Source organism: Arthrobacter sp. Y3221087 (assembly GCF_059089905.1).
Genome location: NZ_JBNHFE010000002.1, coordinates 285452 through 341342 on the forward strand (window position 1 = coordinate 285452; position 55891 = coordinate 341342).

The window sequence follows — 55891 nt, forward strand, 5'->3', positions numbered from 1 at the left end:
CATGGTGGCAGCAGCGGACAACACGTTCTACTTCCGGCGGGAGGGGAACGACGTCCTGATCTCGCCGTCGGAGGCGGTGCCCAGCGGGCCCGAGGATGCCCGGCCCAGGCCGGGCGACGTCGAACGCCTGGTGGATCTGCTGAACACCGTGACAACCCTCGGGATCATGGGGGTGCGCAGGGCCTGGACCGGGCTCCGCACGGAAGCGGCCGACGGGGTTCCGGTCGCGGGCTTCGACGCCGAGGCGCCGGGCTTCTACTGGCTCGCCGGACAGGGCGGCTACGGGTTCCAAACCTCCTCGGCCATGGCCGAACTCGCGGCGGAGCAGATCCTTGCCGGCCAGGACGGGACCGATGGGACAGTTCCGGTATCCCGGACAGCGCAGGCGCTGGCAGCCACGCGCTGGTCCATCCGGCGCTGAACAATGGTTGCATGAGCACCCTGATCACCAATATTGCCGAACTGATGACCCAGGACCTGGAACACCGGGTCCTGAAGGACGCGGCGGTAGTGATCGAGGGGGAGCGCATCGCCTGGATCGGGGCGGCCGCCGACGCGCCTGCAGCCGACGACGCCGTTGACGCCGGCGGGCGGGCCGTCCTTCCCGGCTGGGTGGATTCGCACACCCACCTGCTGTTTGCCGGTGACCGGACGGCTGAGTTCGAGGCGCGCATGGCGGGGGAGCAGTACGCTGCCGGCGGCATCGCCGTCACCATGAACGCCACCCGCGCCACGTCGGACTTCGACCTCACCCGCCTGGCAATGGGCAGGGTGGCGGAAGCTGTCTCCCAAGGGACCACCTACCTCGAGACGAAGACGGGCTACGGGCTGGACGTGGAGCATGAGGCCCGCAGCGCACGGATTGCCTCCACGGCTGCGGACCAGGTGACCTACCTCGGCGCCCACCTGGTTCCCGCCGGCCAGGATCCGGAGGCCTACACGGACCTGGTGTGCGGCCCCATGCTGGCTGCCGTCCGCCCTTTTGTACAGTGGGCGGACGTGTTCTGCGAGGAGGGAGCCTTCACGGCGGAACAGTCCCGCAGGGTACTGCTGGCCTGCCGGGACGCCGGCCTGGGGCTGCGCGTGCACGGGAACCAGCTCGGGGAGGGCCCCGGGGTCCAGCTGGCCGTGGAGCTCGGGGCAGCCAGTGTGGACCATGTGAACTACCTTTCCGCCGGGGACGTCGAGGCCCTGGCCGGAACCTGGTCCGGCTGGGACGCAGCCCGTGGAACCGGGGAACGGGGCACGGTGGCCACCTGCCTGCCTGCCTGCGACCTTTCCACCCGCCAGCCGCTGGCTCCGGCGCGCGCACTGCTGGATGCAGGCGTCCAGGTGGCGCTCGCCTCCAACTGCAACCCGGGCACGTCCTACACAAGTTCCATGGCGTTCTGCGTTTCCACGGCTGTCCTGCAGATGCACCTCAGCGTGCACGAGGCGGTACGGGCGGCCACCTACGGCGGCGCGCTCGCGTTGCACAAGGATACCGGCCACGATTCCGACGGCGAACGCGCGGTGGGTTCCATCGACGTCGGCCACCGTGCGGACCTGCACGTGCTCAACGCGCCCTCGGCCACGCACCTCGCCTACCGTCCCGGCATGCCGCTGACGTACGCTGTCTGGCGGGCCGGAGTCCGGGAACGGTAGGCCGCTAAGGGCCTAGTGACGTTAGATGATCATTTCACGTCTGTTATGATCAGAAAACGTCACCCGAAGTGGTGGCTGTTGTATTGAGAGGCCCTGCATGACCCGCACCGACCGACTGACCGCCATTCTCGACCTGCTGGCCAAGACCGGGCAGGTGGAAGTCGACGAGATCGTCAGCACGCTCGGGGTATCGCCGGCAACGGCACGGCGGGACCTGGACAGCCTGGCCAAGCGCCGGCTCCTCACCCGTACCCGCGGCGGAGCTACCACCGGTGCCCTGGCCTACGACCTTCCAGGCCGCTACAACCGCGACGACCACGCCGAGGCCAAGGAACAGATCGCACAGGCCGCCTCGGCCCTGATCCGTCCCGGTGCAGTGATTGGGCTCTGCGGCGGCACCACCAGCACGGCCCTCGCCCAGATTCTCGCCACCCGCGAGGACCTGAATGCCCCGTCCAACCAGCCCACCCTGACAGTGGTTACCAACGCCATCAACATCGCGGGCCAGTTGGCCGTGCGGCCCAACATCAAGGTGATGGTCACCGGCGGCATCCTCAATCCGCGGTCCTACGAACTGGTGGGGCCGTACACGGACATCATCATGCAGAAGGTTGTACTGGACATTGCCTTCATCGGCGTCAACGGCATCGATCCGGAAGTGGGTCCCACCAATACCGGTGAGGGCGAGGCCTCGGTCAACGCCCTGCTGGCCAGCAGGGCACGGGTGTCCTACGTCATCGCCGACTCCTCCAAGGTGGGGGTGCGTGCCTTTGCCACCATGGACGGCTACCACTTCACCCGGCTGATTACGGATGCGGGCATCTCCCCGAAGGACAAGGCTGCTTTTGAAGCCAAGGGCACGGAAGTCATCGTGGCACCTGCCTAACCGCCTGGCCTGGGCGTGCCGGGCAGCGGCGGTCGGGGTTCAGGCAATCAGCCACGATCCAGAAACTGCAGGCAAGATGGGTACATGCTGGTTCCCTCCCGCCGTCGTCTGAAGCTCGAAGTCTGGATTGTCCTGGGCCTCTCCCTTGGCCAGTCCGCCGTGTACTCCGTGGTGCAGCTGCTGGACAAGATGACCCGGGCTCCGCTGGCCGAGGGAACTTCGACACTCAACCGCTCCCAAAGCACCCGCGAGTATTTCGACCTGACGTACCAGCTGCTGGACATCATCTTCGCCCTGGTGCCGGTGCTGCTGGTGATCTACTTCCTGACGGACCAGCGGCAGGCGGCAACGGCCGACGGCGGCAATCCTGGCTCTGCGTTCCGGAAGCTGGGCTTCGATTTCGTCCGGCCTGGCAAGGACCTGCTGCAGGGGTTGGGGCTCGCGGCCCTGATAGGGCTTCCCTCCCTGGGCCTTTACGCCGCGGGCAGGACGCTGGGCATCACTACTGCCATCATCCCCAGCGCGCTGGACGCCTACTGGTGGACCGTGCCGGTCCTGATTCTGTCCGCCCTCCGGCATGCGGTGGTGGAGGAGGTCATCGTGGTGGGGTACCTGATGAACCGTTTCGGCAAGTTCGGCTGGAGTATCCCGCTGTCGATCGCGGCGAGTTCGTTCCTCCGCGGCACCTATCACCTGTACCAGGGATTCGGTCCCTTTATTGGCAATGTGGTGATGGGCATCGTCTTTGCCTGGCTGTACACCCGGACCAAGCGGGTTATGCCCCTTGTCATTGCCCACGCGCTTCTGGACATCGTGGCATTTGTCGGATTCAGCCTCTTCGGCAGGGCCGTGGGGCTGGGGTAACAGCTACGTGTGGAGCAGGGCCGGGTTGCTCAGTGCCCAATAGCTCAGGGCCGGGTCGCTGAGGGCCTGGTCGCCGAGGGCCAAATCGCTGACGGACAGGTCCTTTTGTGGGTCGGGTGGCAGGACGACGGGCATGGCGTAGAAGTCGTCCCACACGGGGTCGTAGGGTGCGATGTCGTCAGCGTCGATGAGGTTGTCGTTCACCGGTTCTTCACATGGTGGTTCGGCGCAGGGCGGTGCTGATTCCAGCCATTCCAGGAGGAACAGTGTGTCCGGCCAGATGGGTGGCTCCAAGTCGGGTTGTTCGCTGGGGTAGTGTCGGCCGGTGGGTGAGGTCCAGCCGGGTGGTGTGTTCCGGGTTGCTTCGGTGGGTTCCCAGCCGGTGTTGTGTTTGAGCCGGTGGTGCTTTGGGCAGAGTTGTGCCAGGTTGCTGAGCCCGGTGGTGCCACCGTGCTCCCACGCTTGGAGGTGGTCTGCTTCGTTGTCGAGCGAATGGTTGTTACAGCCGGGGAAGGTGCATTTGCCGTCGCGGAGGCGGAGGGCCTGCCGCATGGCTCTGGTGAGCCGGTAGCTGGTGCGGCCGATTTCCAAGGGTGTTCCGTCGGCGGGGTCGACGAGGACACGGTAGAACGAGTCGGCTCCGTCGGCGACGAGTTTGCGGGCCATCGACGCCGGGATCGGGCCGTACCCGTCCAGGCTGGCCGGTTCATCTGTCACGCCGAAGAGCGCCAACGCCGGGACAGTGACAAGCACATCCGCCCGCGGTGCCGGAACCTTTCCGACGGCCGGGTTGAGGTCAAACGTGCTGGTGCTGGTGACTTCGTCATCGGCATCGGGCATCAGACAGTCCCCGGAGTGTACGGCAGCGTCGTCCGGGATGCCGAGGTCGGCGGCGGGCTCGTCGGACCCGAGAAGTGTGGCAAGCCCAATGAGATTGTTCGGGATCAGCTCACCGGTCCCACCAGGCTCAGAGGGACTTGCTCCTTCCCCACCCCCGGCCGGGATGGTCCTGCCGCGCCCGCTGCCGGCGACGGCGTCTGTGGTGGTAGTTATGGCGTGGGCGGGGGCGAGGAGGCGCCGGGCGAACTCGTCGGCCTTGATTTGGGGCAGGGTCCGGGTTTCGTTGGGTCCTTGGAGGCCGCGGGCGGTGACGGTGTTTTTGTTCCAGATTGCAGTCGCGGAGCCGGCGGGGAGGTAGGCGGAGATCCAGGCCCTGCCGTCACGGTCCCGGTGGAACTCGACCCGCCGGTCGGCCACGGATTTGGCGTGGCGTTTTTCGATGGAGTCGGGGTGGTGGCGTTCGCGCCAGGCGCGGACCCTGGCGCGGAGCCGGGACGGTACGAGGGCGGTGGCGGGGCAGCCCCGGGCCGGGTTGGGTGCGTCCGGGTCCAGGAAGTGGTCCGCGAGGGCCACGGCGGCGGTATGGTGCAGGGCCTCTGTTTCGTCAGCGATGATCTTGGCGCCCTGCCAGAACAACGCCCCCGAAGACAGATTCCCGTAGACGGAGGGGAGGGAGCAGACCCGCCGGGCCTGGGTGATGAACGCCCCTGCGGCCCCGGCGCTGATGGTCAGGATCCCGGCGATCTCTTCCACCGCTGATATTTCCGCGTAGGTGCGGTCGTGCGCGGAGGCGTCGGGTGGGGTCATTGCCTGCTGCAGGTCGAGGGACTGGGCGGCGTCGCGGGCCTTGAGGGCGGCGACCTGCGCCTCAAGCTTTGCTATCAAAGCCAGGCGGTCCAGCCGGATCTCGTAGGCACGTTGGAGTACATCCGTGCCCGTGCCGGAGTTCTCGGGATCTTGCAGACGGGCGTCAAGGAGGAACAGCGCGTTGATGGCAGCCGTCGTGGCATAAACACTCTCCATCGGTGCTGCTACGACCGCGCCATTTCCCATACAAGAATCATCACCGGAGGCACCGACATTCCGGCCGGGCGTTGCGACAGGAGCGGCGGAAGTCCGGGCGGTGACAGAAGGCAGCACTGCTCCCGCTAAGTCTCCATCCGTGCCCGTTCTGAATCCCATAGGAACATCATCGGGGGAGGCGCCGACATTTTGACCGGTTGCTCCGAGAGATCCAAGCCCTGAAAAAGACCCGCGGCTAAGCAACTTCGGCCGCCATCGGGAGGTGACGCCGTTGTCACATCCTGATGGCGGCCGAAGTCTGTCAAAGGAAGGTCAGATGGTGACCGCTCCGTTTTGGGTTTCGAAGGTGACTGAGAGGATGCCGGGCGTACCATGCGGGGCGACCCACTCAACTGCAACATCCTCCAGCGGCTTTTCCACCGGTTCGCCCAGCCATTCGGTGACCCGGGAGGCCGAGCCTGCGATGGTCAGGCAGCTCATCTTGATGTTGCTCTCGTAGGCGTTGGACGGGTGGAGCGACGGATCGCCCTCCCACTTCAGCATGTAGGGCACCTGGGGATCGGCGATGAGGCCCAGGATTCCAATCTGCTTCCACACCAGCTCGCGGCCGTCGGGAAACTTGCGGTTGCCGTTGACGGCAGCCCGTCCCAGGCGTGCCTCGAACGGAGCAAGGTCGTCAACTTCGACACACCAGCCCATCCAGCCGCCGCCGGCCGCGGAGCGGGCCCGGACGGCCTGTCCGAAGGGAGCCTTGTCCGACGCAGGGTGGTCCAGGACCTCCACGACCTCAAGGTATTTGTGTCCCGCGAGCGGGATGATCATATTCCGGGTACCGAACCGCGGGTGTACCCCGCCCTTCACTGCCTCAACGCCGAGGGCAGAAGAAATACGTTCGGTGGTGGCCGCGAGGCCATCGTGTTCACAGGCGTAAGAGACGTGATCCATGCGCATGCCATCATCTTGGCACTTTGTGATCGGGCTCTCAGCTAAGGATACCCTTACTGGGATTTTCCGATTTCAGCACCCTCGAAACCTGCTCCATGGTAGGAACACGGGACCATGTTCGTCACAATGCTGTTCGCCCGGCCCGCCACATTCCTACACTGGGCTCAGGTCATGAGTGCCAGCAACAGCCCCGGCTCGCTGGCCGGCAACCCTCCATCCGCGGCGGGGTGCCCCGGGTGAGGACCTGGCCGTCCGGCAATAAGGCCGGGTGGCAAGCGCGGCCCGTGGTGCTTCCAGCATGCCGGGCCCAATCAAAGGAGCCTTGAATGTCCAACGGATGGTCCTTCGAAACCCGCCAGATCCACGCCGGCCAGGAACCGGATGCTGCCACCGGCGCCCGCGCCCTGCCCATCTACCAGACCACCTCCTTCGTCTTTCCCAGCGCCGAGAGCGCTGCCAACCGCTTCGCCCTCGCCGAGCTCGCCCCGATCTACACGCGCATCGGCAACCCCACCCAGGATGCCGTTGAGCAGAGGATTGCGAGCCTTGAAGGAGGCCTGGCCGCGCTCCTCCTCAGCTCGGGGCAGGCGGCAGAAACATTCGCCGTCCTGAACATCGCCGAGGCCGGCGACCACATCGTGGCCAGCCCCAGCCTCTACGGCGGCACCTACAACCTGTTCGCCCACACCCTGAAGAAGTTCGGCATCTCGGTGACCTTCGTGGCGGACCCGGACAACCTGGACCACTGGCGCGAGGCGGTCCAGCCCAACACCAAGCTCTTCTTTGCCGAAGTGGTGTCCAACCCGCGGCAGGACGTGCTGGACATCGAGGGCGTCTCCCGCACCGCCCACGAGGCCGGCGTGCCCCTGATCGTGGACAACACGCTGTCCACGCCATACCTGATCCGGCCGCTGGAATGGGGCGCGGACATCGTGGTCCACTCGGCCACCAAGTACCTGGGCGGCCACGGCGCCGCGATCGCCGGCGTCATCGTCGATTCAGGCAAGTTCGACTTCAGCAAGGACCCCGACCGCTTCCCCGGCTTCAACACCCCGGACCCGACCTACAACGGGCTGGTATACGGCCGCGACCTGGGCGAGGGCGGGGCGCTGGGGGCCAACCTGTCCTACATCCTCAAGGCCCGGGTCCAGCTCCTGCGGGACCTCGGTTCCGCCGTTTCGCCTTTCAACGCCTTCCTGATTTCGCAGGGCCTGGAGACCCTGAGCCTGCGCGTGGAGCGCCATGTGGCCAACGCCGGGCAGGTGGCGCGGTGGCTGGAAGCAAGGGACGACGTCGAATCCGTCGCCTACGCCGGGCTGCCTTCCAGCCCCTGGTACGAGCGCGGCCGCAAGTACGGGCCCAGGGGCACCGGCGCCATTGTCGCCTTCAACCTGGCCGGCGGTGCCGAGGCGGGCAAGCGCTTCGTGGACGCACTGGAGCTGCACTCGCACGTGGCCAACATCGGGGACGTCCGCTCGCTGGTCATCCACCCGGCGTCGACCACCCACAGCCAGCTGTCACCGGAGCAGCAGGCGGCGGCCGGCGTCGCCCCGGGACTGGTCCGCCTGTCAGTGGGCCTGGAGCATATCGACGATATCCTCGCCGACCTTGAAGCCGGGTTCCGTGCCGCCAAGGAGGCGCAGGGCGCCTGAGCGGACGGTCCGGGGAGCAGGGCCCGACGGCGGGTGGCGGGCCCGCGTGCGCAAAGCCGGGGAAGTCACAACCAGTCACACTCTTGGCCCGGGCCGGGTGGTGTTTCGTACACTCGAACCAGGTCATGAGTGCCAGTGACAGCCCCGGCTTGCTGGCCGGCAACCCTCCTTCCGCGGTGGGGTGCCCCGGGTGAAGACCTGGCCTGCCGGTCATTCCGCCGGTGGGCAAGCGCGTAGAAGAGGTCTTGCCATGACGGTTACCGTCACCCCTACCACCGTTCCCGAGCACGGAATTGTCCGCTACGCCTCCATCGGGGGCCTGGAACTGGAAGCCGGCGGCTACCTGCCGGACGTCACGCTCGCCTACGAAACGTGGGGCACGCTCAACGCGGACGGCAGCAATGCCATCCTCATCGAGCACGCCCTGACCGGCAGCACCCATGTCACCCGCGGCGACAGCGACGAACCCGGCTGGTGGGAACAGCTTGCCGGCCCCGGTGCCCCCGTGGACACGGACCGGTTCTTCGTGGTGTCCATCAACATTGTGGGCGGCTGCTACGGGTCCACCGGGCCGTCGTCGCCCGCCCCGGACGGGACACCCTGGGGTTCCCGCTTCCCCCTGGTGACATTGCGGGACAGCACCGTGGCCGAAGCCCGGCTGGCAGACCAGCTCGGCATCGGCAGTTGGTACGCAGTCCTAGGGGGTTCCCTGGGCGGTGCCCGCGCCTTGGAATGGGCCATCACCTACCCGGAGCGGGTGCAGCGCTGCGCCGTGATTTCCGTGGGCGCCGCCAGCACGGCAGAGCAAATCGCGTTTGCCCAGGCACAGACCCTTGCCATTCGCCAGGACCCCAACTTCAACGGCGGCGACTACTACGGCGGCCCGTTCCCCGAGGAAGGCCTGGCCTTGGCGCGGCGCATCGCGCACATCACCTACCGCTCCGCCGCCGAGCTGGAGGGCAGGTTCGGCCGGGAGCCCCAGGCCCCGGAATCACCGCTGCAGGCTGACTGCCTGTCGGGCCGCGGCCGCTACCAGGTGGAGAGCTACCTGGACCACCAGGGCAACAAGCTGGTCCAGCGCTTCGACGCCAACAGCTACATCGCCATCACCGAGGCGCTGATGAGCCACGATGTCTGCAGGGAACGCGGAACGCTGGCCGAAGCGCTGGCCCGTTCCGAAGCCCGGTTCTTCATTGCTGCAGTCGATTCGGACCGGCTCTACTTCCCGTCCCAGTCGCGGGAGCTGGCGCGCGCACTGCCCGGGGACGTGGACGTGCATCTGATCCAAGCGCCGATCGGCCACGACGGCTTCCTGACGGAAATCGGGCAGCTCGGGGACCAGCTCCGCGAGCACCTCCTGCCTTGAACCCCTGCCGAGCCCGGGGTTCCCACCGGGCCGCAGTGCTGGATGTGCATTTTTGCAGATGCTTCCTGCAGTATTCGGCGTTGAGCTCAGCGCGTCACCAGACAATACTCGTGTGAACCTGCAGTTTTGTGGTGCTCACCACAAAACCGCTGTCCGATCCCCATTGTGGTGTCGACGGAGACGCCAAAGGAGTTCACTCATGAGTACGGAACACTCCGCCACACGGCGGCTCGAGGAAACCGATGTTAAGGCCTCAGGGCTGAAGAAAGTCGTCACGGCCTCGATGGCCGGCACGGTGGTCGAATGGTACGAGTTCTTCCTCTACGCATCTGCCGCCACACTGGTGTTCGGCAAAACGTTCTTCCCCAACTCAGGCACGGAACTGGACGGCATCATTGCCGCATTCGTCACCTACGCCGTAGGCTTCGTGGCCCGCCCCATCGGCGGCATCGTCTTTGGCCATTTCGGTGACAAGTTCGGCCGCAAGCAGCTCCTGCAGCTGAGCATCATCCTGGTGGGTGTGGCCACCTTCCTCATGGGCTGCCTGCCCACCTTCGCCCAGATCGGCTACTGGGCTCCCGCCCTCCTGGTGTTCCTGCGCTTCGTGCAGGGCTTCGCTGTCGGCGGTGAGTGGGGCGGCGCCGTGCTGCTGGTGGCAGAGCACAGCCCCAACCAGTCCCGCGGGTTCTGGTCCAGCTGGCCGCAGTCTGCTGTTCCAATGGGCAACCTGCTGGCCACGGGCGTACTGTTCACCCTGTCCTCGACACTGTCCCAGGAAGCCTTCCTCGGCTGGGGCTGGCGCGTGGCGTTCTGGCTGTCCGCCGTCATCGTCATCATCGGCTACTACATCCGCACCAAGGTCCAGGACGCTCCGATCTTCATCGAAGCCCGGAAGGAAGTCACCGCGGAAAAGAAGGGCTACGGTGTTGCCGAAGTCTTCCGCCGCTACCCCCGCGGCGTCTTCACCGCCATGGGGCTCCGGTTCGCCGAAAACATCCTCTACTACCTGGTGGTCACGTTCTCCATCACGTACCTGAAGGTGGTTGTCCAGACGGACACTTCACGGATCCTGCTCCTGCTGCTGGTGGCGCACTTCATCCACTTCTGCGCCGTCCCGCTGGTCGGCAAGCTCTCCGACGCCTTCGGGCGGCGGCCCGTCTACATGGCGGGCGCCATCCTCGGCGGAACCTGGGGCTTCTTCGCCTTCCCCATGATGGACACAGCCAATGACATGGTCATCCTGGCCGCCATCACCATCGGGCTGCTCTTCCACGCGTTGATGTACGCGGGCCAGCCGTCCATCATGGCCGAGATGTTCCCCACCCGGATGCGCTACTCCGGCGTGTCCCTGGGCTACCAAGTGACCTCGATCGTTGCCGGCTCGCTGGCGCCGATCATCGCCACCGCCCTGCTGGGCAACTTCAATTCATCCCTTCCGGTGGCCCTCTACCTCCTGGCCGCCTGCATCGTGACGGCGGTGTCCGTGCTCTTCCTCAAGGAGACCAGGGGCATCTCACTGCATGACGTCGACGCCGCGGATGCCAAGGGCACCGCAGACCTCCTGGCTGCCAGCAAGAAGTAGCACGCAGCCAGGCACCACAGGTAAGGCAGCTGCCCGGGCCCGGATTCCGGGTCCGGGCAGCCGCATGACCACCACCCCAACCACACCAAGGAACCCTCATGCGAGCCGCTGTCCTTTACAACACCGTTCCCGCGGGAACCAGGTACTCCGACGCACGCCCCCTGACGGTGGAGGAGCTGGAACGGCCCGAACCACGGGCAGGCGAGCTGGGAATTTCCATCAAGTATTCGAGCCTGTGCCACTCCGACCTCTCCGTGGTGGACGGTTCGCGCGTCCGGCCCCTCCCGATGGCGCTGGGGCATGAGGCGGTGGGCAGGGTGGCCTCGGTGGGCAGCGGAGTCACCGGTGTCTCCGAGGGCGACCACGTGGTGCTGGTCTTCGTTCCAAGCTGCGGGGACTGCCGCGCCTGCCGGGCAGGCCGGCCCGCCCTGTGTCACCGTGCCGCCGAAGCCAACGGGTCCGGCGACCTCCTGCACGGTGAGGCCGTGCTGCGGACCCGGTCAGGGGAGCGCATCAACCACCACCTTGGCGTGTCGGCTTTCGCAGACTACGCGGTGGTTGCGCGCGAATCGGTCGTGGTGATCGACGACGACGTCCCGGACACGGTTGCCGCGATGTTCGGCTGCGCGGTGCTGACGGGCATGGGCGCGGTCTTCAATACGGCAAAGGTCGACGGCGGGGAGTCGGTAGCCGTGTTTGGCCTCGGCGCCGTCGGCCTGTCGGCAGTCATGGCAGCCCGCATCGCCGGTGCGGGTTCGATCGTCGCCATTGATCCAAACAGGGACAAGCACCAGCTGGCCCTGGACTGTGGTGCCAGCGCTGCCGGTACCCCAGAGGACGCTGCAAGGCTGATTGCAGATGCCGCCGGTGACGGCGTGGATGTTGCCGTGGAGGCAGTGGGTTCCGCCCGTGTCATCGCCTCCTGCCTTGAGCTGGTGACCAGGGGCGGCGCCGTGGTTTCGGTGGGCCTGCCGCATCCGTCCGCGGAACTGGCCGTCCCGGCGCTCCAGTTTGCGGGTGCGGGCAAGCGGCTGCTCGGCTCGTACATGGGCGACGCCGTCCCCGGCCGGGACATCCCCCGCTATCTCGGCTACTGGCGGGACGGCCGGCTGCCGGTGGAACTGCTGCATTCGGACACGCGCCCGCTCGCCGAGATCAATGAGGGCCTGGACGCCCTGGCGGCCGGGAAGGTGGTCCGCCGGCTGTTCCGCCCCTGAATGCTTGCCGCCCGCGGCAGGACTCAGGCGGCCAGCAGGTCCTGCCGGGCCGCCACTTCTTCCTTGAGCGCGGCTATGACCGCCTGGACGCGCCCGGACCGCATCGACTCCGGCCGCGCCACTGCCCAGATGGGAAGCTGGCGCTCGAAATCGTGCGGAAGGACGGGGATGAAACCGGGGTCGCGGGCCACCATGAAGTTGGGAAGCAGCCCGATGCCCGCGCCCCTGCGTACAGCCTCCACCTGGGCGAAGATGCTCGTGGCCTGGAAGCTGGATTTCGGCGTGGGCAGCTGCGAGGACCGGTGGCCGAGTTCCGCCACCTGGAGGGCGGATTCGACGTACGACACGAAGCCGTGCTGCCCCACGCCGTCGGGCGTTTCCGGCAGTCCGCGCTGGGCTGCATAGGCGGCGCTGGCGTAAAGCCGGAGGTAGTAGTTGGTAAGGAAAATCGTCTGGGCATTGTTGACGTCGGTTCCGCCCACCACCACTTCCAGGTCAACTCCGGACCGGTTGCGGCTGACCTTGCGGGTTGCGCTGAGCATCTCGATATTCAGAAGGGGATGGCGCTGCTGGAGGCGTACCAGCGCCGGAGCCACGAATTCGGCGCCGAAACCGTCCGACGTGCTGATCCGGACCATGCCGGACAGGGCATCGCGTTCCTGGCCGATGGTGCCGGCAAGCGAGCCCAGCGTTTCCTCGATGGCCTCGGCGGCCGCCACTGCGGAGGCGCCAAGCTCGGTCAGCTCCCAGCCCTGCGGGCTGCGTTCCAGCGTCCTGCCGCCCAGTTGCCGGTCCAATGCCAGGATGCGGCGGGAAATGGTGGTGTGCGTGGTTCCCAGGCTCTCGGCGACGGCGTTGAACCGTCCCAGCCGTGCCACGGTCAGGAGAATCAGCAGGTCGTCTGGGCTGGGAAGCCGGGCCACTGGTGCAACCTTCCGTCAATGTGCATCAGTGCACATACTGTCTGTGATTTTTCCCCTTGATTGCACTCTAACAGCATGTAACCGTTGTCACTGGGCGGTCCGGCCATGGCGGCCGGCCGCAGAGCAAAGGAGCCTGGGCGATGGCAGTAATCGGATGGATTGGACTGGGGAACATGGGCGGGTCCATGTCCGTGAACCTGGCCAAGGCCGGACATGAGGTGCGCGGCTTCGACCTCAACCCCGCAGCCCTTGCCGCCGCGGAGGCCGGCGGGGTCAAGCCCGCCGGCAGCATTGCCGAAGCAGTGGAGGGAGCCGACGCCGTCTTCACCATGCTCCCCAAGGGCGAGCATGCCAGGGCCGTGTACCTGGGCCCGGAAGGAGTGCTGGCCGCCGCAGGTACCAGCACCCTGCTGGTTGATTCCTCCACCATCGACATCGCAGCGGCGCAGGAACTGCACGACGCCGCTGCTGCCGCCGGCTTCCGCTTCGTTGACGCGCCGGTTTCGGGCGGCATGAGCGGGGCGAAGGCCGGGACGCTGACCTTCATGGTGGGCGGGGAGCCGGGAGCGGTGGCGGACGCCACGGAGTACATCCGTCCGATGGCCGCCAACATCATTCCCACCGGCGGCGCCACCACGGGCCAGGCAGCCAAGATCTGCAACAACCTCATGCTGTTCATCAACCTCGCCTCAACGGCTGAGGGTGCCGTGCTGGCAGACCGGCTTGGCCTCGACAAGCAGGTCTTTTGGGACATCGCCTCGGTCTCGTCGGGGGACAGCTGGGCGCTGCGAACCTGGTACCCGGTCCCGGGCGTGGTGGAGACCGCCGCTTCGAACAACGAATTTGCGCCCACGTTCACTACGGAACTGGCCAACAAGGACATTGGGCTGGCCATCAGTGCTGCCGAGGACACCGGCACCCCGCTGGAGCTCGGCAGGCACGTGCAGCAGCTGTTCCAGCGCCTGGTCGACGCGGGGGAAGCCGGCAAGGACTGCTCCATGATCATCAAGCTGGTAGACGGCTCGCTCCGCACCGCTGACTAACACCCGCAGGCAGACCATTCCGAAAGAGGCATCCATGCAGACCATTCCCCACATCATCAATGGACAGCGGGTCACGGAGGCAGAACGCTTTGGCCCCGTCTTCAACCCTGCCACCGGCGAACAGGAAAAACAGGTGGTGCTCGCGTCCGGCGCCCGGGTGGAGGAAGCCATTGCGGCAGCAAAGGCGGCACTCCCGGGCTGGCGGGCTACGAGCCTCGCCAGGCGCAGCGGGATCTTCTTCAAAGTCCGCGACATCCTGGCCCGGCGCAAGCCGGAGCTGGCGGCAATCCTTACCAGCGAACACGGCAAGGTGCTCTCCGACGCTGAAGGCGAAATCTCCCGCGGTCTGGAGAACATCGAGTTCGCCACCGGGCTGAGCCACATGCTCAAGGGCGAGCACTCCGAGCAGGTCTCGGGCGGTGTGGACGTCCACTCCGTCCGGCAGCCCGTGGGCGTGGTGGCGTGCATCACCCCGTTCAACTTTCCCGCGATGGTTCCGCTGTGGATGATCGGCAGCGCGCTCGCCTGCGGCAACACGGTCCTGCTCAAACCGAGCGAGAAGGACCCTTCATCTGCCGTTTTCATCGCGGAGGTCTTCGCGGAGGCAGGCTTGCCTCCGGGGGTGCTGAACGTGGTCCAGGGCGACAAGGAAGCGGTGGACGCGTTGCTGGAGCACCGGGATGTCAAAGCCGTCAGTTTCGTAGGTTCCACGCCCATTGCCCAGTCCATCTACAAGCGCGCCGCGGATCACGGCAAGCGTGTCCAGGCGCTCGGCGGAGCCAAGAACCACATGGTGGTCCTGCCCGACGCCGACCTGGACATGGCGGCTGATGCTGCGGTGTCCGCCGCCTATGGCTCGGCCGGCGAACGGTGCATGGCTGTCAGCGTCCTGGTGGCGGTGGGCAACATCGCCGATGACCTCGTGGCAGCCATCAAACGCCGGATGGCGGACCTGAAGATCGGCCCCGGGACGGATCCGTCCTCCCAGATGGGGCCGCTGATCACGGCCGAACACCGCGACCGGGTGGCGTCCTATGTGGCCGGAGCGGAAAGCGAAGGCGCCAGCGTGGTAGTGGACGGGCGGGAGCAGCAATTCGCCTCGGATGGCTTCTTCCTCGGCGTCAGCCTGATAGACCACGTCAAGCCGGGCATGAGGGTCTACGACGACGAGGTCTTCGGCCCCGTCCTGTCCGTGGTCCGGGCGGAGAGCTACAGCGACGCCGTGCGGCTGGTCAATGAAAACGAGTTCGGCAACGGTGCCGCCATCTTCACACGCGACGGCGGTGCGGCGCGGCAGTTCGAGTTCGACGTTGAGGCGGGAATGGTAGGCGTTAACGTGCCAATCCCCGTACCTGTGGGCGCCTTCTCGTTCGGCGGCTGGAAAAACTCCCTGTTCGGAGACACCCACATGTACGGTCCGGACAGCATCCGCTTTTACACCCGCGGAAAGGTGGTGACCACCAGGTGGCCCGACCCGTCCACCTCGGTGATCGATCTCGGATTCCCCCAGGTGGACTGAGCCCTAGCCGTTCATGATCTCGCCGCGGCGGGCCATGTACTCCTCCATGGACAGTTCGCCGTTGCTGTACTGCTGGTCCAGTTCCGCCAGCTTGCGGGCCCGGAATCCCTGCGGTGCCGACGGCGGCGGGGGAGTGGCGGGCGCGGAAGGCTGTTCAGGGGCGGGGTTCCCGGCAGGTTGCTGCCCGCCCTGCTGCCGGATGCCCGGTTGCTGGAACGGCGGTTCCTGCGGGGCCCAGTTGCCGTTGCCCATGGGCGGCACCGGCGGCTGGCCGTACTGGTTGGGCAGCGGGTGAGGGTTATCCAGGGGCTGCGGGTTGTCGAGGGGCTGCGGCCGGTCCAACTGGCGGAACCCGCCCGCAAAGTAGTCCTGCTGGGTGTAGCCGTCACGGGGCTGCTTGCTCTGCGGACCGGCGGAACCGGGAAACTGTCCTGAACGCGGGAACTGCCCTGCCCCGGGGAACTGTTCGGGGTAGCGGCCGGGGAAGCTTTGGTCGTAGTTCCGGCGGGCCACCGATTTCCGGTACATCCGCATGGCCACCGGGATCAGGAGTGACAGGATGATGATCCAGAAAAACAGGTTGCTCACGGTGCTGCGCCTCTCATGTGTGTCCTTCAAGCTTAGTCCCGGACGGTACCCGGATGGCCGGGAGTCCGATGAAGGCGGCGTACCGGTCCACGGCTTCCTGGACTGCTGCGGCCAGCGGTGATCCAGGGGTGGCGCCGGCGGAATCATGCAGGCGGATATCAAGTTCGCACCGTTCCGGAAGCAGCCTGTGCCGCCACGAGCCTGCCATCCGGCCGTCCAGCAGCACCACGTGGATGGGCTCGCCGGCCAAGGGAAAGGCAGGGGCGCCGCCGCCCATATAGTGCCGGGTGGCGAAGTAGCCCATGATGTATTCGTCGTAGCACTGGACCAGGTCGATCCACGGTGCCGGAGCCGGTGTACCGCCGGCCTGAGTCCCTGGATCCGCACCGGTGGCCGCGAAATAGTGCTCGACGCCGTCAATCACCGTGGCGGCCAGCGCTTCGGGCCGTGCCTCCCTGGCCAGCCGCACCCCCTTCCGGACGTCCGTCACCGTCAGTCCCGACCACCCGGCGCAGTCCTTGGCCGTGGCAGGACCGCGGCTGGTGAAATAGCGGCACGCGAGTTCAGCCAGGGCTTCCTCCCGGGCCGGTCCCGGCTGCGGGCCGGGAGGAACCCGTTCGTCGAAGAGCGCATAGGTCTGTTTGAGCGCCCCGCCGCGGCTGCGGACAGGCGTGCCGCTGGCCAAAACGCCACTGACCTCGGCGTGCATGATGATGTAGGCAAGCCGCAGCCCATTGGCTTCGAAGCCGGCCGCCTGCAGCTTTCCGGCGAGTTGCTCGCGGGTCAGGTGGTTGCCGCCCGCGACAGCGCTGGCCAGCACCTCACCTGTCCGCCTGGCCGTGGCGGCATCAATCCCGGTGCGCCGGTACGTCAGTGCATTGAGTTGGTGCAGCCGCGGGGCGGAAAGGGCCGAAAGCCAGCGCAGGTCCTCGCGGTGGACGAAATGCCAGGTGGGCCGAAGGATGTGGGTGCGCAGGACTGTCCCGTCGGCCACGGCCTGCTCAATGTCCGCAGCCGTTACAGGGGAGCGTCCGGTGGAAGCTACACGCTGGGCCAGGCTCCAGCGGGCATAGGGGAACTCCTGTGCCTGCACCGCCAGGAGCCGCCGGAGTGCCGCCTCGGGGGACCCCGCGCGAGGTTCGCGAAGCATCTGGGCCTGCAGCCTCAACCGCACCACCGCATCAGGTTCCATGCCCACCGCCTGGACTGGCCGCCGTCGGGGTTGATCTGCCGCGGTCAGCTACCGCCGGACTGCCCCGGTGTTTCCCAGCGGTCCCTCGCCGGAGCCCAGGGGGACGCCCGGGCCGAAGACGGGACCCGGCGTCGGACGCTTGGCGGTGATGCCGTCACCGGAGGACTGCTGCCGCAGGCGGCGCAGCACCCAGGGGACGAAGTATTCGCGGGCCCACACCAGGTCGCCGGACCGCGCCTCCCGCCACGACCGGGGCGGAAGCGGCTTGGGCTGGAGCGGTTCCAGGGCGTGCTCCACGTTCAGCGCGTCCAGCACCATCGCCGCGATGGTGTGGTGACCGAGCGGCGAAAAGTGCAGCCGGTCCTGGTCCCACATCTGGGGGTCGCTGAGCTGCCGGAGGGACCACATGTCCGCGATGATGGCGTCGTGCCGGGCCGCGACGGTGCGCAGGTTTTCGTTGTAGATGGCCACCTTGCTCCGGATCCGGCCCAGGACGGAGGAGCCGGTATCGGGTCCGTTAAAGAGGACAACGGTGGCGCCGCCCATGGCCAGGATCTGGACCACGGAATCGAGCTTCTCGGCCAGGGCGTCGGGATCGCCGCCGGGCCTGATCAGATCGTTGCCGCCGGCGGACAGGGTGACGAGGTCCGGCTTCAGCGCCAGGCAGGGGGCCAATTGCTGATCCACGATCTGCTGCAGCAGCCTGCCGCGGACGGCCAGGTTGGCGTAGGCAAAGTCCGGCTGGCTTCGTCCCAGTTCCTCCGCCACGCGGTCGGCCCAGCCGCGGTAGCCGCCGGGGCGGGAGGGTTCGGGGTCGCCGATGCCCTCGGTAAAGGAATCACCCATGGCCACATAGCGGCTCCAGGGGTGGGATCGGGCGTATGCGGGCGGCGTCTGGATGGCACTTGCGTCGGTCACGGTCCCTATCCTGCCTTCCGGCTTGCTGGCTACGCGAACGTAGGTTGCGGCGTTCGGGTACCTGTAAGAATGGAAACCATGACTGAAGCCGAAGTATTTCCTGCCCCTGTTGTCCTGTGGTCCCACCCTGAGGACCAGCGTGACGGGAAGCCGCTGCTGGTGCTGCTGCATGGTTACGGCGCCAACGAGCAGGACCTGCTGAGCCTCGCGGACCTGCTGCCGGGGGACTTCGCCGTCGCCTCCGTGCGGGCACCCATCGCCATGGGTCCCGGCTTCACCTGGTTCCCGCTCACCGCGTCCATCGACTACTCCCTGGAGCGGGTCAAGGCGGCCTCTGCCTACGTCCTGGAGTGGATCGACGCGATCCGGGTGGGGCACCCGTCGGTTACCCTTCTTGGCTTCTCGATGGGCATGGCCATGGCCACCACCCTGCTGCGGCAGCGGCCCACCGACTTCGCAGCCCTCGTCGGCCTCTCAGGTTTCGTGGTGGACGCGGACGGCGACCCCACCTTCCGGGACGATGAACTGGACGGCACCATCCCCATGTTCTGGGGCCGCGACCAGCAGGACCCGGTGATCACCCCGGACAAGATCGACTTCACCATGGCCTGGGTCCGCAAGCACGTCAAGCTGACCAAGGTGCTTTATACCGGGATGTGGCACGGCATCAACCAGCAGGAGATCGGGCACGTCGGCGAGTTCCTCACCCACGAGGTCCTGAAGAAGTAAGGAGTACGACGGCGGGCGGCGGCTTGCGGAGGATGCCCCGCCCAGCGCCTGCACAACATGCCGCCGTCCCGGGGCCTCAGGCCTCCGGAGCGACGACCCTCACGGTCTGGTTGTTCACCGTGACGGTGTCGCCGTTGCGCAGCTGCCTGCCGCGCCGGTCGTCGATCTCGCCGTTGACCTTGACCAGCCCGTTCTTGATCAGCTCGGTGGCCTCCACGCCGTCCTCCACGAGGTTGGCGAGCTTCAGCAGCTGGCCCAGGCGGATCATGCTGTCGCGGATGGGGACGTCCTCAACGGGGTTGCTCATACAGCAATAATGCCTGACGTAAGGTGGATTCAATGACCTCCACCTCCCGCCTGCCTGTCCTCGCAGGCCTACCGCTGGCGGTGGGCGCCGGCCTCGCCATCCCGGTCCAGGGCCGGATCAACGGAGCACTCGGAGCCCGCCTCGGTGACGGCATCGCCGCCGCCGTGGTGAGTTTCAGCACAGGCCTGCTTGTCATGATCCTCATCTCACTGCTCCTGCCCCGCGGCCGCGCCGGGCTGGCACGGATCCTTCCCGCCGTCCGGGCCAGGGCGTTTCCCCGCGTCTACGTCCTGGCAGGGGGCATCGGCGCGCTGTTTGTCTTTGCCCAGTCCTTCACGGTGGGCGTCCTGGGCGTCGCACTGTTCACGGTGGCCACCGTCACCGGGCAGACTGTGAGCGGCCTCCTGGTGGACCGGCTGGGCCTCGGCCCGGCCGGAAAGAAGCCGGTCACCGGCATCCGGATCATCGGCTGCGTGTTGACCATCGCCGCCGTCGCCTGGGCTGTGTCGCCGCGCTTCACCGGCTCCGGTGCAGCCGGCGACGGCGGCCCTGCCGGCCTGCTCCTTCCGCTCCTGCTTCCCGTCGCGGCAGGGTTCCTGATGAGCTTCCAGCAGGCCATGAACGGGACCGCCACCATGCATTACGGAACACCCATCGCCGCCACGCTGGTCAACTTCGTGGCGGGCAGCCTGGTGCTGTGGGTGGCGCTCGCCGTCAAGCTGCTGGTGGCAGGCCCGGGTAATCCGCTGCCGGGGGAGTGGTGGTACTACCTGGGCGGGCCCATGGGCTGTGTCTTCATCGGGCTGGGCGCGCTCCTGGTCAGGAGCCTGGGGGTTCTGGTGACCGGCCTCGGCATGATCGCCGGCCAGCTGCTCGGTTCCCTGGCCCTGGACGTGGTGCTGCCTGCCCCCGGCACCGTGGTGGCGCCGGCCACCGTCCTGGGCACCGTGCTGACCCTGGGCGCCATCATCCTCGCCACCCTGCCGTGGCCGCGGGGCGCGCTCCGCGGGCGCCGGCCGGTAGGCTAGGACACGCAGCTTTTTCGCACCCCATCATCCGCCCCGCCCGGCCGCCGGAAGCGCCATACCTCTGGTGTTGCCCGGGGCCTGAATAACGCGGACCGCACCCAGCGGCCCTGTAGAAATTGGAGTTACCCCCATGGCAGCAAAATCCGTTCTCGACCAGGTCATCTCCCTCTCCAAGCGGAGGGGCTTCGTGTTCCAGGCCGGTGAGATCTACGGAGGTTCGCGTTCTGCCTGGGACTACGGGCCCCTCGGCGCCGAGCTGAAGGAAAACATCAAGCGCCAGTGGTGGCAGTCCGTGGTGCGCGGGCGCGAGGACGTGGTGGGCCTGGACTCCTCCGTCATCCTGCCCCGCCAGGTATGGGAAGCGTCCGGCCACGTGGAGGTCTTCTCCGACCCCCTGGTGGAATGCCTGTCCTGCCACAAGCGCTACCGTGCGGACCACCTCGAGGAAGAGTACGAGGAAAAGAAGGGCCGGCCGGCCGAAAACGGCCTCAAGGACATCGCCTGCGCCAACTGCGGCACCCGTGGCGAATGGACCGAACCGCAGGAGTTCTCCGGCCTGCTCAAGACCTTCCTGGGCCCCGTGGCCAGCGAGGAAGGCCTGCACTACCTCCGCCCGGAAACCGCCCAGGGCATCTTCGTGAATTTCAACAACGTGCTCACCACGTCCCGCAAGAAGCCGCCGTTCGGCATCGGCCAGATCGGCAAGTCCTTCCGCAACGAGATCACCCCCGGCAACTTCATCTTCCGCACCCGCGAGTTTGAGCAGATGGAAATGGAATTCTTCGTGGAGCCTGGCACGGACGAGGAATGGCACCAGTACTGGATGAAGGAGCGCATGGCCTGGTACACCGGCCTGGGCATCCGCGAAGAGAACCTCCGCTTCTTTGAGCACCCCCAGGAGAAGCTCAGCCACTACTCCAAGGGCACCACGGACATCGAGTACCGCTTCGGCTTCCAGGGTTCCGAGTGGGGCGAGCTGGAAGGCATTGCCAACCGCACCGACTTCGATCTCTCCACCCACGCCAAGGCCTCCGGCACGGACCTGAGCTACTTCAACCAGGCCACCAACGAGCGGTACACCCCGTACGTGATCGAGCCCGCCGCCGGCCTCACCCGGTCCTTCATGGCCTTCCTGATCGACGCCTACACCGAGGACGAGGCCCCCAACGCCAAGGGCGGGGTGGACGTCCGCACCGTCCTGAAGCTCGACCCGCGCCTGGCCCCGGTCAAGGCCGCCGTGCTGCCGCTGAGCCGCAACGAGGACCTGTCCCCGAAGGCCAAGGACCTCGGTACCCAGCTGCGCAAGAACTGGAACATCGACTTCGACGACGCCGGCGCCATCGGCCGCCGCTACCGACGCCAGGACGAGATCGGCACCCCGTTCTGCATCACGGTGGACTTCGACACCCTCGAGGACCAGGCAGTGACCATCCGCGAACGGGACACCATGAGCCAGGAACGCGTCTCCCTGGACAAGGTGGAGGGCTACCTGGCCGCACGCCTGATCGGGGCCTAGCCATGGCCATCGAATACCGCGAATGGCGTGAGGGCGACGACCTGGCGCTCCTGGAGATCTGGGGCGGCCCGGAGACTGCCCAGGCCCGCCAGTTCCGCGGCGCCCTGGCGGTCTCCTCCAACGGGGGCGGCGGCACCCCGTGGCGCCGCTGCATCGTGGCCGAGGACGTTCTTGACGGCGTCGGCATTCCCGTGGCGGCAGGAGTCGTCTACGAAGCCTCGCTGCACCCCGAGCGGCTGTGGACCTACATCGAGGTGGCGCGGGACCACCGGCGCTCCGGCATCGGTGCCAGCCTGCTGGCCATGCTGCGGCGGGAAGCCGAACACGCGCCGTCGGGCGTGACGAAGCTGCGCGCCAAGGTGGAGCCCGGCACAGCCGGCGCCGCCTTCGCGGAGGCCGCCGGGCTGTCGCCCATCCAGCGGTCCCGGCTGGTCATCGTGGAGCCGGGCGCCCTCCGGCTGCCCGTCTTTCCGGAGAAGGACTACGGCGGGCGGCCGGTCAGCGGCGAAAACGCCGGCTCGGACGTGGTGATGGACCTGGCCACCGGATCCGTGGAACTGACGGACGTCGTAGGCCGGTACTACACGTCCATCCACGGCTGGGACTCGCCCGGCGTGTTGTCCGTGGGGCAGGTGCAGAAACTGTTCCTGGACGAGCTCACCGGCGCCCACGGCGCCATCGTGCTGCGGGCACAGCCGGAGTCGGCTTTCGGTGCGGGCGTGGCGCCCGGTAAGAAGGGCCGGATCCGGGCCTTCGCCGTGAGCTATGCGGCGCCCGCCACGCCGGAACCCGGCCAGGAGTCCGAGCCGGCATCAGCCGATGCTCCCACCGACGTATTCGTGGGCCATGAGCCGGCCCTTGATGCCGGTGATGCCGCCGAGGCGGTGCGCGACATCCTTGCGCTGATCGCGTACCAGCACCCGGTCATGCTGGAACTGGACGACTCCATGACGGCCCTGCGGGCCGCCGTCGAACCCCTCCTGGAGAGTGGGAAGGCGCGCCTCGCAGCGGCCGAAACCCTCGTCGTCTCGGACTGACCCAACTAACTCGCACTTAACGCTCCCAAAACCCCGTTTCATGACATCAAGTGCGAGTCAGTTGGGTTGGCGTCCGGCAGCCATCACAGGGTGACGTGGACGGATGACTCCGGCAGGAGCTGTCCGAAGGCGCGGGACGGCCGGACATCCGCGCCGGTGCCCTCGCTGAAGGACTTGATGATGAAACCGGTGGCAAGGGTCTGCCAGAGGCGGACTTTCCGGAGCATGAAATGCCCTGCTCCCTGCAGTGCCACGTACTGCATGCTGGCCGCTTCCGCGGAGGCCCGCCGCGCAAACGCCAGCGATTGGGAAGGACTGGTCCAGCGGTCGTTGGTGCCGTGCACAATCAGGACCTTCCTGCCGGCCACGTTGGCCACCGGAGTCTGCGGGGTGAGCCAGGGCGCCAGGGCCACCACGGCCTCCACCTGCGCATGGTCCGCCGCGCAGACAGCCGTCAGTCCGCCCATCGAATGGCCCAGCAGGAAGATGGGCACGCCAGGATGCTGCTCCTTGATCTGACGCAGCGCCCAGCGGGCGTCCTGCAGCGGAGCCATGTCCGGCCCGTTCCAGCCGCGGACGCTGTTCCGCAGCGACCACACGGCCAGGCCGTGTTTCCGTCCCGCCCGGTGCAGGTGCCTGGCGAACGGCACCATCCGCGCCGGACTCAGGTGCCGCGCTTCCACCGGTTCCCGGCTGTGGGATTTTCCGCCGTGCAGCACCAGGGCAACGCCCCGGGTGGGTCCGGATGCTTCCAGGACACCCAGCACGGCCTGCTGGATGGGCTCGGTAGCGCTTCGGGAGGTCTGCCCGCTGGTGTCATCGGTGCTTCGGTTGGCCATTCCTGGTACCTCCCACTGATCCATTTATCAACCCTACGGTGCCGGACGTAGAGTTCAACGTATGAGGTTTCACTGCTGATGGGCGCCGGCCACTCCCACGCTTCTCCAGGTCATTCGGAGCCGACGCCGGAGGCGATGGCTGCCCGGCGGAAAGCCAACCGGATCCTGGCGGCGGTGTTGATTCCCATCACCCTGCTGACCCTTGCGGGCATGGCGATGCTCTGGCCGTCGGGAAGCAAGGAAGGCATCTCGCTGGCCAATCCGTACTCGGCAGCGCCCGGCGTGACGTTCGACACCGGCACCATCCAGAGCGTGGTGACGGAGAACTGCATGCAGGGGGCGGCCCAGCAGGGCCAACAACAGCAAGGCCAGGCGCAGCAGCAGAATCCGGGGCAGCAGGGCTCGGACTGCACCTTCGCCTTCACTGAGCCGGACAAGGGCGGAAGTCCGGTCAAGGTGGTCATCAACCCGGATATCGCCAAGTCGCACGGGGTCAAGGCGGGGGACCAGATCCGCTACCTGAATCTGTCCAACGCACAGGGCGCGGCGTCCTCGCAGGGTGCGCCCGCCTACATCTTCGTGGACTTCGTCCGCACCCTGCCCATTGTCCTGCTGGCCCTGCTGTACGCAGTGGTGGTCATCGCCGTCGCCCGCTGGCGGGGCCTGCGAGCCCTGGTCGGGCTGGTGGGCGCGTACTTCGTGCTGGCCAGCTTCATGCTTCCGGGCCTGGTGGAAGGCAAGCCCCCGCTGCTGCTGGCGCTGGTGGGGTCCACGGTGATTATGATCGGGGTCCTCTACTTCGCCCACGGATTCTCGGCCCGGACGTCCACCGCCTTGCTGGGGACCATCTTCGGGCTGGGCATCACGGCGCTGCTGGCGGCCTGGGCCACGAATGCGGCCAACCTGGCCGGGGTGGGCAACCACGACGCCACCACGCTCGTGAACACGTCGTCCAATATCTCCATCACCGGAGTGATCCTGTGCGGGCTCATCATCTCCGGCCTGGGCGTGCTCAACGACGTGACCATCACCCAGTCATCCGCCGTGTGGGAGCTCTATGAACTGGCACCCGCCAGCAGCGCACGCAAGCTCTTCACCTCCGCCATGAGGATCGGCCGCGACCACATCGCTTCCACGGTGTACACCATCGCGTTCGCCTACGCGGGGGCGGCGCTGCCCATCCTCATCATCGTGATGCTGTACGACCGGCCGCTGGGGGAGACGCTCACCAGCGCCGAACTTTCCGAGGAAGTGATCCGCACCCTGGTTGGTTCCATCGGCCTTGTCCTGGCCATCCCGGTCACCACGCTGATCGCCGTCCTGGTGGTCAAGGCGACCGGCGTCCGGCCGGCCGCACCCGCCGTCGGAATAACCGGACCCGCGGTGCCGGGACCGGGGGCAGCCGACGCCGGCCGGCAGCTTGGGGATGAGGTGGACGACACCGGATCGCTCGCAGCCGCGGCACTGGAACGGCGGTCCAGCCGCGCCGCCGGCGGTGCGGAGAGTCCAGGCACTCCGGACAGTGCGGGAACCCCCGACAGTGCCGGCAGCACCGGCGGGATGCCGCAAACCCGGCGCGGCCGGCGGGCGGCTGACCGGGGCTGACGGCGGCCCAAGGCCCCGGGGAGCCGATTTGCCCGCCTTTGCAACAATGGAAAGGTGACTGTTGCAGCAACTCCTCCCGCTCCCAAGCTGGAACTCCCGCCCCTGAAGCTGGGTCCCATCACCGTGGACACGCCGGTGATCCTGGCGCCCATGGCCGGCATCACCAACTCCGCCTTCCGCAGGCTCTGCCGTGAATACGGCGGCGGCATGTACGTGGCGGAGATGGTCACCTCCCGCGCGCTGGTTGAGCGGACCCCCGAGTCCCTCCGGATCATCTCCCACGACGACGACGAGAAGGTCCGTTCGGTCCAGCTGTATGGCGTGGACCCGGTCACCGTGGGCGCCGCCGTGCGGATGCTGGTGGAGGAGGACCGTGCCGACCACATTGACCTGAACTTCGGCTGCCCCGTCCCGAAGGTCACGAGGCGCGGCGGCGGTTCGGCATTGCCCTGGAAGATCGACCTCTTCACTTCGATCGTGCAGACCGCCGTGAAGGAAGCCGCCAACGGCAACATCCCGCTGACTATCAAGATGCGCAAAGGCATCGACGACGACCACCTCACCTACCTCGACGCCGGCCGGATTGCCCGCGATTCCGGCGTTACCGCCGTCGCGCTGCACGGCCGCACAGCGGCGCAGTTCTATTCCGGGCAGGCTGACTGGTCCGCCATCGCCCGACTCCGCGAGGCCCTGCCGGACATCCCCGTGCTCGGCAACGGGGACATCTGGTCCGCCGAGGACGCCGTCCGGATGGTCCGTGAAACCGGCGTGGACGGCGTGGTGGTGGGCCGCGGCTGCCAAGGGCGGCCGTGGCTGTTCGGCGACCTGCAGGCCGCGTTCGAGGGCAGCGACCAGCGCCACCGGCCCAACCTGCGCCAGGTGGCCGATGGCGTGTACCGCCACGCGCAGCTGATGATCGAAACCTTCGGCGGCGACGAGTACAAGGCCCTCCGGGAGATCCGGAAGCATATGGCCTGGTACTTCAAGGGGTACCCGGTGGGCGGAGACCTGCGGGCCAAGCTCGCCACGGTGCCGACGCTTGAGGTCCTGCGCTCGCTACTGGATGAGCTGGACCCCGAGGTGCCCTACCCCGGCGTCGATTCCGAGGGCCCGCGCGGCCGCGCAGGAACACCGAAGAAGCCGGCGCTGCCCAAGGACTGGCTGGACTCCCGGGCGCTCAACGACGCGCAGTCGAAGGACATCGCCGCCGCGGAGCTGGACGTTTCCGGTGGCTGAAACTCCCTTGGCTGAGACTCCAACGGCCGGGCCGGCCGCCGCGTTGGCCCGCGCCGCCTACGACGCCGACGATTCCGCCCGCTGGGTGGAAGAACCGCCCAAGAGCACGTACCGCTCCGACTTCGAGCGCGACCGTGCGCGCGTCCTGCATTCCTCCGCCCTGCGCCGGCTGGGGGCCAAGACGCAAGTGGTGGCACCGGACACCGACGACTTTGTCCGGACCCGCCTGACGCACAGCCTGGAAGTGGCCCAGGTGGGCCGCGAACTGGGCCGTGCCCTGGGCTGCGATCCGGACGTGGTGGATACCGCGTGCCTGAGCCACGACCTGGGCCACCCGCCGTTCGGGCACAACGGGGAGTCGGCGCTGAACGAGGTGGCGCATGCCATCGGCGGCTTCGAGGGCAACGCCCAGACCCTCCGGCTCCTGACCCGCCTCGAGCCCAAGGTGCTGACCGCGGATGGCCAGCCGGCCGGGCTGAACCTCACCCGGGCCAGCCTGGACGCGGCTGCCAAGTACCCGTGGTCCGCGCTGGAAGCCCCGGTCATCCACGGCCAGCGCACCAGCAAGTTCGGCGCCTACGAGGATGACCTTCCCATCTTCAACTGGATCCGCCAGGGCGCCCCCGAGCGCCGCTCCTGCCTGGAAGCGCAGGTCATGGACCTTGCGGACGACATCTCCTATTCCGTCCACGACGTGGAGGACGCCATCGTGGCCGGGCACTTCCAGCTGCGGTGGATGGACAACCCGGACCACCGCGCCCGCGTGGTGGGCTACGCCAAGCAGTGGTACCTGCCGCACAACGACCCCGCGGCCATTGACGCCGCACTGGCCCGCCTCGAGGCTACGGAGGTGTGGGTCCGGGAGGCGGACGGCAGCCGCAAGTCCATGGCCGCCCTGAAGAACATGACCAGCCAGCTGATCGGCCGGTTTTGCCAGAGCGCGCTGGAAACCACCCGTGCCGTGTATGGACCGGGGAGACTGACCCGCTACGAAGCCGAGCTCATGGTCCCGGACGAAACGGTCATGGAGATCGCCGTCATGAAGGGCCTGGCCACCACCTTCGTGATGACCACGGAGCACCGGCAGCCCATCTACGAGCGGCAGCGCGAGGTGCTGCACGCCCTCGTCACCGCGCTGAGCGCCACCGGGGACCGGCACCTGGAACCGATGTTCGCGGCCGACTGGCGGGAAGCAGCCGACGACGGCGCCCGGCTCCGCGTCGTAATCGACCAGGTGGCGTCCCTGACGGACGGTTCGGCACTGGCCATGTACGAGCGCCTGGTGGGGAGCCTGCCGTCCCTGTGGTGATGAACGCCGTGATGATGAACGCCGTGGTGACGAACGTCATGACCTGCCAGCCGCCGTCGTACCCCAACACTAGGATTAGTCTGTGGCCGGCCTGATCAAACGCGAAGATATTGACGAAGTACGCCAGCGCACGGACATCAAGGAAGTTGTTGACGGCTACGTCACGCTTAAAGGCGCCGGGCTGGGGACCTTCAAGGGCCTGTGCCCGTTTCATGACGAGCGCTCGCCGTCGTTCACTGTCCGGCCCCAGGTGGGCCGCTACCACTGCTTCGGCTGCGGCGAGGACGGCGACGTCATCGCCTTCGTCCAAAAGCAGGACCACAGCTCGTTCCAGGAGGCCGTCGAGAAACTCGCGGCCCGCATCGGCTACGAGCTGCGGTATGAGGACGGCGGCACCGGCCCCAACCGGGAGGAAGTGGGCCGCCGGCAGCGGCTGCTGGACGCCCACAAGATCGCGGACGAATTCTTCCGCGCCCAGCTGCTGACTCCCGGGGCGGCGGAGGCGCGGACCTTCCTGCATGGCCGCGGCTTTGACCGCGCGGCGGCGGAGCATTTCGGCTGCGGCTACGCGCCGCAAGGCTGGGACGCGCTCCTCAAGCACCTCCGCGGGCGTGGCTTCACCGACGCCGAGCTGAAGCTCACCGGCATGTTTTCCGAAGGCAACCGGGGCATTTACGACCGTTTCCGCGGCCGCCTGATCTGGCCTATCCGGGACATCGCCGGGGACACCATCGGCTTCGGCGCGCGCAAGCTCTACGAGGACGACCAGGGCCCCAAGTACCTCAACACCCCGGAAACGGCGCTGTACAAGAAGTCGCAGGTCCTCTACGGCATCGACCTCGGCAAACGCAGCATCGCGAAGGACCGCCAGCTGGTGGTAGTCGAGGGCTACACCGATGTGATGGCGTGCCACCTGGCAGGAATCACGACGGCGGTGGCCACCTGCGGCACCGCGTTCGGCACCGAACACATCAAGATCGCCCGCCGGCTGCTGTCTGATGACGGCACGGGGGGAGAGGTGATTTTCTGCTTCGACGGCGACGCCGCGGGCCAGAAGGCCGCGCTGCGGGCCTTTGAGGAGGACCAGCGCTTCACCGCCCAGACCTACGTGGCCGTGGAGCCCACCGGCGCCGACCCCTGCGACCTGCGCCAAAGCAAGGGCGACGAGGCGGTGCACGCCCTGGTGCAGTCCCGCCGGCCGCTGTTCGAATTCGCCATCCGCGCCACGCTGAAGCAGTTCAACCTGGACACGGTGGAAGGCCGCGTGCAGGGCCTGAAGGCCTCCGTGCCCGTGGTGGCGGCCATCCGCGACGCGTCCACCCGCACCGGCTACTGCCAGGCGCTCACGGGCTGGCTGGGCATGCCTGACCCCAACGAGGTGCTGCGGCTGGTGAATGCAGCGGTTAAGCGTGGAGACACCGGACGCCCGCCCGCACCCGGTTCCCAGCCCCAGGGCCAGCAGCCGGCCCCCGCTCCGGCCGGTGGGCCGGGCGTGGCAGCGGGCCCGGCGTCGGGAGCCGTGCCGTCCTTCCACCGGCCGGACCCCCGCGACCCCGTGGCCTCCATGGAGCGCCAGGCACTCGAGGTGGCCCTCCAGATGCCGTCCCTGCTGGAAGGCGGCATGTGGGACCGGTTCGCCGCTGCCAGGTTCGCCACCCCGGCCTTTCAGGCCGTCCACGACGCCATGCGTGCCACCGGGCCGGGCCTGGTGGTGGATCCCGTGCGGTGGGTGGAGCACGTGATGCATGAGGTGCCGGAACCGCTGCGGCCGCTGGTATCCGAGCTGGCTGTGGTGCCGCTGCCCGCGAGCACGGAGGAAGCGGTGCAGAAGTACTGCCGGGACATCCTGTCCCGCCTGTTCGAGCTGCAGATCACCCGGGTCAAGGCGGACAAGATGGGCCAGCTGCAGCGGCTGGACCCGGCAGCGGATCCGGAAACCTACCAGCGGCTCAACCGGGAACTGCTGATGCTGGAAATGGAGCGCCGGTCCCTGCGTGCCGAGGCGTAGCCTGGCCCGCCCGGCAGGGGCCCGGTTTCCCGATTTCGTTTCCCGGGCAGGTGTTTGCTAGGCTAATACCCGCTTCATTCCTCCTTAGCTCAATTGGCAGAGCATTCGACTGTTAATCGAAGGGTTGCTGGTTCAAGTCCAGCAGGAGGAGCTTCCAATCCCCGTTCCGGTCTTCCGGAGCGGGGATTTTTGTTGTCCGGCGGGCTGCTGTGCGTCCGGGGGCAACCCCTTTTGCCGCTGAAATCCGCCGATTTCACTTTCGCCGGACACCTTTGCTAATGTCATACCTGCTTCATTCCTCCTTAGCTCAATTGGCAGAGCATTCGACTGTTAATCGAAGGGTTGCTGGTTCAAGTCCAGCAGGAGGAGCTTCACCAAAAAGTCCCCGTCCTTCCAGCTGGAAGGACGGGGACTTTTTCATGTTCAGACGAAATCCATTTCCACCTGCAGGAACCTCTCGGCCTCGGCGATGGCGGCCTCGAAGGCTTCCTTTTCCGTAGGGGACCGGCGCGGCTGCCGCGGGCTCCATTCATGCGAGGCCGAGTGGATCCGGACGAATCCGGTGTCCGGCGGCGCGTAGAAGATCCCGAACCGCTGCACGGGCCATTCCGGGGAGGTTTCCGGGGCCACCAGCAGGGCCGCCTTGAACGCGGGGTTGAACCATTGGGCAATCGGCCGGCGCCGGTCCTCGGTAAAGAGGCCAGCCGCGTACAGTGCAGCAGACTGCTGTCCCATCTGGGCGCGCAGCCGCTCCCACCACAATGGCAGAATCCCGGCGTCGCACCGTTGCCATGTGGCCGGAAGTGGCGGTTGATCCTGCCAGCTGGGCACGGACACATTTTATCGCGGGAGGGGCGCAGCGGGGGCAGATTCCGGAGACAAGGCAGGCCAGGCGGCTCCCGGCTAGGGCTGGTCCCGGTCCCGGTCCCGGTCCTAGTCCCGGCGCCAAGGGCCCGGGTTCACCCGGTACAGCAGCGCCGCGCCCGCCACAGCGCCCAGCGCGATGCCCATGGCGGGGATGCCCAGGGCACGCCCTGCCACATAGCCCACGACGGCGCCCAGCACCGCGCCGAGGAAGAGCCCGCGTCCATTGCGCTGCGGCTTGCGGGTCATGGCTTCTTCCCTCCGGGTGCTTGCCGGGGCTGGTCAGTGGAACAGTCCATGGAGTGCATCAGTGGATTGACGGGACCGTGCGCGGGCGGACCACCAGCCAGAGGGCCGCGATGGCCAGCAGGATGCAGGCTGCCTGGACTGCCCCCATGGGCGTGGCGCTGGTGATGCCCAGCCAGCCCACCACCGGCGAAATGAGGCCGGCGATCATGAAGGTGGCTGCACCCAGGAGGGACGCCGCAGTGCCTGCCTGGGAGGCATGGCTGGCCAGGGCAAGGACCTGGACGCAGGGGAACATGAATCCGGTGCCCATGATGTAGAACCACAGCGGGACCATGACGCCCCACAGGCCAAGGCCCAGCTGGTCGAACAGCACGATCAGCATGGCCATGAAGAACAGCCAGGCCGTGGCCCCGGCCAGGATCCACTGCGGGGGAACCCGGCGGATCAGACGCGAGCTGGTTTGCACTCCGGCCACGATGCCCAGGGAGTTGATGCCGAACAGCAGGCCGTACTCCTGGGCCGAGAACCCGAACACGTCCTGGAACAGGAAGGGTGAGGCCGAGAGGTACGTGAAGAGCCCGCCGAAATTAAGCCCCGCCACCATGAGCAGGCCCACGAAGATCCGGTCGCTGAAGAGCACGCGGTAACGCTGCCGGACGGTCATACCGCTCTGGCCGCGCTTTTCCCGGGGGAGGGTCTCGCGGACAAGGAACAGGGCGGCGACAATGACCACGGTGCCGTAGGAGGCAAGGAACACGAAGATCCCGGGCCACTCCATCACCAGCAGCAGTTGCGATCCGATGACCGGTGCGAGGATCGGCGCCAGGCCGTTGACCAGGCTCATCCGGGAGAACATCCGCACCATCGCATACCCGGAGAAGAGGTCACGCACCATGGCCATCGCAACCACGCCGCCACCGGCAGCGCCGACGCCCATCAGTACCCGGAAGATGCCCAGCGTGGTGATGTCCGTGGACAGGGCCGCCCCCAGTGACGCGGCGATGTGCAGGGCCGTGGCCAGGATCAGCGGATACCTTCGGCCGAACTTGTCGCTGAACGGGCCCACTACCAGCTGCCCGAAGGCAAAGCCCACGGTCGTCCCGGCCAGGGTCAGCTGGACCTGAGCCTCGGTAACCCCAAGGCTCGCCTCCAGGGCGGGAAACGCCGGCAGGTAGAGGTCGATCGTGAACGGACCCAGGGCCGTCAGCGCACCGAGAAGGAGGATGTACAGAAGCTTCCGGCGTCGGCTCAGCAAATCGCCCGGATTGGAGGGAATGGTCACGGATGTCAATCCTAGGCCCGGCGGGCCGGGCTTTTCAGCGTTGTAGGCCGCGCCGTCCGGCAAGCCCCGAAGTTCGCCCTGAACCTGAATGGTAGTTTTGTGCCGGGGACTGTGCCGAGCACTTTCCTGCAGGATACGGAAGCCGGATCGAACAAAACCAGTAAGGCGGAACCGATGAGCGGACGTCACAGCGGGGGCACCAGCCCCGGATTGCGCATCACCGCGCTGCCCAGGACGCTAAAACTCCTCTTCCGGCTGGCCCCGCGCCAGCTGAACGACGAGATCGCCTTCGCCAAGTTCGAACTCAAGCGCAAGGGCGTCCAGGTGGGCGTCGCTGCCGCCTTCTTCGCCGTGGCACTGGTCTTCCTGGCATTCCTGGTGATCGGGCTCATCGTGGCGGCCATCATGGGACTGGCCACCATCATGCCCGCCTGGCTGGCGGCTTTGCTGGTATCCGCGGCGTTCCTGCTGATAGCGCTCATCGGCGGCCTGATCGGCCTGCGCAAGTTCAAGAAGGCCATGCCCCTGCTTCCGGAAGAAACAATTCGGGGCATTAAGCACGACGTCGGCGTCGCCAGGGAAGGTTCCGCCTTCAACGCCGCGGTCCTCGACCCGGACAGCCCCGAGGCAAAAGCTGCCAAGGCTGCCAAGGAGCAGGCGGCCGCCAAGGCCAAGGCCGAGAAGGCGGCAAAGGCGGCCGAGCACGACAAGGAATTCCCGCACGCTTCCGAACCGGAGCTGGCGCGCCGCCTCAACCAGCGCCGCCACCACCTCACCGAGGCCCGCGACGAGCTCGGCAGCCAACTGGACGTCAAAACGCAGGCGCAGTACCTGCTCGCCGCAGCCCAGGGCAAGGTCCGGGAGGGCCAGGCACTCGCCCTCCGCGCCAAGGATTCCGCGGGCGCAAGGCTGGCCGCGCTCTCCGGCTCCACGGAGGGACTGCAAATGCGCTGGAAGCCGCTGGCGGCACTGGCGGCCGCGGGGACGGTCCTGCTGGTCCTGCTCCGGAAGCTGATCCGGACGTACTAGCAGCCGGCCCACCGGCCATTGATCGCCGGCACGCTTGCCGGCCACGACAAGACCGCGCCAACCAAGCGCAGGAAGGGAAGGGGGACGGGTGAAATTTATCGGTGCCGGCGCCCGTCCCGGACGCCCGCAGGTTGACCATGACCTTGTGTTCACCATCCCCAACCTGCTCACCGTGGTGCGGTTCATGGGGGTTCCGCTCTTCATCTGGCTGGTCCTGGCACAGAAGGAATACGGCGCCGGAGTAGTTGTCCTCGCCGTCATGGCAGGCACCGACTGGATCGATGGCTACATCGCCCGCCGCTTCGACCAGGCTTCGAAGCTGGGCCGTGTCCTGGACCCCATCGCCGACCGGCTTGCCCTGATCGCCGTAGCGGTCACGCTGGTGATTGCCGGCGTCGTCCATTGGCTGTATCTGGCAGCGCTGGTGGTTCCGGACGCCGTCCTGCTTGTCCTGACGCTCTCGTTCTTCGGCGGCCACCCCGACCTTCCGGTCAGCGTGGTGGGCAAAGTGCGGACCGGGCTGCTTCTCCTGGGGACGCCGATGCTGGTTCTTTCAAAGCTGGATACCGGATTCTCGGACGGGTTGTTCGTGGCCGCCTGGATTGTGCTGGGCCTCGGTCTGATCGGCCACTGGGTCGCGGCCTACAACTACTTTTGGGCCATCCTGCGGAAAGGCAGAATGCAGCAGCATCACGACGGCGGGACCACCTGATGGTCTGGGTGGCCGTTCTGCTTGCACTGCTTGGAGCCTTCTGCCTCGCCCTGGGTGCCCAGCGGCAGGGCAGCGCCGTCAAGGCAGACACCGGGGGGTTGGCACTCAGCTCGAACAGCTTCCTCCGCCTGCTCAGGAACCCGCGGTGGGTGTTCGGCCTCCTGCTGCTGTGCGCTGGCATGGCCATGAACGCAGTGGCGCTCGTGTCCGCCCCGCTCACTGTCGTCCAGCCAATCGGCGCCATCGCCCTCGTCATCACAACCATCATCAATGCCAAGGACCAAGACCTGACCATTAACCGGGCAACGGTAGTGGCCATTGCCGCTTGCGTGACCGGGTCTGCGCTCTTTGTCCTCCTGGCGGTCACCGTCACCCAGGAAAACCACCACGTAAGCCTTGACGCCGAACTCACCATCGTGCTGTTGCTGGCCCTCGCCGTTGGACTCTTCGGCACATTGGCCGTCATGTTCAAGCACCGGATAAACGCTTTCGTCTATATCCTTGGTGCCGGCGTCCTCTTTGGATTCGTGGCCGTCCTCACCCGCATCATTGGCAAACACCTTTTGGATCCCAACGGGTTGTTCCTGCTGAACGTGCAGTGGTATTCGGTAGTGGCCCTCATCGCCGCAGGAGGGCTGGGGTCATGGTTTGTCCAAAGCGCCTACTCCTCGGGTCCGCCAGACCTCGTGATCGCGGGCCTCACAGTGATCGATCCTCTTGTGGGGATAGCCATCGGGATCGTCATCCTCGGCGAACTCCGGCCCGATGTGCATGCCGTTATGGCGATTGCCATGGGAACCGCAGCTTCCCTTGCTATCGTTGGGGTTATCGCCCTTTCCCGCCACCATCCCGAGGTCACCAAGCGCAAGAAGGACGCGCGGAAGACCGCGGGCAGGCCCTCCCACTAGCCCGTTCCACTACAGATCCAGCAAAGTCCACGAAGCCGGGCAGAACCACGCCGGGCCAGCCGTGCTGCCAGTCATCGCTGTCCGCACCGTGACCATCAGGAGTTTTCCACGTGACCACGCCAGCCGACCAGCCGCCACTGACCATCCTGATCGCCGCGGACACCTATCCCCCCCACGTCAACGGCGCAGCCCAGTTCGGCTATCGCCTGGCCAAGGGCATGACCGGCCGGGGCCACAACGTGCACGTGCTGGCCTGCCGGGACGGCAAGGGGAAGAGCTTCACGGAGTTCCGTGAGGAGGCGACGGTGCACCGGCTCCGCTCCCACGCCGCCCCCACCCATGAATACTTCCGCATCTGCTTCCCTTGGGAAATCAAGAAGGAAATCAGCCTGCTGTTCGACCGCGTGAAGCCCGACGTGGTCCATATCCAGAGCCACTACATGATCGGCGAGCACGTTCTGTACGAGGCCGTGAAGCGCGGTGTGCGGATCGTGGCCACCAACCACTTCATGCCGGAAAACCTCAACCCGTTCCTGCCATTTCCGCAGTGGTTCAAGGACATCATCGGCCGCATCTCCTGGAAGGACATGGGCAAGGTGATGGGCCAGGCGGACGTGATTACCACCCCCACGCCGCTCGCGGCCAAGGCCATGCACGAGCATGCGTTCCTTCGCAAGGTCCTGCCGCTGTCCAACGGCATCGACTCCGCCGCCTACGAGCTGCAGCCGGGCGAGCTGATCGAGCCGCACCCGCACCCCACCGTGATGTTCGCCGGCCGGCTCGCGGAGGAAAAACACGTCGACGTCCTCATCCGGGCCATCGGCAAGACCCCGCCGGAACTGAACGTGCACCTGGAGATTGTGGGCGGCGGCGAAGTCCGGACCGCACTGGAGGAACTGGTGCAGCGGCTGGGCCTGGGCAGCCGGGTGAAGTTCCTGGGCCTGGTCAGCGACGAGGACCTGCGGAAGGCCTATATCAAGGCAGATCTTTTCTGCATGCCGGGCACTGCTGAGCTGCAGTCGCTGGTGACCCTCGAGGCCATGTCCGCCTCCACCCCGGTGGTGCTGGCGGACGCCATGGCGCTGCCGCACCTGGTGCGCGACGGCGAAAACGGCTACCTCTTCACCCCCAATGACAGCGATGACCTGGCCAAGAAGATCACCCAGATCCTCCAGCTGCCCAAGGACCAGCAGGAGGCCATGGGCAGGGCAAGCCGGGCGATGGTGGAACCGCATAGCATCCAGGGCACCCTGCAGACCTTCGAAGACCTCTACCGTGGCGCGGGTTACGAGGACAAGGTGGTCTAAAACCCCTTCCAGGTTTTGCTAGAGTGTTTTTGCCCTGCCGCCGCAGTTCGTTTTCGCTGTGGCCGGGCGGCACGGGGCTATAGCTCAGCTGGTTAGAGCGCGGGACTCATAATCCTAAGGTCCTCGGTTCAAGTCCGAGTAGCCCTACTCCTGAAACCGCGGCCGACGATTCTCGTCGGCCGCGGTTTCCTTTGTTAAGCGCCTGATGTGCGGTATGTTACTGACCAGTAACTTACTCCTCTCCGCTGTGGAGAGTACCGGCCGCTGAACACCTGGAGGGCAACCATGTCCACGCCTGCTGCAGACCCCTTTGACCTTCCCTACGCCGACGGCGACTTCTACGCCTTTGAGCAGCTGCTCACCGCCAAGGAGCAGGACCGGCTGGCCGAAGTCCGGGACTTCCTGGCGCGGGAAGTGCGGCCGATCGCCGTGGACTTCTGGAACCGTGGCGAGTTCCCGATGAACCTCATTCCCAAGCTCGCCGAGCTTGACCTGGTCAGCCCGGTCCGGCGGCAGGGCTGCTCCAACCTGTTCGCCGGCCTGCTCCATGCCGAAGTAACACGCGCCGATGCCTCTATCGCCACCTTCATGGGCGTTCACGACGGGCTGTTTATCGGGTCCATCGAAACCCTTGCCTCGCAGGAGCAGAAGGACGCGTGGCTTCCCGATATTTACGCCCTGAAGAAAATCGGAGCATTCGGGCTCACCGAGCCGCTGGGCGGAAGCGACGTTGCCGGCGGTACGCGGACCACCGCCCGGCGGGACGGCGGCAACTGGATCCTCAACGGGGCCAAGCGCTGGATCGGCAACGCCACCTTCTCCGACTGGGTAGTGGTCTACGCCCGCGACGTGGACAACAACCAGGTCAAGGGCTTCCTGGTGGATACCGCACTCCCGGGGTTCAGCGCGGAAAAGATTGAGAACAAGATCTCCCTCCGCACCGTCCAAAACGCCGACATCACCCTGGACAACGTGGTGGTGCCCGGCTTCTTCAAGCTGGAGCACGCCAACAGTTTCCGCGACGTCAACAAAGTCCTCAAAGTCACCCGCCTCGGTGTCGCCTGGCAGGCGGTGGGCCAGCAGCTGGCCACCTTCGATGTCGCCCGACGCTACGCGGTGGAGCGGCACCAGTTCGGCCGGCCGCTGGCGTCCTTCCAGCTGGTGCAGAGCCAGCTGGTCACGATCCTCGGCAACGCCGTCAGCTCCATGGGAATGATGGTGCGGCTCTCGCAGCTCGAAGACGCCGGGATGGCCAGGGACGAGCAGTCCGCCCTGGCCAAGGCCTTCACCACGGAGCGGATGCGGGACAGCGCGGCCATCGGCCGGAGCGTCCTGGGCGGCAACGGCATCGTGACGGACTACGCGATGGCGAAGATCTTTGCCGACGCCGAGGCCATCTACTCCTATGAGGGAACCGCCGAAATCAACACCCTGGTCACCGGCCGGGCCATCACCGGCATCTCGGCCATCGTTTGAGCGACTGTCTTCTGTCTCCGGTCGCCGTTGTGTGATCTCGCTTCACTAGGGTGGCCCGCCCAGTGGCAGGAGGATGGAAGGCCTCAGGTCCATGACGAACTGCAGGGGATTGACGTAATCGTCGCCCCGACGCACGCCCCAATGGATGCAGGCTGCAGTTCCGCAATGGCCGGGAAGTGCCGTGCCCACAACCTGGCCGGCCTCAACCGCGGCCCCGGCCGCGAGGGTGCTCTCAACCGGTTCGAAGCTGCTCCGCAGTCCGTTCCCGTGGTCGATGGTGATCACGGGACGGTCAACCACGACGCCCACGAAGCTGACCGTACCGGCTGCCGGAGAGATAACCGCCATACCGTCATGCGCTGCCGCGAGGTCCACGCCCCTGTGCCCGCTCAGCCATGGCTTCGGTGGAGGATCGAAATCCCGCAGCACCCGCGGCCGGGGCGCCATCGGCCACTGCCAGGAGGGTGCCGCAACATCGGGGCCAATGTCCTCGGCCGTCGTCGTCCCCGCAGTCGTCCCCGCCGGGGCCGAAAGGGGAGCGGGGCTGAACGGCGGGGGTTGTGCTGCGGACCCCACCGAAGCGGGGAGCATCAGCAGTGCGGCCAGGAGAAGCTGGGGTTTCATGGGGCCAGCATGCGCCCGGAAAAGCGGGGCCGGCAGGCACGGCGGGACCTATGTGGATAAGCCGTTCCTGCCCGCCGCTGCTGTCCGGCGGAAGCGGGTCCCTGTAGTACACTTGGTGGAGCAGTTTGCTGCGCCCTCAACGCTTCCCGTAACAGTGGATCACCCCTGCGGTGCATTTGCCTGTCCGGATTGCGTCGGCACGCCCCATTCAGGAGTGTGGGGGAACGGCAGCTGACTACGCGCATCCAGCCCTCCACAAGGTGAAAGCTCCAGCCCAGCCTTCAGAGGATCATGCCTCCTGCGGTCCGTGCCCTACAGCGCGGATGGGAAGCGTGATGGATGCCAGGAGCACGGCCCAGCCCCGGGCCACGCTAAATCAACCGTCAACTATTGGCAGGGTAAGAAGCCTGAGGGCTCTCTCATGAATGACCTGCCGGAAGGAGCGTCGGCATGCCCGTCGTAACCATGCGCCAGCTGCTTGACAGCGGCGTCCACTTTGGACACCAGACCCGCCGTTGGAACCCGAAGATGAAGCGCTTCATCTTCACCGAGCGCAACGGCATCTACATCATCGACCTGCAGCAGTCGCTGTCCTACATCGACCGCGCCTACGAGTTCGTCAAGGCCACTGTTGCCCACGGCGGCACCGTGCTCTTCGTCGGCACCAAGAAGCAGGCCCAGGAAGCAATTGCCGAGCAGGCAACCCGCGTTGGTCAGCCCTACGTCAACCAGCGCTGGCTCGGCGGTATGCTTACCAACTTCCAGACCGTCGCCAAGCGCATCCAGCGCATGAAGGAACTCGAAGAGATCGACTTCGACGACGTCGCCGGTTCCGCGTACACCAAGAAGGAGCTGCTGCTCCTCAAGCGCGAACTCACCAAGCTCGAGTCCAACCTCGGCGGTATCCGCAACCTCACCAAGGCACCGTCCCTGCTCTGGGTCGTGGACACCAAGAAGGAACACCTCGCCGTTGACGAGGCCAAGAAGCTGAACATCCCGGTTGTGGCCATCCTGGACACCAACTGCGATCCGGACGAAGTCGACTTCCCGATCCCGGGCAACGACGACGCCATCCGCTCCGTGAACCTCCTGACCCGCGTTGTTGCCGACGCTGTTGCCGAGGGCCTCATCGCCCGCAACAACCGCGGCTCGGGTGCTGCCGAAGCTCCGGAAGAGCCGCTGGCCGAGTGGGAGCGCGAACTCCTCGAAGGCAGCAAGGCCGAAGAGGCTGCTGCCCCTGCCGCGGCAGAAGAAGCTGAAGCTCCGGCTGCTGCCGAAGCTCCCGCCGACGACGCCAAGTAAGACAACTAAATCCGGATTCTCCGCGCTGCCTGCAGCCGGATCTGCTGACAGGATGGCCGCCCATGAAGATGGGCAGCCGTCCTGTCGGTCCGTACACCACAACAAATTTCTAGACAGAGGGGTTCACATGGCGAACTACACTGCCGCGGACATCAAGGCCCTGCGCGAGCGCACCGGCGCCGGCATGATGGACGTCAAGAAGGCTCTTGACGAAGCCAACGGCGACGCCGAGAAGGCCATCGAAATCATCCGCATCAAGGGCCTCAAGGGCGCCACCAAGCGTGAAGGCCGCTCCACCGCCGAAGGCCTCGTGGCTGCCAAGGTCAGCAACGGCGTCGGCGTTATGATCGAGGTCAACTGCGAGACCGACTTCGTTGCCAAGGCTGACAAGTTCATCCAGCTGGCTGACAAGGTCCTGGCCGTTGCCGTCGAGTCCGGCGCTGCCGACCTGGAGACCCTGCTCGCCACCGAGGTCGACGGCAAGCCGCTGTCCGAGGTCGTCGTCGAAGAAGGCGCCGTCCTGGGCGAGAAGGTTGTTGTCCGCCGAATCTCCCGCGTTGAGGGTGCCACGGTTGACGCTTACCTGCACAAGACCTCCAAGGACCTGCCCGCCCAGGTTGGCGTGCTGTTCGCAGTCGACGGTGAAGGCGAAGCCGCTGCCACTGCCGCCCACGACGTTGCCGTGCACATTGCCGCGATGGCCCCGAACTACCTGACCCGCGACGACGTTCCGTCCGAGCTGGTGGAGTCCGAGCGCCGCATCGCCGAAGAAACCGCCAAGGCCGAAGGCAAGCCCGAAGCCGCCCTCACCAAGATCGTGGAAGGCCGCGTGACCGGCTTCTACAAGGGCGAGGTCCTGGTTGACCAGGCATTCGCGAAGGACGCCAAGAAGTCCGTGGCACAGGTCCTCGAAGAGGCCGGTGTCAAGGGAACCGCGTTCACGCGTTTCCGCGTCGGCTCCTAGTCGAAACTGCAAGGGGGTGGCCACTTCGGTGGCCGCCCCTTTTGCATGCACCCGATCTGTGCGAACCGCCGCCGGTATCGACCTTTGGTACCGGCAGGATAACCTTTTTTCAGAGTCATCAACGGGAAGGCATCATGGAAGCCGTCAACACTGTAATCCAGCCAGAGAAAAGCAGGCGCCGGGTCCTCCTGAAGCTTTCCGGCGAGGTCTTCGGCGGCGGGAAACTGGGCGTCGACCCCGAAACCGTCCGCGACGTCGCCAAGCAGATCGCGGCGGCCGTCCCCGAGGTTGAAGTGGCCATCGTGGTTGGCGGCGGCAACTTCTTCCGCGGCGCCGAACTGTCCCAGAGCGGCATGGACCGCTCCCGCGCCGACTACATGGGCATGCTGGGAACCGTCATGAACTGCCTGGCCCTCCAGGACTTCCTGGAACAGGCCGGCGTGGAGACCCGTGTCCAGAGCGCCATCACCATGGGCCAGGTGGCCGAGGCCTACATTCCCCGCCGCGCCATCCGGCACATGGAAAAGGGCCGCGTGGTGATCTTCGGCGCCGGAGCGGGCCTGCCCTACTTCTCCACCGATACCGTTGCCGCGCAGCGTGCGCTCGAGGTCCACGCCGACGTCGTCCTGATGGCCAAGAGTGGAGTGGACGCCGTATACACCGCCGATCCCAAGAAGGACCCCTCTGCCGAGCGGCTTGAAACGCTCAGCTACGACGATGCGCTCCGCCGCGACATCCGTGTCATGGACCAGACGGCCATGACCATGTGCAAGGACAACAACCTCTCCATGGTGGTGTTCGGCATGGAAGGTGAAGGCAACGTCACCCGCGCCATCCTCGGCGAAAAGCTGGGCACGCTGGTCACTGCCTAGCTGCCGCTAGGATGTTTTCAGGAAAGTTCCGCCCCCCGCTTTCCAGAGCGGGGGACGGAAACAGCAACCGAGAACCACGTGCACGGAGCCGGCGCCCCGGACTGCACCACAACCGTCAGGAGAGACCGTGATAGAAGAAACCTTGCTCGAAGCCGAAGAGAAGATGGACAAGGCTGTAGAAGTGGCTAAGGAAGACTTCGCCGCCGTCCGCACCGGCCGGGCCAACCCGGGACTCTACAACAAGGTCCTGGTGGACTACTACGGTTCCCCCACGCCGCTGCAGCAGCTGGCCTCGTTCGCCATCCCGGACGCACGGACCATCCTGATCACCCCGTTCGACAAGACCGCGATGCGAGATATCGAACGCGCGCTGAGCGACTCCGAGGTAGGCGCCAACCCGTCCAACGACGGCAACGTCATCCGGATCACCATTCCGGAACTGACCAAGGAACGCCGCAAGGAATACGTCAAGATCGTCAAGACCAAGGGCGAAGACGCCAAGATCTCCATCCGCAACATCCGGCGCAAGGCCAAGGAAACCCTGGACCGGCTGGTCAAGGACGGCGAGGCCGGCGAGGACGAGGGCACCCGCGCCGAGAAGGAACTGGACAGCATCACCAAGGCCCACGTGGATGGCATCGACGAGCTTCTGAAGCGCAAGGAAGCAGAGCTGCTCGAAGTCTAATGGGCCAGGCAGATCAGGCCCCCGCACCACGGGCACGCACACGGGGGAAGCAGCCCAGGAGCAATCCGACGCCGAAGGCCGGCCGCAACCTGCCGGCCGCCGTCGTGGTGGGCCTTGCCATGCTCTTTGCGGTGCTGGGCGGACTCCTGTTCCTCCCGCTCGCCTTCGTTGCCGTCACCACAGCCTTCGCCGTCTTCGGCGTCTGGGAAATCTATCGGGCGCTGGAAGCCAACGGAACCAGGATGCCCATCGTGCCGGTTATGACCGGCACGGTGGCCATGCCGTTCGTGGCCTACTTCGGCGGTATCGAAAGCCTGCTGTTCGGCATGCTGCTCAGTTCTGTCGCCGTGCTCCTGTGGCGGTCCATCGAAAGCGCAGCAGGCTCGGCCAACAGTATCTTTGCCGGCGTCTTCACCCTGGGCTGGGTCCCGTTCTTCATCAGCTTCGCGGCGCTGCCGCTGCACGCCACCGGCGGGGCCTCCCCGCTGGGGTTCTGGCCCGGTGGGACCATTCCCGAAGGGGCGTGGCAGGTGGCGGTGATGCTCCTGCTGGTCGTGTCCAACGACACCTTCGGTTACCTGGTGGGTGCATCCCTGGGGAAACATCCCATGGCGCCCAAGATCAGCCCGAAGAAGTCCTGGGAGGGATTCGCCGGTTCGGTGGGCGGCGCCGTGCTCATCGGCATCCTTGCCTGCTTGTTCATCCTCGACAAGCCCTGGTGGGTGGGGGTGGTGCTGGCGGTCGGTACCGTGGCCGCTTCCACGGCCGGCGACCTCGCCGAATCCATGGTCAAGCGCGAACTGGGCGTCAAGGACATGAGCAGCATCCTGCCCGGGCATGGTGGAGTCATGGACAGGCTCGACTCCATCGTGTTTGCATCCCCTGTTGTCTTTGTCCTTTACGGACTGGTCGCCGGAGCCTGACACACACCCGGCCGGCCCGGCACCTCTAAACTGGTGCAGCGGCGCTACGGCCGAAGAGCATTGAAGGAATCACAGTGGCATTGGACATTCATCGGCAGATCCCCGGGTCCTTTGAGCGCGTGCAGCGCAGCGAGTACGGGTACAACGCCAGGCAGGTTGACCAGTTCCTGCAGCGCGCGCGGGTTTCCCTGGAAACCCCCGAAGCCGCAACCCATCCCGTCAACAGTGCCGACGTCCGGGCTGTCTCCTTTGATCCGGTCAAGGGCGGCTACTCGGCCGCGGTGGTGGACGCTGCCCTGGACCGGCTTGAGGACGCCTTCGCCAGGAGGGAACGGGATGAACTGATTGCAGCCCAGGGCGAGGAAGCCTGGCTGCGGGAGATCGGGAACCTTTCCGGGATCCTCCGCGGGCGGTTGCACCGGCCCGACGGCGAGCGTTTCCGCCGCCCAGCCAGGAAGAAGGCGCGCAGCTACAATACGGCAGACGTGGACCGCTTGTGCCGGGAACTCGTGGCGTACCTGGAACAGGACAAGCCGCTGAGCGTGGACAGCGTCCGACGGGCGGTATTCCGGCCCGCCGTCGGCCGCGAAGGCTACGAGGAAGCCCAGGTGGATGCGTTCCTGGACCGGGTCGTCGAACTGATGGCTGCGATCGACTGACCCGGCCGGCGAGGCTCAGCTTTCGCCCGGCGGGGTGGGGGACAGCGGCGTGAACCTTCGCCAGATTCCGGCGTAGCTGCGGTAGCCGTAGACGGACCACGCAATCACGAACGCGACGGCGCAGATTGCACCCACGATGATCGCCGCCGTCATCCCTGCCCCGAACAGCGTGAGCAGCAGCCCGGACAGGATGGCAATCAGGGCCGCGTTGGCGGTGGTCATGAAGATCATGCTGCTCCCGGCCACATGGCTGAACGCACTGCGGTTTCCGAAAAAGAAGTAGGTGCGCGCCGAACCGGCCTCGTCGTCGTGGTGTGCCGCCAGGAGGTACGGCGCCACGCCGGGGTCGAGGTCAACGTAGGCGGCCCGGAGCCTGTTCATGGCGGTCACGTACATGAGGTCTTCGTTGCCGACGTTCATCACCCGGACCTGGGTGAGCAGGCCCATGGCCACGTCGATGAAGAGGACAATCACGGCCAGCAGGACGAACGCATCCGAAAACCTGGTGGCGTGGCCCACCAGGGCCACGCTGACAATACTCGCCGAGGTGAACGTCAGGAACATGCTGATCCTGGTGAGGACCTCGCTTTGGGTGGTGCTGCGGGATGCCAGCAGGCCCCAGTGCTCGGTGGCGAGCAACTGCGCACGCACCGCCGGAGGCACCGGCTCCTGCCGGCCTAACGGACTTCCGCCGTCAGTGGACATGGCGTCATTGTCCACCCATCAGCGTTCCGTGGCCAGCGGCCGCTCCGGGGTGTGCAGGCGGGTCATGACCCGTGCCATGGTCTTCGGTACCCGCCGGGCAGTGGCGAGTGAAACAACCACCATCACCGCGAAGGCTGCGGGGACGCTCCACGCAGCCGGCTGTGCCAGCCAGCCCGGGGTATTCCCGGCCCCTGCCACCGCGCTGGTGATCATGGCCCCGCCGCACAGAAGCCCGCCGGTCACCATCCCGGCGATGGCGCCGGCGTCGGTCAGGCCCCGCCACCATATGCCCAGGAGCAGGACGGGACAAACGGTGGAGGCGGTAAAGGCAAATACCAGGCCTACGCTGCCGGCCAGGGTGAAGGAATCGGTCACGAAGGCAAATCCCAGCGGCACGACGGCGGACACCACCGCCGCGAGCCGGAACCCGTTGACGCCACCGCCCAGGACGTCCTGGCTGATCACGCCGGCCAGGGAGACCACCAGGCCCGACGTGGTGGACAGGAACGCGGCGAAAGCGCCGGCCACCACCAGCGCCGAGAGCAGTTCCCCGGCCGTTCCGCCCACCAGTTTTCCCGGGAGCAGGAGCACCACTGCGTCGGCCTGGCCGGAACGGGCCAGGTCCGGGGCAAACATTCGTGCCACCAGACCGCAGGCGGTGGGAAACAGATAGAAGACGGAGAGCAGCCCCAGGACGATCAGGGTGGTCCGCCGCGCGGACTGACCATCCGGGTTGGTGTAGAACCGGACCAGCACGTGCGGCAGCCCCAGCGTGCCGAACAGCAGGGCCACCATCAGGGAAACGCCCTGGTAGAGCCCTGCAGGGGGTGCACCGGTGGGATTGACCGCGGGCGGCGACAGCTCGGGGGTGCCGTTGCCGGCGAGTATGAACATGATGAACAGCACGGGCACCGCCAGGGCTGTCAGCTTCAGCCAGTACTGGAACGCCTGGACGAACGTGATGGAGCGCATCCCGCCAGCCACCACCGTGAGGCAGACGACCACCACCACAGCCAAGGAACCCACCCACGACGGCAGGCCGGTGGTGATCCGGATGGTCAGGGCGGCGCCCTGCAGCTGCGGGACGATGTAGAGCCAGCCCACCAGCACCACCACCAGGCTGGTGACCTTGCGGACGGCCCGCGAGTCCAGCCTGGCCTCGGTGAAATCAGGAATCGTGAACGCGCCGGAGCGCCGCAGCGGCGCCGCCACGAACAGCAGCAGCATCAGGTACCCCGCCGTGTATCCCACCGGAAACCACAGCGCGTCGGTACCGGACAGCAGGATGAGTCCGGCCACACCCAGGAAACTCGCGGCGGACAGGTACTCGCCGCCAATGGCCGAGGCATTCCACCAGGGGCGCACGGTCCGTGATGCCACGTAGAAGTCGCCGGTGGTGCGGGAGATCCGCAGGCCGTAGAAGCCGATCACCGCTGTGGCCACGGAAACCACGGCCAGGGCGGTGATCGCCACGCCGGGATTCACTGCGGCGTCACCTTGCCCCGCCCGACCGCACCCTGGTCACCGGCACGATGCTCGTTGGGCACCGCGCTCACTGGTCACCGGCCAGGTCGCGGTAGCGGGCCTCGTTGCGGGCGGCAGTCCGGATGTACAGCCACGCGCTGAGCCCGATCACGGGGTAGATTCCCACCCCCAGCAGGAGCCAGCCGAACGGGATCCCCGCCACGCGGGCTTCGGACAGGCCCGGGACTGTTGCCAGGAGCAGCGGAAACGCGGCAAGGATCAGCAGGAAGCCGAAGGCCACTACCAGGGCCAGCCGCAGCTGCGACCTGATCAGGGACCGGACGAAAACCTGGCCCACGTCCGATTCCAGCGCGGCTTCGCGGCTCTCCTGCGCGGCCCGGGCCGCGGTGGCGGGAGCGGTCACGCGCACCCTGGTCATGCGCTGGGCCTGATCCGGGTGGCCTCAAGCTTTTCCCGCACCAGGGGCAGGTGTCGCCGGCTGATCGGAAGGCTGGCCCCTGCCACCGTGACGCAGGGACCGTCGGCCGCAAGCTTCATGGAGGTGACGTGCTTGAGTGACACCAGGTAGGAACGGTGTGTACGGATAAAACCGGCTTCCGCCCACTGCTGCTCAAGATCGGCCAGCGGGACCCGGATGAGGTAGCTGGCGTCGGCTGTGTGGAGCCGGGCATAGTCTCCCTGCGCCTGCACGTGCGTGACGTCGTCGCGCCTGATCATTTTGGTGGTTCCGCCCTGGTCCACCGTGATCATCTCCGGCGAGCCGCCGCCGTCGCGCAGCTCTGCGATCCGGCCCACCGACCGGGCCAGGCGCTCTGCCCGGATGGGCTTGAGGAGGTAGTCGACGGCGGCGAGTTCGAAGGCCGCCAGGGCGTGCTCCTCGTCCGCGGTGACAAACACTACCGCCGGCGGATTGCTGCTCGTGGAAATGGCGCGGGCGACGTCCAGTCCGGAGACGGCCGGCATATGGATGTCCAGGAAGACGGCGTCCACGGACCCGGTGGACAAGGCCCGCAGGGCTTCGGTCCCGGAGGTCGCGCGGAGGATTTTGCCGATCCTGGCGTCCCTGCCCAGCAGGAAAGCGAGTTCTTCCACGGCGGGCAGCTCATCATCAACGACGAGGACGTTAATCATCCTCCTAGGGTAGCTTTCCGGCGGCGCGAGCCGGATCAGGCATCATGGCCCGGCTGGGACTTGGGCACCCGCATGGTGATCAGGGTTCCTTCGCCTGGGGCTGTCTCGATGACCAGGCCGTGGTCGTTGCCGTAGACCTGGCGGAGCCGGGCGTCCACGTTCCGCAGCCCCACGTGCTCGCCATCGGTATGCCCGGCGAGCATTGACTGGAGCTGCTCCGGGTCCATGCCCACGCCGTCGTCCTCGATGGTCACCTCGGCAAACGCTCCGGCGTCTTCCGCGGTGATGCTGATGTGGCCCGGCCCTTCCTTGGCTTCCAGGCCGTGCCGCACGGCGTTCTCCACCAGCGGCTGCAGGCTGAGGAACGGGATCACCGTGCTGAGCACCTCGGGCGCCACCCGCAGGCTGACCTGCACCCGCTCGCCGAAGCGGGCGCGCTCCAACAGCAGGTAGCGGTCAATGCAGCGCAGTTCCTCCGCGAGCGTGGTGAAGTCCCCGTGCCGGCGGAACGAATAGCGCGTGAAGTCCGCGAACTCGACCACCAGTTCCCGCGCCCGCTGGGGATCCGTGTTGATGAAGGAGGCGATGGCGTTGAGCGAGTTGTAGATGAAGTGCGGGCTGATCTGCGCCCGCAGAGCCCGCACCTCGGCTTCCATCAGCAAGGTCCGGGACGCGTCCAGCTCTGCCAGCTCCACCTGGACGGCCACCCAGTCCGCCACCTCGCCGGTGGCCCGCACCAGTCCGGCGCCGGCCGACGGCGCGAAAGCCGCGACGGCGCCCACCACGCGGGAGTCTGCCCGGACGGGCGCGATGACGGCCGCAAGGCCGCCGCCGGTACCGTCCGCGCCGGCCGGCAACACGGCGGTCCGGCCTCCTGCCAGGACGGGAGCAGCAAGTTCCATCAGCCGGGGTTTGAGTTCCTCGCCGGCTCCGTCCCAGGCAAGGACGCCGGACGTGTCCGTGATGGCCAGCGCGTCCGAGCCCAGCAGGGTGCGCAGCTGCCGGCTGGCTTTCGCCGCGCCGGCCGGATTCAGGCCGCGCCGCAGGTGCTGGCCCGCCTGGGACGCCGCGTGCAGCGTGTGGTACGTGGCCCGTTCGGCATCCGTGCCGAGGTCGCGGAAGGAGCGGAGCACCTTGAGGCCCACGCCGACGACGACGGCGATGGCCATGGCGATCACGGCCACGGCCGCGGCGGTCAGGAGGGGGGAGTCCGGCATGGAGCCCAGCGTAGCGGCGGGTGCCGTTTGCCGCAGCATCCCGACCGTTGAGCGACCACGGGCGCCCTTCCACTGGAATCCGGTGGCAGGCACCCGCACAGTGATTGGAGTCACACCCAGGGTGTGCCTGCGCAGGGCCGCCGGCCGGTGTGTCCCGGCAAGTCTCAACGAGGAGGAACGATGGGTCACGATGCCCATACTCCGGACGCAGCGGCGTCCGTGGACTTTGAACAGGTCCAGTCGACCGGGCAGTTCCAGGAACTGCGCAAGCGTCACCGCAGCTTTGTCTTCCCCATGGCAGTGGCCTTCCTGCTGTGGTACTTCGCCTACGTCCTGCTCGCCGACTACGCCGTGGGATTCATGTCCACGAAGGTCTGGGGCAACATCAACATCGGCCTGATCCTCGGCCTGCTGCAGTTCGTCTCAACATTTGCAATTACCAGCTGGTACGTCAGTTACTCGAACCGGCGGCTGGACCCCATCGCCGCGGATATTCGGAATGAGATTGAAGGACATGAATTTGATAAGGATGGCAATCGAGTGGGCGAGGTAAACAAGTGATCGGGATTCCCGCAGCGGTTGATGTCGCCGCCCTCAAGGACACCACCCTGCTGAACATGGGCGTCTTCGCACTGTTCGTGGCCGTTACCATGGTGATCGTCTTCCGGGCCAGCCGGAACAACAAGACCGCCGCGGACTACTACGCCGCCGGACGCTCCTTCACCGGGTCCCAGAATGGAACTGCCATCGCCGGGGACTACCTCTCTGCGGCGTCCTTCCTGGGCATCACCGGTGCCATCGCCATCAACGGATATGACGGATTCATGTACTCCATCGGCTTCCTGGTGGCCTGGCTCGTGGCGCTGCTCCTGGTGGCTGAGCTGCTTCGCAATACCGGCAAGTTCACCATGGCGGACGTGCTGTCCTTCCGGCTCAAGCAGCGGCCCGTCCGGATCGCCGCCGCCATCTCCACCCTTGCCGTCTGCTTCTTCTACCTCCTCGCCCAGATGGCCGGCGCCGGCAGCCTCATCTCCCTGCTTCTAGGCATCAGCGACTGGGGCGGACAGGCCCTGGTGATCATCGTCGTCGGCGGCCTCATGATCATGTACGTCCTGATCGGCGGCATGAAGGGCACCACCTGGGTGCAGATCATCAAGGCAGTCCTGCTCATCGCCGGCGCGGCCGTCATGACGCTCTGGGTCCTGGCCATCTACGGCTTCAACCTCTCCAGCCTGCTGGGCGCCGCAGTGGAAACCGCCAACAACCCGGCGGTGCTGAACCCCGGCCTGCAGTACGGCAAGACCGAAACCTCCAAGCTGGACTTCATGTCCCTGGGCCTGGCCCTGGTCCTGGGCACGGCCGCCCTGCCCCACGTCCTGATGCGCTTCTACACGGTTCCCACCGCCAAGGAAGCCCGCAAGTCCGTGGTGTGGGCCATCTGGCTGATCGGCCTCTTCTACCTGTTCACCCTGGTGCTCGGTTACGGTGCAGCTGCCCTGGTGGGTCCCGAAACCATCAAGACCGCCCCGGGCGGCGTCAACTCCGCCGCCCCGCTGCTGGCGTTCTTCCTGGGCGGGCCGCTGCTGCTGGGCTTCATCTCGGCCGTGGCCTTCGCAACCATCCTGGCCGTGGTGGCGGGCCTGACCATCACCGCTGCAGCATCCTTCGCCCATGACATCTACGCCAGCGTCATTGCCAAGGGCAAGGCCGACGCCGACACCGAGGTGAAGGTTGCCCGCCGGACCGTGGTGGTCATCGGCGTCCTGGCCATCCTGGGCGGCATCCTCGCCAACGGGCAGAACGTTGCGTTCCTGGTGGCACTGGCGTTTGCCGTCGCGGCATCCGCCAACCTGCCCACCATCATCTACTCGCTGTTCTGGCGGAAGTTCACCACGCAGGGTGCCATCTGGAGCATGTACGGCGGCCTGGGCGCGGCCATCGTGCTGATCATCTTCTCCCCGGTGGTCTCGGGCGGCGCAACGTCCATGATCAAGGACGCGAACTTTGCCTTCTTCCCGCTGAGCAACCCCGGCATCGTCTCCATCCCGCTGGCCTTCTTCCTGGGATGGCTCGGCACGGTGCTGGACAAGAAGCGCGAGGACAGCGCCAAGCAGGCAGAGATGGAAGTCCGGTCCCTCACCGGGGTCGGCGCCGAAAAGGCCGTCAACCACTGACCGTCCGCCCGCGGCTGCCCTGAAACCGCAGCCACCCTGCAACGAAAAAAGCCTCCGTGCCGAATCATCGGCGCGGAGGCTTTTTCAGCGCTGGTGGTGTCCCCCGGGCGGGGGAGTGAGCCCATGCTCGCCGTGCGGGACGGCGAACTGGCCTGCCGTGGAAGCGGCGAGTCCCGGCGTCGCGATTCCTGCCACCAGCACCGCACCGGCGAAGGCTGCCAGCAGCAGCCGGCCGGGATACGCGGCGGACATCCCGGATGCGGAGGATGGGCTCCGGTGCCGGCCCAGCCACGCCACGGCCGCGATGATCATTAGCGTCAGCAGCAGGGCAGCCAGGTGGCTCAGGTTGAGCCCCCCGCCGGCCGGTGCGCTGAACAGTGCGGCGGCCGCATGGACGGCGGCGGCTGCCAGCAGGGTGCCCCGTGCACTCCGGCTGCCCGGAAAGGTCCCTCGGGCCAAGTGGATCACCGCGCCCGCCAGGAGGCCGGCACCCCAGAGCCCGGCGAGTCCGCCCGCGGCGAACTCCGCCGGCCCTGCGGTATCCGCTGTCCCGGCGAAGAGGCTTGAGGAAATGGCCAGGTTGACGGTGCCGGCACCGAAGCCAGCGAAACCGGCGAAGAGCCGGACGGCGGCAGGTACCGGAGCGTCAGAGGCTTCCGGCGCTTCTCCCGGCTCCAGCGTCCGGGCGGGTGCGGTCCGGTCCATCGTGCCCTAGGCCCGGACGGTTGCCGGAGACTTGTCCAGCGACAGGCCCACACCCAGCAGCAGTACGGCGCTGGCAAGGTGCAGCACGTTGTCAGCGCCGTTCAGGGCGATGATGTTCAGCGGGGAGTTCAGCAGGAACAGGCCGAGCACGCCGACCAGCAGGTAGACGGCGCCAACGGTGGCGTTCACGGAACGGGCGATCGCGGTGCCCTTCAGCCCGGCGAAAAGCAGCGTGGCACCGATGGCGAGGTGGATGACGTTGTGCAGCGGGTTGACTTCGAAAATGATGAGGTTGGCGCCCTCGGTGGCGGCGAAGCCGACGCCGGACGTGACGGCGAAGCCGAGGAGGCCCACCAGCAGGTATACGGCTCCGAAGACGGTGGCGACGAGGCGGTTGGGTGAAGTGCGCATGGCCCGAATCCTTCCGGTAGGGCGGGGGAGGTGTTCCCCGCCGGACTGCGGGTCCCTGGCCGGGACCCTCGGAAGCGATTCGGACCATGCGGAAGTGCGGATGGGTAAAGGTCAGGAATCTTCCTAATGCGGAATCCGGAGCTACGGCGCCGGCCTGAGCTTGATATTGGTCATCTTCAGTTCGTCCGTGCCCTCGAACCGGTATGCCAGGTCCACGTTCTTGCCCTCGCAGGTGATCAGGCCCACGATATCGGCAGACTTGACGCCGTTCTCCGTGGCCACCTGGAGGTCGTTGTACTCCGGCTCGCAGGTATCGTCCATGTTGAGGCTGGCGATGCCGGACATGAACGACTCCTTGGACAGCTGCTCCTGCAGCGCGGGGTCAAGGTAGTCATCGTAGGCTTTGGAGCTCTCCCCGGCGATGACCAGCTTGGTGAAGCCGTCCGCAAGGCCCTTGGCCTGGTTGGTTGCGCTGCCCGCCACATTGACCAGGATGACGATGCCCAGGCCGACCAGCAGCAGGACGCCGCCGATGGCTGTCAGAACCACCCACAGCTTGGGGCGCCTCCTCGCCGGCGGCTCCTCGCCGGGAAGGCCGAACGGGCCTGCGGCCGCGTACTGGCCCGGCTGCTGAGGGAGTTGCTGCTGGCCCGGGCCGGGGTGGCCCGGCTGGTACGGTTCCTGGGGACTGCTCAAGGTGGAGCCTTTCCAAAAATGGTGCTGGGGTGCAGAGGTCCGGTTCGGGTCCCCGGCGAATTTCTGGGACAAGCCTATAACCCGGGCGCCCAGGCCTACTTGCCGGCCGGGTTTCGCCGTCGTAAAACGCTCTTTCAGTTACGGCGCTGTTCCGCAAAACGCCCGCTCACTTTGGCGCCCCTTCCGCAAACGCCCTCTCACTGACGGCGGGCGAACCGCTTCATCCCTGCGGCAGCCCTCCTCAGCCGCGCGCTGATCCGCGTTCCAGCAGGGGCTGCACGCGGAACGGGATGAGCTCACCCATCGCAAGGGCAGTGTCAGCCCGCTCCACGCCGTCGCAGGCCAGGATCTTGCCGTTGATCCGGAAGAGATCCTCGGCGTCCACTGCCACCACGCGCAGGAGCAGGTCTGCGGATCCGGTGAGGCCGTAGCCTTCCAGGATCTCGGGAATCTCTGCCAGCTGCCCCGCCAGCTGCGTGAGCTTCTGCTGCTGGACGTGCACCGAGATGAAGGCCATCAGGGGGTATCCCAGCGAGGCCGGATTGATGCGCCGCTCGAAGGACAGGAAGGCGTGCTTCTTTTCCAGCTGCGCCAACCTCGCCTGCACGGTGTTCCGGGAGAGGCCCAGCTGCTGGGCAAGCGCCACCACCGTTTTCCGTGGGTCCTCCGCGAGGGCCGATAACAGTCGGGTATCAGTGCCATCCAAAGCTTGCATAATGCGCAAAGCTAGCACGGTCCCGACGCCCGGCACAGAGCATTTTGCTCAAGGATCGGCGCGGCAGTTGTACCCCGTGAGCATTGTGAGTAGGGTCACAATTATCCGGGGCAACGGCGCCCGGGAGGCCGGCAGGGCGGGAGCCACAAGTTCCAAAGCTGCTGGTCAACGACGTGAGAAGGTTGCGGGCTATCGTGTCTACAGACGGAACGGGCCAGGGCGGAGCATCCGCCCCCACCAGCGCCCAGGGCACCTCCGGACCGGCCTCCAGGCTGGTCCAGCTGATAACTCCTGCAGGGGAGCGGGTCAGCCATCCCGAGTTCGATTTCTGGGTCCGGGATATCACCGATGAGCAGCTCTGCTCGCTGTATGAGGACATCAGCGTCGTCCGGCGCATCGACCTCGAAGCCACGGCGCTGCAGCGGCAGGGCGAGTTGGGGCTGTGGCCGCCGCTGCTGGGCCAGGAGGCGGCGCAAATCGGGTCTGCGCGGTCCCTCCGCAGCGACGACTTCGTGTTTTCCAGTTACCGGGAAAACGGCGTGGCCTACTGCCGGGGCGTTGGCCTGGCGGACCTGCTCCGAGTGTGGCGCGGCAATGCGCCCTCCGGCTGGGACCCGTACACCGTCAACATGGCCACACCCCAGATCATCATCGGCGCCCAGACGCTGCACGCCACCGGCTACGCCATGGGCATCCAGAACGACGGCACCGATTCCGTGGCCATCACCTACTTCGGCGACGGTGCCACCAGCGAAGGCGACGTCAACGAGGCCATGGTGTTCGCGGCCAGTTTCCAGGTCCCCGTGGTGTTCTTCTGCACCAACAACCATTGGGCCATCTCTGAACCTGTCAGGCTCCAGTCCCATATCCAGCTCGCGGACCGCGCGGCGGGCTTCGGGATTCCCAGCCTGCGCGTGGACGGCAACGATGTCCTGGCCGTGATGGCGGCTACCCGCGTCGCGCTGGACCGGGCACGGCGGGGAGGCGGTCCCACCTTCGTCGAAGCCGTCAGCTACCGGATGGGACCGCACACCACCGCCGACGATCCCACGCGCTACCGGGACCCCAACGAGCTCGAGGACTGGGCCGCCAAGGACCCCATCAGCCGGATGGCGGCGCTCCTGGACCGGAAGGGCCTGCTCACCGAAGACCTGCAGCAACAGGTCAAGGACAAGGCCGACGCCGTTGCCCGCGAGATGCGCGACGGGTGCACCCGCATGCCCGATCCGGAGCCGCTGGACGTTTTCAAGCATGTGTACAGCACCCCCAACTCCTGGCTGGACCGGCAGCAGGACCACTACTCCCGTTACCTGGCCTCCTTCGGCGATCCCGATACGGCCACTCTTGAAGAAGGTGCACGCTGATGACCCAGATGACCTTTGCCCGCGCCATCAACGCGGGCCTGCGGAAGTCCCTTGAGAACGATCCAAAGGTTGTCCTCCTGGGTGAGGACATCGGCACCCTCGGCGGCGTGTTCCGGGTGACCGACGGGCTGCAGAAGGACTTCGGGAAGCACCGGGTGGTGGACACGCCGCTCGCAGAATCCGCCATCGTGGGCACCGCCGTCGGGCTCGCCTACCGGGGCTACCGGCCCGTGGTGGAAATCCAGTTCGACGGGTTCGTCTACCCGGCCTTCGACCAGATCGTCAGCCAGGTGGCCAAGCTGCATTACCGGACGCGCGGAGCAGTGAAGATGCCCATCACCATCCGGATCCCGTTCGGCGGCGGCATCGGCTCGCCCGAACACCACTCCGAATCCCCGGAGGCCTACTTCACGCATACCGCCGGCCTCCGGGTGGTCTCGGTGGCGAACCCGCAGGACGCCTACACCGTCATCCAGCAGGCCATCTCCTGCGATGATCCCGTCCTTTTCTTTGAGCCCAAGCGGCGCTACCACGATAAAGCCGACGTGGACGAGTCGGCCGGTCCCGGCACGGCCCTGCCCATGGACCAGGCGAAGGTCCTCACGGAGGGCTCGGACGTCACGCTGGTTGCCTACGGTCCGCTGGTAAAGACGGCGCTGGACGCCGCAACCGCTGCCGCTGACGAGGGCATTTCCATCCAGGTGATCGACCTGCGCTCGCTGGCGCCGGTGGACTATGAAACGATCGTGGCGTCGGTCCGGCGGACCGGGCGGCTGGTGGTCACCCATGAAGCCGGCGAGTCTGGCGGGCTGGGTGCCGAAGTAGCCGCGAGCATTACCGAACGCTGCTTCTATCATCTCGAGGCGGCGCCGGTGCGGGTCACCGGCTTCGACATCCCGTACCCCTCCTCGAAGCTTGAGATGCACCACCTGCCCGGCCTGGACCGCATCCTGGACGGCGTGGACCGCGCGCTGGGCCGCCCCAACTCCCTGAGCGGGCTGGAAGGATGAGCGGCACCATGATCAAGGAATTCCGGCTCCCGGACCTCGGCGAGGGACTCACCGAGTCAGAAATCCTCAGCTGGAAGGTGGATGTGGGTGACACGGTGAGCCTGAACCAGGTGATTGCCGAAGTGGAAACGGCCAAAGCGGTAGTGGAGCTGCCGTCACCGTTCGCCGGCGTCATCAAGGAACTGCACGAACAGCCGGGCACCATCGTGGAGGTGGGGAAGCCCATCGTGTCCTTCGAAGTGGCGGACGACGCCGGGACCCCGGCTTCACTGCCTGCAGCCGCTTCCGCGGAGGGAGGGGAAGCGGCGGCTGAGACTCCCAAACGGCAGCCGAACCTGGTGGGGTACGGCGCCGTCGTCGAAAGTTCCGCCCGCCCGGCGCGGCGGGCCCGCACCTTTCCCCTGGCCGGCTCTGCCGGAGCAAGATCTCCGATGGTCGAACCTGTCCAAGCCAGTCCTGCCGCGCCGGAAGCAGCGGTGGCTGAACCGGCCCCTGAACGCCAGGGCGAGCGGCCCCGTTCAACGCCCCCGGTGCGCAAGCTGGCGAAGGACCTCGGCGTGGATCTGGCACAGGTTCCCGGAACCGGTCCCAGCGGACTCATCACCC

The 55891-nt window shown here is 66.7% G+C and carries 55 protein-coding genes, 3 tRNA genes and 2 riboswitches (2 of these 60 cut by a window edge); of the genes, 37 read left to right on the forward strand and 21 right to left on the reverse strand.

All coding sequences use genetic code 11. The features are described 5' to 3' along the window. From AC5RUO_RS10935 to AC5RUO_RS10950, 4 genes are all read left to right on the forward strand, one after another. Positions 1-421 carry the final stretch of an NAD(P)/FAD-dependent oxidoreductase gene (locus tag AC5RUO_RS10935; protein ID WP_494103518.1) on the forward strand. The gene continues 686 nt to the left of window position 1, outside the view, so 421 of the gene's 1107 nt are visible here — the last part of the coding sequence; its start codon lies beyond the left edge, outside the window; its stop codon occupies positions 419-421. 11 nt (positions 422-432) lie between these two features. After that, a complete protein-coding gene (gene hutI / locus AC5RUO_RS10940) occupies positions 433-1644 on the forward strand; it encodes an imidazolonepropionase (protein WP_494103519.1) in 1212 nt (403 codons plus the stop codon). Positions 1645-1741: 97 nt separating this feature from the next. Continuing rightward, positions 1742-2530, forward strand: coding sequence for a DeoR/GlpR family DNA-binding transcription regulator (locus AC5RUO_RS10945; protein ID WP_494010521.1), 789 nt, complete (start codon positions 1742-1744; stop codon positions 2528-2530). Positions 2531-2614: 84 nt separating this feature from the next. Continuing rightward, positions 2615-3394, forward strand: coding sequence for a CPBP family intramembrane glutamic endopeptidase (locus tag AC5RUO_RS10950; protein WP_494103520.1), 780 nt, complete (start codon positions 2615-2617; stop codon positions 3392-3394). 3 nt (positions 3395-3397) lie between these two features. On the opposite strand, the gene AC5RUO_RS10955 is transcribed toward AC5RUO_RS10950, so the two are convergent. Beyond that, entirely contained in the window at positions 3398-5287 is a 1890-nt protein-coding gene (locus AC5RUO_RS10955; RefSeq protein ID WP_494103521.1) for an HNH endonuclease signature motif containing protein, read from the reverse strand. Positions 5288-5569: 282 nt separating this feature from the next. Beyond that, positions 5570-6208, reverse strand: coding sequence for a VOC family protein (locus AC5RUO_RS10960; protein WP_009359382.1), 639 nt, complete (start codon positions 6206-6208; stop codon positions 5570-5572). 161 nt (positions 6209-6369) lie between these two features. Beyond that, a riboswitch (SAM riboswitch) is annotated at positions 6370-6486 on the forward strand. A 42-nt stretch (positions 6487-6528) separates the two neighbouring features. On the opposite strand from AC5RUO_RS10960, the gene AC5RUO_RS10965 reads away from it, so the two are divergent. From AC5RUO_RS10965 to AC5RUO_RS10980, 4 genes are all read left to right on the forward strand, one after another. Next, positions 6529-7854, forward strand: a complete 1326-nt coding sequence (locus AC5RUO_RS10965) for a bifunctional o-acetylhomoserine/o-acetylserine sulfhydrylase (protein ID WP_494103522.1) — start codon at positions 6529-6531, stop codon at positions 7852-7854. Positions 7855-7975: 121 nt separating this feature from the next. Further along, positions 7976-8092, forward strand: a riboswitch (SAM riboswitch). A gap of 12 nt (positions 8093-8104) precedes the next feature. After that, a complete protein-coding gene (metX, locus tag AC5RUO_RS10970) occupies positions 8105-9220 on the forward strand; it encodes a homoserine O-acetyltransferase MetX (RefSeq protein ID WP_494010517.1) in 1116 nt (371 codons plus the stop codon). A 199-nt stretch (positions 9221-9419) separates the two neighbouring features. Further along, positions 9420-10802, forward strand: coding sequence for an MFS transporter (locus AC5RUO_RS10975; protein WP_494010516.1), 1383 nt, complete (start codon positions 9420-9422; stop codon positions 10800-10802). A gap of 98 nt (positions 10803-10900) precedes the next feature. Further along, positions 10901-12019, forward strand: coding sequence for an alcohol dehydrogenase catalytic domain-containing protein (locus AC5RUO_RS10980; protein WP_494051513.1), 1119 nt, complete (start codon positions 10901-10903; stop codon positions 12017-12019). Positions 12020-12042: 23 nt separating this feature from the next. Here AC5RUO_RS10980 and AC5RUO_RS10985 read toward each other — a convergent pair whose 3' ends face one another. Beyond that, positions 12043-12942: a LysR family transcriptional regulator gene (locus AC5RUO_RS10985; protein ID WP_494103523.1), complete on the reverse strand. Its 900-nt coding sequence runs from the start codon at positions 12940-12942 to the stop codon at positions 12043-12045. A 140-nt stretch (positions 12943-13082) separates the two neighbouring features. Between AC5RUO_RS10985 and mmsB the strand changes: the two genes are divergently transcribed. Both mmsB and AC5RUO_RS10995 read left to right on the forward strand, forming a co-directional pair. After that, positions 13083-13985: a 3-hydroxyisobutyrate dehydrogenase gene (gene mmsB / locus AC5RUO_RS10990; protein WP_494051515.1), complete on the forward strand. Its 903-nt coding sequence runs from the start codon at positions 13083-13085 to the stop codon at positions 13983-13985. A gap of 34 nt (positions 13986-14019) precedes the next feature. Then, positions 14020-15504: a CoA-acylating methylmalonate-semialdehyde dehydrogenase gene (locus AC5RUO_RS10995; protein ID WP_494103524.1), complete on the forward strand. Its 1485-nt coding sequence runs from the start codon at positions 14020-14022 to the stop codon at positions 15502-15504. A 3-nt stretch (positions 15505-15507) separates the two neighbouring features. Here AC5RUO_RS10995 and AC5RUO_RS11000 read toward each other — a convergent pair whose 3' ends face one another. The 3 genes from AC5RUO_RS11000 to AC5RUO_RS11010 are packed head-to-tail and all read right to left on the reverse strand — an operon-like array spanning position 15508 to position 18202. Continuing rightward, complete coding sequence (locus AC5RUO_RS11000; RefSeq protein WP_494103525.1) at positions 15508-16092, reverse strand: hypothetical protein; 585 nt, start codon at positions 16090-16092, stop codon at positions 15508-15510. Between the two features lie 13 nt (positions 16093-16105). Next, on the reverse strand, positions 16106-17284 hold the full coding sequence (locus AC5RUO_RS11005) for a winged helix DNA-binding domain-containing protein (protein WP_494103526.1): 1179 nt from the start codon (positions 17282-17284) through the stop codon (positions 16106-16108). 48 nt (positions 17285-17332) lie between these two features. After that, on the reverse strand, positions 17333-18202 hold the full coding sequence (locus tag AC5RUO_RS11010) for an SGNH/GDSL hydrolase family protein (protein ID WP_494010509.1): 870 nt from the start codon (positions 18200-18202) through the stop codon (positions 17333-17335). Between the two features lie 78 nt (positions 18203-18280). Between AC5RUO_RS11010 and AC5RUO_RS11015 the strand changes: the two genes are divergently transcribed. Next, positions 18281-18931: an alpha/beta hydrolase gene (locus AC5RUO_RS11015; RefSeq protein ID WP_494010508.1), complete on the forward strand. Its 651-nt coding sequence runs from the start codon at positions 18281-18283 to the stop codon at positions 18929-18931. Positions 18932-19007: 76 nt separating this feature from the next. On the opposite strand, the gene AC5RUO_RS11020 is transcribed toward AC5RUO_RS11015, so the two are convergent. Next, the gene (locus tag AC5RUO_RS11020) at positions 19008-19238 is read right to left on the reverse strand and encodes an RNA-binding S4 domain-containing protein (RefSeq protein WP_009359372.1); all 231 of its coding nucleotides are present in this window, start codon (positions 19236-19238) and stop codon (positions 19008-19010) included. A 32-nt stretch (positions 19239-19270) separates the two neighbouring features. Between AC5RUO_RS11020 and AC5RUO_RS11025 the strand changes: the two genes are divergently transcribed. The 3 genes from AC5RUO_RS11025 to AC5RUO_RS11035 all read left to right on the forward strand — a co-directional run bounded on the left by AC5RUO_RS11025 (position 19271) and on the right by AC5RUO_RS11035 (position 22819). After that, on the forward strand, positions 19271-20266 hold the full coding sequence (locus tag AC5RUO_RS11025; protein WP_494103527.1) for a DMT family transporter: 996 nt from the start codon (positions 19271-19273) through the stop codon (positions 20264-20266). A 130-nt stretch (positions 20267-20396) separates the two neighbouring features. Continuing rightward, a complete protein-coding gene (locus AC5RUO_RS11030) occupies positions 20397-21782 on the forward strand; it encodes a glycine--tRNA ligase (RefSeq protein ID WP_494010506.1) in 1386 nt (461 codons plus the stop codon). 2 nt (positions 21783-21784) lie between these two features. Then, on the forward strand, positions 21785-22819 hold the full coding sequence (locus AC5RUO_RS11035; protein ID WP_494010505.1) for a GNAT family N-acetyltransferase: 1035 nt from the start codon (positions 21785-21787) through the stop codon (positions 22817-22819). A gap of 83 nt (positions 22820-22902) precedes the next feature. Here AC5RUO_RS11035 and AC5RUO_RS11040 read toward each other — a convergent pair whose 3' ends face one another. Next, the gene (locus tag AC5RUO_RS11040) at positions 22903-23658 is read right to left on the reverse strand and encodes an alpha/beta hydrolase (RefSeq protein ID WP_494103528.1); all 756 of its coding nucleotides are present in this window, start codon (positions 23656-23658) and stop codon (positions 22903-22905) included. A gap of 78 nt (positions 23659-23736) precedes the next feature. Between AC5RUO_RS11040 and AC5RUO_RS11045 the strand changes: the two genes are divergently transcribed. From AC5RUO_RS11045 to AC5RUO_RS11070, 6 genes are all read left to right on the forward strand, one after another. Continuing rightward, complete coding sequence (locus AC5RUO_RS11045) at positions 23737-25263, forward strand: YibE/F family protein (RefSeq protein WP_494010503.1); 1527 nt, start codon at positions 23737-23739, stop codon at positions 25261-25263. 54 nt (positions 25264-25317) lie between these two features. Further along, positions 25318-26499, forward strand: a complete 1182-nt coding sequence (dusB, locus tag AC5RUO_RS11050; RefSeq protein WP_494010502.1) for a tRNA dihydrouridine synthase DusB — start codon at positions 25318-25320, stop codon at positions 26497-26499. A gap of 7 nt (positions 26500-26506) precedes the next feature. Further along, positions 26507-27808: a deoxyguanosinetriphosphate triphosphohydrolase gene (locus AC5RUO_RS11055; protein ID WP_494010697.1), complete on the forward strand. Its 1302-nt coding sequence runs from the start codon at positions 26507-26509 to the stop codon at positions 27806-27808. Between the two features lie 82 nt (positions 27809-27890). After that, a complete protein-coding gene (dnaG, locus tag AC5RUO_RS11060; protein WP_494010501.1) occupies positions 27891-29816 on the forward strand; it encodes a DNA primase in 1926 nt (641 codons plus the stop codon). 78 nt (positions 29817-29894) lie between these two features. Further along, positions 29895-29967 (forward strand) — tRNA-Asn (locus AC5RUO_RS11065). Positions 29968-30112: 145 nt separating this feature from the next. After that, a tRNA-Asn gene (locus AC5RUO_RS11070) sits at positions 30113-30185 on the forward strand. 54 nt (positions 30186-30239) lie between these two features. On the opposite strand, the gene AC5RUO_RS11075 is transcribed toward AC5RUO_RS11070, so the two are convergent. The 3 genes from AC5RUO_RS11075 to AC5RUO_RS11085 form a co-directional block, all read right to left on the reverse strand. Next, positions 30240-30647 carry a hypothetical protein gene (locus AC5RUO_RS11075; RefSeq protein ID WP_494010500.1) on the reverse strand — a complete coding sequence of 136 codons (408 nt, stop codon included), beginning with the start codon at positions 30645-30647 and terminating at the stop codon, positions 30240-30242. Between the two features lie 102 nt (positions 30648-30749). Then, the gene (locus AC5RUO_RS11080; RefSeq protein WP_494010499.1) at positions 30750-30929 is read right to left on the reverse strand and encodes a YMGG-like glycine zipper-containing protein; all 180 of its coding nucleotides are present in this window, start codon (positions 30927-30929) and stop codon (positions 30750-30752) included. Between the two features lie 58 nt (positions 30930-30987). Then, positions 30988-32211: a multidrug effflux MFS transporter gene (locus tag AC5RUO_RS11085; protein WP_494010498.1), complete on the reverse strand. Its 1224-nt coding sequence runs from the start codon at positions 32209-32211 to the stop codon at positions 30988-30990. 174 nt (positions 32212-32385) lie between these two features. Between AC5RUO_RS11085 and AC5RUO_RS11090 the strand changes: the two genes are divergently transcribed. From AC5RUO_RS11090 to AC5RUO_RS11115, 6 genes are all read left to right on the forward strand, one after another. Next, a complete protein-coding gene (locus AC5RUO_RS11090) occupies positions 32386-33240 on the forward strand; it encodes a phage holin family protein (protein WP_494103529.1) in 855 nt (284 codons plus the stop codon). 88 nt (positions 33241-33328) lie between these two features. Beyond that, a complete protein-coding gene (locus tag AC5RUO_RS11095) occupies positions 33329-33952 on the forward strand; it encodes a CDP-alcohol phosphatidyltransferase family protein (protein ID WP_494103530.1) in 624 nt (207 codons plus the stop codon). Continuing rightward, the gene (locus AC5RUO_RS11100; protein ID WP_494010495.1) at positions 33952-34860 is read left to right on the forward strand and encodes a DMT family transporter; all 909 of its coding nucleotides are present in this window, start codon (positions 33952-33954) and stop codon (positions 34858-34860) included. Before AC5RUO_RS11095 ends, AC5RUO_RS11100 begins: the two co-directional genes overlap by 1 nt. A gap of 110 nt (positions 34861-34970) precedes the next feature. Continuing rightward, positions 34971-36167, forward strand: a complete 1197-nt coding sequence (locus tag AC5RUO_RS11105) for a glycosyltransferase (RefSeq protein WP_494010494.1) — start codon at positions 34971-34973, stop codon at positions 36165-36167. A 73-nt stretch (positions 36168-36240) separates the two neighbouring features. Next, a tRNA-Ile gene (locus AC5RUO_RS11110) sits at positions 36241-36314 on the forward strand. 138 nt (positions 36315-36452) lie between these two features. Next, positions 36453-37643 carry an acyl-CoA dehydrogenase family protein gene (locus tag AC5RUO_RS11115; RefSeq protein WP_494103531.1) on the forward strand — a complete coding sequence of 397 codons (1191 nt, stop codon included), beginning with the start codon at positions 36453-36455 and terminating at the stop codon, positions 37641-37643. A 45-nt stretch (positions 37644-37688) separates the two neighbouring features. On the opposite strand, the gene AC5RUO_RS11120 is transcribed toward AC5RUO_RS11115, so the two are convergent. Continuing rightward, positions 37689-38267 (reverse strand): M23 family metallopeptidase, encoded by a 579-nt coding sequence (locus AC5RUO_RS11120; RefSeq protein ID WP_494103532.1) that lies wholly within the window; start codon positions 38265-38267, stop codon positions 37689-37691. A gap of 450 nt (positions 38268-38717) precedes the next feature. On the opposite strand from AC5RUO_RS11120, the gene rpsB reads away from it, so the two are divergent. The 6 genes from rpsB to AC5RUO_RS11150 all read left to right on the forward strand — a co-directional run bounded on the left by rpsB (position 38718) and on the right by AC5RUO_RS11150 (position 43672). Then, positions 38718-39569 (forward strand): 30S ribosomal protein S2, encoded by an 852-nt coding sequence (rpsB, locus tag AC5RUO_RS11125; protein WP_009357887.1) that lies wholly within the window; start codon positions 38718-38720, stop codon positions 39567-39569. Between the two features lie 127 nt (positions 39570-39696). Beyond that, positions 39697-40533: a translation elongation factor Ts gene (tsf, locus tag AC5RUO_RS11130; RefSeq protein ID WP_142044739.1), complete on the forward strand. Its 837-nt coding sequence runs from the start codon at positions 39697-39699 to the stop codon at positions 40531-40533. Between the two features lie 134 nt (positions 40534-40667). Further along, entirely contained in the window at positions 40668-41405 is a 738-nt protein-coding gene (pyrH, locus tag AC5RUO_RS11135; RefSeq protein WP_009357885.1) for a UMP kinase, read from the forward strand. Positions 41406-41532: 127 nt separating this feature from the next. Next, positions 41533-42090, forward strand: a complete 558-nt coding sequence (gene frr / locus AC5RUO_RS11140; RefSeq protein WP_009357884.1) for a ribosome recycling factor — start codon at positions 41533-41535, stop codon at positions 42088-42090. Further along, positions 42090-43013: a phosphatidate cytidylyltransferase gene (locus tag AC5RUO_RS11145; protein ID WP_494010491.1), complete on the forward strand. Its 924-nt coding sequence runs from the start codon at positions 42090-42092 to the stop codon at positions 43011-43013. Before frr ends, AC5RUO_RS11145 begins: the two co-directional genes overlap by 1 nt. Positions 43014-43087: 74 nt before the next feature. Further along, entirely contained in the window at positions 43088-43672 is a 585-nt protein-coding gene (locus AC5RUO_RS11150; protein ID WP_494051535.1) for a DivIVA domain-containing protein, read from the forward strand. A 15-nt stretch (positions 43673-43687) separates the two neighbouring features. Here AC5RUO_RS11150 and AC5RUO_RS11155 read toward each other — a convergent pair whose 3' ends face one another. The 5 genes from AC5RUO_RS11155 to AC5RUO_RS11175 all read right to left on the reverse strand — a co-directional run bounded on the left by AC5RUO_RS11155 (position 43688) and on the right by AC5RUO_RS11175 (position 48210). Further along, positions 43688-44377, reverse strand: coding sequence for a hypothetical protein (locus AC5RUO_RS11155; protein WP_494103533.1), 690 nt, complete (start codon positions 44375-44377; stop codon positions 43688-43690). An 18-nt stretch (positions 44378-44395) separates the two neighbouring features. Continuing rightward, the gene (locus AC5RUO_RS11160) at positions 44396-45862 is read right to left on the reverse strand and encodes a sodium/solute symporter (protein WP_494010489.1); all 1467 of its coding nucleotides are present in this window, start codon (positions 45860-45862) and stop codon (positions 44396-44398) included. A gap of 67 nt (positions 45863-45929) precedes the next feature. Beyond that, entirely contained in the window at positions 45930-46280 is a 351-nt protein-coding gene (locus tag AC5RUO_RS11165; RefSeq protein WP_494010488.1) for a DUF485 domain-containing protein, read from the reverse strand. After that, positions 46277-46993 (reverse strand): LytR/AlgR family response regulator transcription factor, encoded by a 717-nt coding sequence (locus tag AC5RUO_RS11170; RefSeq protein ID WP_494010487.1) that lies wholly within the window; start codon positions 46991-46993, stop codon positions 46277-46279. Before AC5RUO_RS11170 ends, AC5RUO_RS11165 begins: the two co-directional genes overlap by 4 nt. A gap of 35 nt (positions 46994-47028) precedes the next feature. Further along, a complete protein-coding gene (locus AC5RUO_RS11175) occupies positions 47029-48210 on the reverse strand; it encodes a sensor histidine kinase (RefSeq protein WP_494010486.1) in 1182 nt (393 codons plus the stop codon). A gap of 180 nt (positions 48211-48390) precedes the next feature. On the opposite strand from AC5RUO_RS11175, the gene AC5RUO_RS11180 reads away from it, so the two are divergent. Then, positions 48391-48771 (forward strand): DUF485 domain-containing protein, encoded by a 381-nt coding sequence (locus tag AC5RUO_RS11180; protein WP_494010485.1) that lies wholly within the window; start codon positions 48391-48393, stop codon positions 48769-48771. Continuing rightward, entirely contained in the window at positions 48768-50384 is a 1617-nt protein-coding gene (locus AC5RUO_RS11185) for a monocarboxylic acid transporter (RefSeq protein ID WP_494010484.1), read from the forward strand. The genes AC5RUO_RS11180 and AC5RUO_RS11185 overlap by 4 nt, the downstream gene beginning before the upstream one ends. An 84-nt stretch (positions 50385-50468) precedes the next feature. Here the strand turns inward: AC5RUO_RS11185 and AC5RUO_RS11190 are convergent, their stop codons facing one another. The 4 genes from AC5RUO_RS11190 to AC5RUO_RS11205 form a co-directional block, all read right to left on the reverse strand. Further along, positions 50469-51089 (reverse strand): hypothetical protein, encoded by a 621-nt coding sequence (locus AC5RUO_RS11190; protein WP_494051542.1) that lies wholly within the window; start codon positions 51087-51089, stop codon positions 50469-50471. Positions 51090-51095: 6 nt separating this feature from the next. Next, positions 51096-51500 (reverse strand): DUF4383 domain-containing protein, encoded by a 405-nt coding sequence (locus AC5RUO_RS11195; RefSeq protein ID WP_494010482.1) that lies wholly within the window; start codon positions 51498-51500, stop codon positions 51096-51098. Positions 51501-51641: 141 nt separating this feature from the next. Then, positions 51642-52196: a hypothetical protein gene (locus tag AC5RUO_RS11200; protein ID WP_494010481.1), complete on the reverse strand. Its 555-nt coding sequence runs from the start codon at positions 52194-52196 to the stop codon at positions 51642-51644. 241 nt (positions 52197-52437) lie between these two features. Further along, entirely contained in the window at positions 52438-52911 is a 474-nt protein-coding gene (locus AC5RUO_RS11205) for an Lrp/AsnC family transcriptional regulator (protein WP_494010480.1), read from the reverse strand. Between the two features lie 194 nt (positions 52912-53105). Between AC5RUO_RS11205 and pdhA the strand changes: the two genes are divergently transcribed. The 3 genes in view from pdhA to AC5RUO_RS11220 are tightly spaced (at most 8 nt apart) and all read left to right on the forward strand, a layout consistent with a single transcriptional unit that may run on beyond the window. Beyond that, the gene (pdhA, locus tag AC5RUO_RS11210; RefSeq protein WP_494010479.1) at positions 53106-54275 is read left to right on the forward strand and encodes a pyruvate dehydrogenase (acetyl-transferring) E1 component subunit alpha; all 1170 of its coding nucleotides are present in this window, start codon (positions 53106-53108) and stop codon (positions 54273-54275) included. Continuing rightward, on the forward strand, positions 54275-55285 hold the full coding sequence (locus AC5RUO_RS11215) for an alpha-ketoacid dehydrogenase subunit beta (RefSeq protein ID WP_494010478.1): 1011 nt from the start codon (positions 54275-54277) through the stop codon (positions 55283-55285). Before pdhA ends, AC5RUO_RS11215 begins: the two co-directional genes overlap by 1 nt. Before the next feature lie 8 nt (positions 55286-55293). Next, a protein-coding gene (locus AC5RUO_RS11220; RefSeq protein ID WP_494103534.1) for a dihydrolipoamide acetyltransferase family protein crosses the window boundary here: on the forward strand, positions 55294-55891 show its 5' portion. Its footprint extends 791 nt past the window's final position; 598 of the gene's 1389 nt are visible here — the first part of the coding sequence; its start codon is at positions 55294-55296; the stop codon falls past the right edge of the window.

Excerpts from the sequence above, each read along its gene's own strand:
- AC5RUO_RS11115 (WP_494103531.1), top strand. The coding sequence starts at position 36,453 with ATGTCCACGCCTGCTGCAGACCCCTTTGACCTTCCCTACGCCGACGGC.
- AC5RUO_RS10995 (WP_494103524.1), top strand. The coding sequence starts at position 14,020 with ATGCAGACCATTCCCCACATCATCAATGGACAGCGGGTCACGGAGGCA.
- AC5RUO_RS11080 (WP_494010499.1), bottom strand. The coding sequence starts at position 30,929 with ATGACCCGCAAGCCGCAGCGCAATGGACGCGGGCTCTTCCTCGGCGCG.
- AC5RUO_RS11180 (WP_494010485.1), top strand. The coding sequence starts at position 48,391 with ATGGGTCACGATGCCCATACTCCGGACGCAGCGGCGTCCGTGGACTTT.
- AC5RUO_RS11155 (WP_494103533.1), bottom strand. The coding sequence starts at position 44,377 with ATGTCCACTGACGGCGGAAGTCCGTTAGGCCGGCAGGAGCCGGTGCCT.
- AC5RUO_RS11040 (WP_494103528.1), bottom strand. The coding sequence starts at position 23,658 with ATGGCCAACCGAAGCACCGATGACACCAGCGGGCAGACCTCCCGAAGC.
- metX (WP_494010517.1), top strand. The coding sequence starts at position 8,105 with ATGACGGTTACCGTCACCCCTACCACCGTTCCCGAGCACGGAATTGTC.
- mmsB (WP_494051515.1), top strand. The coding sequence starts at position 13,083 with ATGGCAGTAATCGGATGGATTGGACTGGGGAACATGGGCGGGTCCATG.
- AC5RUO_RS11195 (WP_494010482.1), bottom strand. The coding sequence starts at position 51,500 with ATGCGCACTTCACCCAACCGCCTCGTCGCCACCGTCTTCGGAGCCGTA.
- AC5RUO_RS11120 (WP_494103532.1), bottom strand. The coding sequence starts at position 38,267 with ATGAAACCCCAGCTTCTCCTGGCCGCACTGCTGATGCTCCCCGCTTCG.
- AC5RUO_RS10975 (WP_494010516.1), top strand. The coding sequence starts at position 9,420 with ATGAGTACGGAACACTCCGCCACACGGCGGCTCGAGGAAACCGATGTT.
- AC5RUO_RS11025 (WP_494103527.1), top strand. The coding sequence starts at position 19,271 with ATGACCTCCACCTCCCGCCTGCCTGTCCTCGCAGGCCTACCGCTGGCG.
- AC5RUO_RS10945 (WP_494010521.1), top strand. The coding sequence starts at position 1,742 with ATGACCCGCACCGACCGACTGACCGCCATTCTCGACCTGCTGGCCAAG.
- AC5RUO_RS11005 (WP_494103526.1), bottom strand. The coding sequence starts at position 17,284 with ATGGAACCTGATGCGGTGGTGCGGTTGAGGCTGCAGGCCCAGATGCTT.
- hutI (WP_494103519.1), top strand. The coding sequence starts at position 433 with ATGAGCACCCTGATCACCAATATTGCCGAACTGATGACCCAGGACCTG.
- AC5RUO_RS11170 (WP_494010487.1), bottom strand. The coding sequence starts at position 46,993 with ATGATTAACGTCCTCGTCGTTGATGATGAGCTGCCCGCCGTGGAAGAA.
- AC5RUO_RS11045 (WP_494010503.1), top strand. The coding sequence starts at position 23,737 with ATGGGCGCCGGCCACTCCCACGCTTCTCCAGGTCATTCGGAGCCGACG.
- AC5RUO_RS11145 (WP_494010491.1), top strand. The coding sequence starts at position 42,090 with ATGGGCCAGGCAGATCAGGCCCCCGCACCACGGGCACGCACACGGGGG.
- AC5RUO_RS11015 (WP_494010508.1), top strand. The coding sequence starts at position 18,281 with ATGACTGAAGCCGAAGTATTTCCTGCCCCTGTTGTCCTGTGGTCCCAC.
- pyrH (WP_009357885.1), top strand. The coding sequence starts at position 40,668 with ATGGAAGCCGTCAACACTGTAATCCAGCCAGAGAAAAGCAGGCGCCGG.
- AC5RUO_RS11100 (WP_494010495.1), top strand. The coding sequence starts at position 33,952 with ATGGTCTGGGTGGCCGTTCTGCTTGCACTGCTTGGAGCCTTCTGCCTC.
- rpsB (WP_009357887.1), top strand. The coding sequence starts at position 38,718 with ATGCCCGTCGTAACCATGCGCCAGCTGCTTGACAGCGGCGTCCACTTT.
- AC5RUO_RS11090 (WP_494103529.1), top strand. The coding sequence starts at position 32,386 with ATGAGCGGACGTCACAGCGGGGGCACCAGCCCCGGATTGCGCATCACC.
- AC5RUO_RS10950 (WP_494103520.1), top strand. The coding sequence starts at position 2,615 with ATGCTGGTTCCCTCCCGCCGTCGTCTGAAGCTCGAAGTCTGGATTGTC.
- AC5RUO_RS11020 (WP_009359372.1), bottom strand. The coding sequence starts at position 19,238 with ATGAGCAACCCCGTTGAGGACGTCCCCATCCGCGACAGCATGATCCGC.
- AC5RUO_RS10960 (WP_009359382.1), bottom strand. The coding sequence starts at position 6,208 with ATGCGCATGGATCACGTCTCTTACGCCTGTGAACACGATGGCCTCGCG.
- AC5RUO_RS11215 (WP_494010478.1), top strand. The coding sequence starts at position 54,275 with ATGACCCAGATGACCTTTGCCCGCGCCATCAACGCGGGCCTGCGGAAG.
- AC5RUO_RS11175 (WP_494010486.1), bottom strand. The coding sequence starts at position 48,210 with ATGCCGGACTCCCCCCTCCTGACCGCCGCGGCCGTGGCCGTGATCGCC.
- AC5RUO_RS10980 (WP_494051513.1), top strand. The coding sequence starts at position 10,901 with ATGCGAGCCGCTGTCCTTTACAACACCGTTCCCGCGGGAACCAGGTAC.
- AC5RUO_RS10955 (WP_494103521.1), bottom strand. The coding sequence starts at position 5,287 with ATGGGAAATGGCGCGGTCGTAGCAGCACCGATGGAGAGTGTTTATGCC.
- AC5RUO_RS11190 (WP_494051542.1), bottom strand. The coding sequence starts at position 51,089 with ATGGACCGGACCGCACCCGCCCGGACGCTGGAGCCGGGAGAAGCGCCG.
- AC5RUO_RS10965 (WP_494103522.1), top strand. The coding sequence starts at position 6,529 with ATGTCCAACGGATGGTCCTTCGAAACCCGCCAGATCCACGCCGGCCAG.
- tsf (WP_142044739.1), top strand. The coding sequence starts at position 39,697 with ATGGCGAACTACACTGCCGCGGACATCAAGGCCCTGCGCGAGCGCACC.
- AC5RUO_RS11035 (WP_494010505.1), top strand. The coding sequence starts at position 21,785 with ATGGCCATCGAATACCGCGAATGGCGTGAGGGCGACGACCTGGCGCTC.
- AC5RUO_RS11165 (WP_494010488.1), bottom strand. The coding sequence starts at position 46,280 with ATGACCAGGGTGCGCGTGACCGCTCCCGCCACCGCGGCCCGGGCCGCG.
- AC5RUO_RS11030 (WP_494010506.1), top strand. The coding sequence starts at position 20,397 with ATGGCAGCAAAATCCGTTCTCGACCAGGTCATCTCCCTCTCCAAGCGG.
- AC5RUO_RS11205 (WP_494010480.1), bottom strand. The coding sequence starts at position 52,911 with ATGCAAGCTTTGGATGGCACTGATACCCGACTGTTATCGGCCCTCGCG.